Annotated in this window: 57 protein-coding genes and 1 tRNA gene (1 of these 58 only partly in view); 29 read left to right on the top strand and 29 right to left on the bottom strand. The window is 62.8% G+C overall.

Going from position 1 to position 56,906, the window contains the following annotated elements:
• The 4 genes in view from STHERM_RS03550 to STHERM_RS03535 are tightly spaced (each overlapping or abutting the next) and all read left to right on the top strand, a layout consistent with a single transcriptional unit that may run on beyond the window.
• Positions 1–148: the 3' end of a tetratricopeptide repeat protein gene (locus STHERM_RS03550; RefSeq protein ID WP_013313519.1), read on the top strand. The gene continues 815 nt to the left of window position 1, outside the view; the window shows 148 of its 963 coding nt (coding positions 816–963); the start codon falls outside the window, past its left edge; its stop codon occupies positions 146–148.
• Positions 145–543: a hypothetical protein gene (locus STHERM_RS03545; RefSeq protein ID WP_013313518.1), complete on the top strand. Its 399-nt coding sequence runs from the start codon at positions 145–147 to the stop codon at positions 541–543. Before STHERM_RS03550 ends, STHERM_RS03545 begins: the two co-directional genes overlap by 4 nt.
• Complete coding sequence (locus STHERM_RS03540; RefSeq protein WP_237223346.1) at positions 543–1,430, top strand: LysM peptidoglycan-binding domain-containing M23 family metallopeptidase; 888 nt, start codon at positions 543–545, stop codon at positions 1,428–1,430. Before STHERM_RS03545 ends, STHERM_RS03540 begins: the two co-directional genes overlap by 1 nt.
• Complete coding sequence (locus STHERM_RS03535) at positions 1,427–2,383, top strand: PEGA domain-containing protein (RefSeq protein WP_041623217.1); 957 nt, start codon at positions 1,427–1,429, stop codon at positions 2,381–2,383. The genes STHERM_RS03540 and STHERM_RS03535 overlap by 4 nt, the downstream gene beginning before the upstream one ends.
• A gap of 155 nt (positions 2,384–2,538) precedes the next feature.
• Here the strand turns inward: STHERM_RS03535 and STHERM_RS03530 are convergent, their stop codons facing one another.
• Positions 2,539–3,339, bottom strand: coding sequence for a class I SAM-dependent methyltransferase (locus STHERM_RS03530; protein ID WP_013313515.1), 801 nt, complete (start codon positions 3,337–3,339; stop codon positions 2,539–2,541).
• A gap of 128 nt (positions 3,340–3,467) precedes the next feature.
• Here STHERM_RS03530 and STHERM_RS03525 point away from each other — a divergent pair, with 128 nt between their 5' ends.
• Positions 3,468–6,002, top strand: coding sequence for a penicillin-binding protein 1A (locus STHERM_RS03525; RefSeq protein WP_013313514.1), 2,535 nt, complete (start codon positions 3,468–3,470; stop codon positions 6,000–6,002).
• A 46-nt stretch (positions 6,003–6,048) separates the two neighbouring features.
• Positions 6,049–6,453 carry a ParB N-terminal domain-containing protein gene (locus STHERM_RS03520; protein ID WP_013313513.1) on the top strand — a complete coding sequence of 135 codons (405 nt, stop codon included), beginning with the start codon at positions 6,049–6,051 and terminating at the stop codon, positions 6,451–6,453.
• A gap of 1 nt (position 6,454) precedes the next feature.
• Here the strand turns inward: STHERM_RS03520 and pyrB are convergent, their stop codons facing one another.
• The 3 genes from pyrB to STHERM_RS03505 all read right to left on the bottom strand — a co-directional run bounded on the left by pyrB (position 6,455) and on the right by STHERM_RS03505 (position 10,905).
• Positions 6,455–8,029, bottom strand: coding sequence for an aspartate carbamoyltransferase (gene pyrB / locus STHERM_RS03515; RefSeq protein ID WP_013313512.1), 1,575 nt, complete (start codon positions 8,027–8,029; stop codon positions 6,455–6,457).
• A gap of 75 nt (positions 8,030–8,104) precedes the next feature.
• Positions 8,105–9,670, bottom strand: coding sequence for a P83/100 family protein (locus STHERM_RS03510; RefSeq protein ID WP_013313511.1), 1,566 nt, complete (start codon positions 9,668–9,670; stop codon positions 8,105–8,107).
• Entirely contained in the window at positions 9,667–10,905 is a 1,239-nt protein-coding gene (locus STHERM_RS03505) for a PQQ-binding-like beta-propeller repeat protein (protein WP_158304543.1), read from the bottom strand. Before STHERM_RS03505 ends, STHERM_RS03510 begins: the two co-directional genes overlap by 4 nt.
• Before the next feature lie 228 nt (positions 10,906–11,133).
• Here STHERM_RS03505 and STHERM_RS03500 point away from each other — a divergent pair, with 228 nt between their 5' ends.
• The 11 genes from STHERM_RS03500 to STHERM_RS03450 all read left to right on the top strand — a co-directional run bounded on the left by STHERM_RS03500 (position 11,134) and on the right by STHERM_RS03450 (position 23,763).
• A complete protein-coding gene (locus tag STHERM_RS03500) occupies positions 11,134–12,456 on the top strand; it encodes a glycoside hydrolase family 5 protein (RefSeq protein ID WP_257719905.1) in 1,323 nt (440 codons plus the stop codon).
• Positions 12,457–12,507: 51 nt separating this feature from the next.
• Complete coding sequence (locus STHERM_RS12635; protein ID WP_013313508.1) at positions 12,508–14,544, top strand: sensor histidine kinase; 2,037 nt, start codon at positions 12,508–12,510, stop codon at positions 14,542–14,544.
• Positions 14,519–15,871, top strand: a complete 1,353-nt coding sequence (locus STHERM_RS03490) for a sigma-54-dependent transcriptional regulator (protein WP_013313507.1) — start codon at positions 14,519–14,521, stop codon at positions 15,869–15,871. The genes STHERM_RS12635 and STHERM_RS03490 overlap by 26 nt, the downstream gene beginning before the upstream one ends.
• A gap of 201 nt (positions 15,872–16,072) precedes the next feature.
• Complete coding sequence (locus STHERM_RS03485; protein ID WP_041623212.1) at positions 16,073–17,329, top strand: ABC transporter substrate-binding protein; 1,257 nt, start codon at positions 16,073–16,075, stop codon at positions 17,327–17,329.
• A 69-nt stretch (positions 17,330–17,398) separates the two neighbouring features.
• Positions 17,399–18,295 carry a carbohydrate ABC transporter permease gene (locus STHERM_RS03480; protein WP_013313505.1) on the top strand — a complete coding sequence of 299 codons (897 nt, stop codon included), beginning with the start codon at positions 17,399–17,401 and terminating at the stop codon, positions 18,293–18,295.
• Positions 18,292–19,134 (top strand): carbohydrate ABC transporter permease, encoded by an 843-nt coding sequence (locus tag STHERM_RS03475; RefSeq protein WP_013313504.1) that lies wholly within the window; start codon positions 18,292–18,294, stop codon positions 19,132–19,134. Before STHERM_RS03480 ends, STHERM_RS03475 begins: the two co-directional genes overlap by 4 nt.
• Before the next feature lie 87 nt (positions 19,135–19,221).
• Positions 19,222–20,640: a nicotinate phosphoribosyltransferase gene (locus STHERM_RS03470; protein WP_013313503.1), complete on the top strand. Its 1,419-nt coding sequence runs from the start codon at positions 19,222–19,224 to the stop codon at positions 20,638–20,640.
• Complete coding sequence (pncA, locus tag STHERM_RS03465) at positions 20,637–21,245, top strand: bifunctional nicotinamidase/pyrazinamidase (protein ID WP_013313502.1); 609 nt, start codon at positions 20,637–20,639, stop codon at positions 21,243–21,245. The genes STHERM_RS03470 and pncA overlap by 4 nt, the downstream gene beginning before the upstream one ends.
• A 28-nt stretch (positions 21,246–21,273) precedes the next feature.
• Positions 21,274–21,792 carry a bifunctional adenosylcobinamide kinase/adenosylcobinamide-phosphate guanylyltransferase gene (gene cobU / locus STHERM_RS03460; RefSeq protein WP_013313501.1) on the top strand — a complete coding sequence of 173 codons (519 nt, stop codon included), beginning with the start codon at positions 21,274–21,276 and terminating at the stop codon, positions 21,790–21,792.
• Between the two features lie 76 nt (positions 21,793–21,868).
• Complete coding sequence (cobT, locus tag STHERM_RS03455; protein ID WP_013313500.1) at positions 21,869–22,975, top strand: nicotinate-nucleotide--dimethylbenzimidazole phosphoribosyltransferase; 1,107 nt, start codon at positions 21,869–21,871, stop codon at positions 22,973–22,975.
• The gene (locus STHERM_RS03450; RefSeq protein ID WP_013313499.1) at positions 22,972–23,763 is read left to right on the top strand and encodes an adenosylcobinamide-GDP ribazoletransferase; all 792 of its coding nucleotides are present in this window, start codon (positions 22,972–22,974) and stop codon (positions 23,761–23,763) included. The genes cobT and STHERM_RS03450 overlap by 4 nt, the downstream gene beginning before the upstream one ends.
• An 11-nt stretch (positions 23,764–23,774) precedes the next feature.
• On the opposite strand, the gene STHERM_RS03445 is transcribed toward STHERM_RS03450, so the two are convergent.
• From STHERM_RS03445 to STHERM_RS03425, 5 genes are read right to left on the bottom strand one after another with little or no spacing between them, the layout of a single operon-like run.
• Positions 23,775–25,151: a VWA domain-containing protein gene (locus STHERM_RS03445; protein WP_013313498.1), complete on the bottom strand. Its 1,377-nt coding sequence runs from the start codon at positions 25,149–25,151 to the stop codon at positions 23,775–23,777.
• Positions 25,152–25,160: 9 nt separating this feature from the next.
• The gene (locus STHERM_RS03440) at positions 25,161–26,051 is read right to left on the bottom strand and encodes an FHA domain-containing protein (protein WP_013313497.1); all 891 of its coding nucleotides are present in this window, start codon (positions 26,049–26,051) and stop codon (positions 25,161–25,163) included.
• A gap of 1 nt (position 26,052) precedes the next feature.
• On the bottom strand, positions 26,053–27,909 hold the full coding sequence (locus STHERM_RS03435; RefSeq protein ID WP_013313496.1) for a serine/threonine-protein kinase: 1,857 nt from the start codon (positions 27,907–27,909) through the stop codon (positions 26,053–26,055).
• Positions 27,910–27,920: 11 nt separating this feature from the next.
• Complete coding sequence (locus tag STHERM_RS03430; protein WP_013313495.1) at positions 27,921–28,907, bottom strand: metallophosphoesterase; 987 nt, start codon at positions 28,905–28,907, stop codon at positions 27,921–27,923.
• Entirely contained in the window at positions 28,907–29,431 is a 525-nt protein-coding gene (locus tag STHERM_RS03425) for a hypothetical protein (protein WP_013313494.1), read from the bottom strand. Before STHERM_RS03425 ends, STHERM_RS03430 begins: the two co-directional genes overlap by 1 nt.
• Before the next feature lie 64 nt (positions 29,432–29,495).
• On the opposite strand from STHERM_RS03425, the gene STHERM_RS03420 reads away from it, so the two are divergent.
• Positions 29,496–30,371, top strand: a complete 876-nt coding sequence (locus STHERM_RS03420; protein ID WP_013313493.1) for an HU family DNA-binding protein — start codon at positions 29,496–29,498, stop codon at positions 30,369–30,371.
• A gap of 23 nt (positions 30,372–30,394) precedes the next feature.
• On the opposite strand, the gene STHERM_RS03415 is transcribed toward STHERM_RS03420, so the two are convergent.
• The 13 genes from STHERM_RS03415 to STHERM_RS03385 all read right to left on the bottom strand — a co-directional run bounded on the left by STHERM_RS03415 (position 30,395) and on the right by STHERM_RS03385 (position 36,614).
• Positions 30,395–30,739 (bottom strand): FHA domain-containing protein, encoded by a 345-nt coding sequence (locus tag STHERM_RS03415; protein WP_041623209.1) that lies wholly within the window; start codon positions 30,737–30,739, stop codon positions 30,395–30,397.
• A 72-nt stretch (positions 30,740–30,811) separates the two neighbouring features.
• Positions 30,812–31,039: a hypothetical protein gene (locus STHERM_RS03410; RefSeq protein ID WP_013313491.1), complete on the bottom strand. Its 228-nt coding sequence runs from the start codon at positions 31,037–31,039 to the stop codon at positions 30,812–30,814.
• A 146-nt stretch (positions 31,040–31,185) separates the two neighbouring features.
• A complete protein-coding gene (locus tag STHERM_RS03405; protein WP_013313490.1) occupies positions 31,186–31,662 on the bottom strand; it encodes a hypothetical protein in 477 nt (158 codons plus the stop codon).
• On the bottom strand, positions 31,646–32,215 hold the full coding sequence (locus tag STHERM_RS11705) for a DUF6973 domain-containing protein (RefSeq protein ID WP_148223860.1): 570 nt from the start codon (positions 32,213–32,215) through the stop codon (positions 31,646–31,648). The genes STHERM_RS03405 and STHERM_RS11705 overlap by 17 nt, the downstream gene beginning before the upstream one ends.
• Before the next feature lie 261 nt (positions 32,216–32,476).
• Positions 32,477–32,695 carry a hypothetical protein gene (locus STHERM_RS03400; RefSeq protein WP_013313488.1) on the bottom strand — a complete coding sequence of 73 codons (219 nt, stop codon included), beginning with the start codon at positions 32,693–32,695 and terminating at the stop codon, positions 32,477–32,479.
• An 8-nt stretch (positions 32,696–32,703) separates the two neighbouring features.
• Positions 32,704–33,285 carry a hypothetical protein gene (locus STHERM_RS11700; protein ID WP_148223859.1) on the bottom strand — a complete coding sequence of 194 codons (582 nt, stop codon included), beginning with the start codon at positions 33,283–33,285 and terminating at the stop codon, positions 32,704–32,706.
• On the bottom strand, positions 33,249–33,548 hold the full coding sequence (locus tag STHERM_RS11435) for an RHS repeat-associated core domain-containing protein (protein ID WP_013313487.1): 300 nt from the start codon (positions 33,546–33,548) through the stop codon (positions 33,249–33,251). The genes STHERM_RS11700 and STHERM_RS11435 overlap by 37 nt, the downstream gene beginning before the upstream one ends.
• Before the next feature lie 20 nt (positions 33,549–33,568).
• Positions 33,569–34,075 carry a hypothetical protein gene (locus tag STHERM_RS03395; protein WP_041623205.1) on the bottom strand — a complete coding sequence of 169 codons (507 nt, stop codon included), beginning with the start codon at positions 34,073–34,075 and terminating at the stop codon, positions 33,569–33,571.
• Positions 34,072–34,239 carry a hypothetical protein gene (locus STHERM_RS11840; RefSeq protein ID WP_158304539.1) on the bottom strand — a complete coding sequence of 56 codons (168 nt, stop codon included), beginning with the start codon at positions 34,237–34,239 and terminating at the stop codon, positions 34,072–34,074. The genes STHERM_RS03395 and STHERM_RS11840 overlap by 4 nt, the downstream gene beginning before the upstream one ends.
• Positions 34,229–34,762 carry a hypothetical protein gene (locus tag STHERM_RS11695; RefSeq protein WP_148223837.1) on the bottom strand — a complete coding sequence of 178 codons (534 nt, stop codon included), beginning with the start codon at positions 34,760–34,762 and terminating at the stop codon, positions 34,229–34,231. Before STHERM_RS11695 ends, STHERM_RS11840 begins: the two co-directional genes overlap by 11 nt.
• 115 nt (positions 34,763–34,877) lie before the next feature.
• Positions 34,878–34,982 carry an RHS repeat-associated core domain-containing protein gene (locus STHERM_RS11430; RefSeq protein ID WP_013313485.1) on the bottom strand — a complete coding sequence of 35 codons (105 nt, stop codon included), beginning with the start codon at positions 34,980–34,982 and terminating at the stop codon, positions 34,878–34,880.
• Between the two features lie 188 nt (positions 34,983–35,170).
• Positions 35,171–36,232, bottom strand: a complete 1,062-nt coding sequence (locus STHERM_RS03390; RefSeq protein WP_013313484.1) for a 3-deoxy-7-phosphoheptulonate synthase — start codon at positions 36,230–36,232, stop codon at positions 35,171–35,173.
• 52 nt (positions 36,233–36,284) lie between these two features.
• Positions 36,285–36,614, bottom strand: a complete 330-nt coding sequence (locus STHERM_RS03385; RefSeq protein WP_041623202.1) for an arsenate reductase family protein — start codon at positions 36,612–36,614, stop codon at positions 36,285–36,287.
• Between the two features lie 180 nt (positions 36,615–36,794).
• Here STHERM_RS03385 and nrdR point away from each other — a divergent pair, with 180 nt between their 5' ends.
• From nrdR to STHERM_RS03365, 4 genes are read left to right on the top strand one after another with little or no spacing between them, the layout of a single operon-like run.
• Entirely contained in the window at positions 36,795–37,268 is a 474-nt protein-coding gene (nrdR, locus tag STHERM_RS03380; RefSeq protein WP_013313482.1) for a transcriptional regulator NrdR, read from the top strand.
• 13 nt (positions 37,269–37,281) lie between these two features.
• The gene (locus STHERM_RS03375) at positions 37,282–39,351 is read left to right on the top strand and encodes a ribonucleoside triphosphate reductase (protein ID WP_013313481.1); all 2,070 of its coding nucleotides are present in this window, start codon (positions 37,282–37,284) and stop codon (positions 39,349–39,351) included.
• 21 nt (positions 39,352–39,372) lie between these two features.
• On the top strand, positions 39,373–39,852 hold the full coding sequence (nrdD, locus tag STHERM_RS03370; RefSeq protein ID WP_013313480.1) for a thioredoxin family protein: 480 nt from the start codon (positions 39,373–39,375) through the stop codon (positions 39,850–39,852).
• A complete protein-coding gene (locus tag STHERM_RS03365; protein ID WP_013313479.1) occupies positions 39,849–40,571 on the top strand; it encodes an anaerobic ribonucleoside-triphosphate reductase activating protein in 723 nt (240 codons plus the stop codon). The genes nrdD and STHERM_RS03365 overlap by 4 nt, the downstream gene beginning before the upstream one ends.
• 35 nt (positions 40,572–40,606) lie before the next feature.
• Here the strand turns inward: STHERM_RS03365 and STHERM_RS03360 are convergent.
• Together STHERM_RS03360 and STHERM_RS03355 are read right to left on the bottom strand one after the other, a co-directional pair.
• Positions 40,607–40,679: transfer RNA gene (locus tag STHERM_RS03360), tRNA-Met, on the bottom strand.
• 37 nt (positions 40,680–40,716) lie between these two features.
• Positions 40,717–43,497, bottom strand: a complete 2,781-nt coding sequence (locus tag STHERM_RS03355) for a tetratricopeptide repeat protein (protein WP_013313478.1) — start codon at positions 43,495–43,497, stop codon at positions 40,717–40,719.
• A 47-nt stretch (positions 43,498–43,544) separates the two neighbouring features.
• On the opposite strand from STHERM_RS03355, the gene STHERM_RS03350 reads away from it, so the two are divergent.
• Genes STHERM_RS03350 through STHERM_RS03340 form a run of 3 tightly spaced genes read left to right on the top strand, consistent with a single transcriptional unit; the run spans position 43,545 to position 44,879 of the window.
• A complete protein-coding gene (locus STHERM_RS03350) occupies positions 43,545–44,117 on the top strand; it encodes an ATP-binding protein (RefSeq protein WP_013313477.1) in 573 nt (190 codons plus the stop codon).
• Positions 44,077–44,427 (top strand): PilZ domain-containing protein, encoded by a 351-nt coding sequence (locus STHERM_RS03345; RefSeq protein WP_013313476.1) that lies wholly within the window; start codon positions 44,077–44,079, stop codon positions 44,425–44,427. The genes STHERM_RS03350 and STHERM_RS03345 overlap by 41 nt, the downstream gene beginning before the upstream one ends.
• A 59-nt stretch (positions 44,428–44,486) precedes the next feature.
• Entirely contained in the window at positions 44,487–44,879 is a 393-nt protein-coding gene (locus STHERM_RS03340; protein WP_013313475.1) for an STAS domain-containing protein, read from the top strand.
• Here the strand turns inward: STHERM_RS03340 and STHERM_RS03335 are convergent.
• Both STHERM_RS03335 and STHERM_RS03330 read right to left on the bottom strand, forming a co-directional pair.
• Positions 44,807–46,072, bottom strand: coding sequence for a PilZ domain-containing protein (locus tag STHERM_RS03335; protein ID WP_013313474.1), 1,266 nt, complete (start codon positions 46,070–46,072; stop codon positions 44,807–44,809). The two genes, STHERM_RS03340 and STHERM_RS03335, sit on opposite strands and share 73 nt — an antisense overlap.
• A 16-nt stretch (positions 46,073–46,088) precedes the next feature.
• Entirely contained in the window at positions 46,089–46,799 is a 711-nt protein-coding gene (locus STHERM_RS03330; protein ID WP_041623201.1) for a hypothetical protein, read from the bottom strand.
• A 104-nt stretch (positions 46,800–46,903) separates the two neighbouring features.
• Between STHERM_RS03330 and STHERM_RS03325 the strand changes: the two genes are divergently transcribed.
• Genes STHERM_RS03325 through STHERM_RS03315 form a run of 3 tightly spaced genes read left to right on the top strand, consistent with a single transcriptional unit; the run spans position 46,904 to position 49,702 of the window.
• Entirely contained in the window at positions 46,904–48,178 is a 1,275-nt protein-coding gene (locus tag STHERM_RS03325; RefSeq protein ID WP_041623199.1) for an HD domain-containing protein, read from the top strand.
• Positions 48,175–49,005, top strand: coding sequence for a tRNA lysidine(34) synthetase (locus STHERM_RS03320; protein WP_013313471.1), 831 nt, complete (start codon positions 48,175–48,177; stop codon positions 49,003–49,005). Before STHERM_RS03325 ends, STHERM_RS03320 begins: the two co-directional genes overlap by 4 nt.
• Positions 48,992–49,702: a late competence development ComFB family protein gene (locus tag STHERM_RS03315; protein WP_013313470.1), complete on the top strand. Its 711-nt coding sequence runs from the start codon at positions 48,992–48,994 to the stop codon at positions 49,700–49,702. The genes STHERM_RS03320 and STHERM_RS03315 overlap by 14 nt, the downstream gene beginning before the upstream one ends.
• Here STHERM_RS03315 and STHERM_RS03310 read toward each other — a convergent pair.
• The 3 genes from STHERM_RS03310 to STHERM_RS03300 are packed head-to-tail and all read right to left on the bottom strand — an operon-like array spanning position 49,699 to position 52,033.
• On the bottom strand, positions 49,699–49,986 hold the full coding sequence (locus STHERM_RS03310) for a DUF503 domain-containing protein (RefSeq protein ID WP_013313469.1): 288 nt from the start codon (positions 49,984–49,986) through the stop codon (positions 49,699–49,701). The genes STHERM_RS03315 and STHERM_RS03310 overlap by 4 nt on opposite strands.
• 4 nt (positions 49,987–49,990) lie before the next feature.
• On the bottom strand, positions 49,991–51,097 hold the full coding sequence (locus STHERM_RS03305; protein WP_013313468.1) for an ion transporter: 1,107 nt from the start codon (positions 51,095–51,097) through the stop codon (positions 49,991–49,993).
• Between the two features lie 3 nt (positions 51,098–51,100).
• Complete coding sequence (locus STHERM_RS03300) at positions 51,101–52,033, bottom strand: hypothetical protein (protein WP_148223858.1); 933 nt, start codon at positions 52,031–52,033, stop codon at positions 51,101–51,103.
• A 58-nt stretch (positions 52,034–52,091) separates the two neighbouring features.
• On the opposite strand from STHERM_RS03300, the gene STHERM_RS12520 reads away from it, so the two are divergent.
• Positions 52,092–56,792 carry a hypothetical protein gene (locus STHERM_RS12520; protein WP_041623198.1) on the top strand — a complete coding sequence of 1,567 codons (4,701 nt, stop codon included), beginning with the start codon at positions 52,092–52,094 and terminating at the stop codon, positions 56,790–56,792.
• Positions 56,793–56,906: the final 114 nt, after the last annotated feature.

Below are 56,906 nucleotides of genomic sequence, written 5' to 3'. Positions count from 1 at the left end.
CCGTCGCGGGAATGCGATCCTCGAAAAGCTCCTCCCCCTCGCAGAGAAACTCGGGAAGGAGGAGGAACTCTCGTGGTTTGTGGGAATACTGAGGGGACGACCCGACCTCCCCGACCAGGAGGAAGGATCCAAAGGAGTGACGCCGTGAACAAACAGTCGCTCAAGCGTGAGATGGAGACGATCCTGGACGTCCTCCTGGTCTGCGCACTCATCGCCCTGGTGGGAGCCCTCGCGGCCTACGGCCTGTGGGGCGTCGCCGTGCTCTCGCCCCCCCTCCTCGCCTGGCTCACCGTGGGACTGACCGCATTCCTCGCCGGCTTCCATCTCTTCAGGGGTCTCGTCGTACGCATACGCTCGAAGGGGCTGCGGGCCTATGCGAAGGAGGTGCTCGTCCCCTTCCTCAAAGGCCTGGTCCGATGGGTTCTCGGAGGTACAGGGATCATCGGCGGGCTCCTCCTCATGAGCGCCGGGTCCCCCCTCGCCGGGGCGGCAGTGGCAGGAGCAGCTCTTCTCCTCGTCCTCTTCCTCCGATACCTATTATGATGGGACGCGTCTTCCTCCTTTCGTGCATCCTCACCCTCCCCTCGCTCGCCCAGCCATGGTATCCCCTCATCCGGGACCTCTCCTCCTCCGATCCCCTCTTCAAGCAACTCCTCGCCGACGTTGCATCCTCCCACCTCGCCGCATCCCGCACCGACGCCGATCCTCCCCCTCTCCTCCTCTACCTCTACGTGCCCTCCCCCTCCGACACCCTCATGACCATCGCCGCCGCCGCCAACATACCCTACGATGCGATCGCAACCCTCAACAGGCTCCAACACCCCGACGATCTCATCCCGGGGACGCCCCTCCTCCTCCCCAATCAGCCCGGGCTCTTCGTCCCCACCGAGCCGCGCACCGACTTCGAGCAGTATCTGGCCGTCTCACCCAGGAGCAGCCAAGGTCGGGAGGTGGTGGTCCACACGGGAGAAGCCTCCACGCGCTTCCTCTTCCACCCGGGTGAGGGGTTCACCCCTCTGGAACGCCTCCTCTTCCTCAACGTCTTCTTCCAGATGCCCGTGAAGGGAGCGAGGATCACCAGCACCTTCGGGCACAGGATCAGCCCCATCACGGGAAAGACCTCGTTCCACTACGGCATCGACCTCGCCGTATCCGAAGGCACGCCCGTGTATCCCGCCCGCGAAGGAAAGGTGGTGGCAACTGGAAAAGATCCGGTCCTTGGGCTATATATTATCATAGCACACGCGGGGGGCTATAAGACCCTCTACGGCCACCTCGAGGAGATCACGGTGGCCGAGGGAGAGGAGGTCGTGCTCTCTTCCGTGATCGGACGCGTGGGAACCACGGGCTTGACCACCGGACCCCACCTCCACTTCGGCACCCAATTGGGGGAGAGATGGAAAGATCCTCTACAGTTCCTGCGAAGATGATGCTCGTGCTCGCCATCCTCCTCTCTGTGCCCCTTGGGGGGGAGGAGATCCGAGGCCTCAGGACGAAGGTGTGGGACGGCAGGGACGGAGGCCCCATTCCTCTCTTCCTGGAGGAGGTCCTCGTGATCACCATACCTCCTGAGGAGAGGGATCTGTACGCAGGGCTCGAGCTGCGGATCACCGTCCCCCGGAAGCTCCAGGGTGTGCAGGGGATCGCGGGGATTCTGTACCGTGGGATCCTTCCCGCGCCCTCCCCGGAGCGGAGGGTCTACCAGGGGACGCGCACGTTCTTCCAGATCCTCCCGACCTCCACCGAGGTGGTCATACAGGTCCCCTTCCCCTCCTCGGATTTCGTTCCCGGAGGTCCGGGGGTCTTCCCCACCCCGGCCGTCGCACCCGACGACTTCCCCCTCGCCTTCGTCCTCACCCCTGTGATGAAGGGTCTCCCCTCCTCGGCCTCCTCACAGGCCTTCGAGTGCACCGTGCTCCCTCTCTACGCCCGGAAAGGGTATCTCCGCCTCAGGATAGAGGGCCTCGACGACGAGGAAATCCCGGCATGCACCTTCTTCATAGACGGGAAGGAAATCTCCTACACGGGCGATCCGATCCTGCTCTCGAGCGGCCTCCACTCCCTCACCATAAAGGGGCCCGCGTTCTCCCCCCTGGAGAAGACGTTCGCGGTGGAGAAGGGCAAGACCACGGAACTGGTCGTGGAGGTCGAGAGGGCGCATCCCTCGCTCCTCTTCCACGTGCCCGAGATCGCCGAGATCTTCCTCGACGGAGAGAAGATAGACGCGGCGCCCCGGGAACTGCTCCCCATCACCACGGGCACCCACAGCGTGGTGATCAAGGTGGGGGACTACTCCATCACCAGGGAGTTCGAGGTCACCGAGAACGTCACCTATACCATCACCCTGCTCCTCGACCTGCACATAGAGGAGCCGGCACACTAGGTGGTCGTGGCGGAGATTTTTTGGTAAATTTTCCGACGGCATACGTCGATAATCAGGGTGTCGGTAATCGCTATAGTTCCCCTCCCAGACGCTATACATTACCGACCCGCGGCCGGCCCTTCGGGGGTCGGCCCTTTTTCTTCATCTCTACGATTCTACGATCGTGAGGCCGTCCCCTCCGCAACCCCATACCAGACCTTCCGCGAGCGGTGGACCACATCCACCCCGAGACGACGGATGAGAGCGCCCGGCGGCCGATCCTTCACCACCACACACCGCCGAGCCACACGCCGCGCCCTCTCGATGTCCTCCCTGTCGGGCAGCCCCTCCCTCGCGAGGATCCTCACGAGGTCGATCCCGCGTGAGGCGTCGTAGGTGGACTCGAACATGGGGTCGAAGAGAACCACGTCCCACGAGCCCGAATCCTCCTGAGCGAGGTAGTCCCTGTAGTCGGCGGTGAGCACCTCCACCCGCCGCATGGCCTCGCAGAGCCTCGCATCGGGGTGGACGTACGAAGCGAGACCGCCCCGCACCAGGGAGGCGAGGACGGGCGAGGCCTCGAGGGCGCGCACCTCGCCCCCCTCCCCCACCACGAAGGATGCCACCACGGCATCGGCTGCCATCCCGCACGTGCAGTCGAGCACCCGGTCTCCGGCCCCGAGCCCCGCCACCGCCACGAGCCTGTCCTCCACCCCCTTCCGGAGGCGATCGACCCTCAGGACGGCCATGTTGGGGTGGAAGACGTACCGTCTCCCTGCGTGGAACAGGGAGAGGCCATCCTTGCCCACCACCAGCACCGCGGAGGCTCCGGATGCGGCCGCCAGATCCTCCAGGCTGCGATCTCCGCGAGGCACGAGGACGAGGTCCAGTTCTCTCGCGAGCGAGCACGCCCACTCGATCTCCCGCTCCGAGGCTCCGAGAGAGACAGTCACCACCGGGGGATCCGCGAACCGCATCCCTCACATGGATACCAGAGAGGGGCCTTCTCGGCAAGGCCGGTGCCCCCTCGGGCAGAGGGGACCGCACGCATCGCCTACCCGGTCCTCCTTGACAAACCCCCCTCCTCCTCCTACTGTCTCTACGTATGGGTGTGCAGCGCTCCACTCTGTTCCTCAACGTACTCATAGGCGTGCTCCTCCTCTGGTCGATCGGCACGGGCATAGGGGTGGGTCTCGCCCTCGCCGGAACCCTCAACATCGAGCACTTCTACGACGTGGGAAGGAGCAAGGTGGCGCTGCCGAGCAAGGTCCTCGACGTGAAGGACCGGCTCATCACCGAGTTCTTTTCACACGAGAAGCGGGAGATCGTCTCCATAGAGGAACTCCCTCCCCACCTCATCTACGCCCTCATCACCCGTGAAGACCAGGAGTTCTTTCGGCACAACGGGTTCAGCGTGAGGAACTTCTTCCGTGCCCTCTGGAACATCGTCACGGGTCAGTACTTCTCCGGCGGGAGCACCATCACCCAGCAGGTGGCGGGCTACCTCTACACCGATCGACGGGAGATCACCATCACCAGGAAGCTCAAGGAGTTGTGGTGGGCCTTCCAACTCGAACGGAACCTTACAAAGAAGGAAATCCTGGAACTCTACCTGAACACCATGTACTTCGGCGCCGGGACCTACGGCGTGGAGGCTGCATCCCAGTTCTACTTCGGTCACTCGGCACGGGAACTCTCACTCGCCGAATCGGTGATGCTGGTGATCCAGCTCGCGAGCCCCGCCAGATACTCCCCCATCAACCATCCCGAGCGGGCAAAGAAGATGCAGTGGACCGTACTCCAGGAGATGGTACGGCTGGGGTATGCCACCGAGGAGGAAGCCAAGGCATCGTTCGACGAGTTCTGGCGCAACTTCGACTACACCCGGCCCCAGAACACCTCGGCCTTCTTCGAACGCGAGGACAGGGCCCCGTACTTCTCGGAGTACGTGCGACAGCAGCTCGAGGAGCGGCTCCTTGGGACCTTCAACATCTACACCGATGGTTTCGTGATCCACACCACCCTCAACCTCGACTTCCAGGAAAAGGCCGACAGGTACATGCAGGAAGGATTCGCCCGGGTGAACGCGGTCTACCGGTCGAACAGGTCCCGGGCCAGGTCCAAGGCCGAGCAGGAGTTCATCCCGGTGCTCGACATGCTCTCCCTGGCCTTCGACCTCCCTGAGATCGCCGCGGGCGAGAGGCGGCGCATGCAGGACGCGAAGCAGTACGCCATGGACAACCTCTTCCCCGTGCTGGAGATGAGCACCAATCTCTTCGACATACAGGAACTCGCCACCCCCATCGAGCGTGAAAACCGGAAGCGCCAGCAGGAGCGGGGTCGCACGAGGGTCGAAGGGGCTCTCATCACCCTCGAGAACGATACGGGTTACATCCTCGCCATGGTCGGAGGAAGCTCGTTCGAACAGATCAACCAGTTCAACCGCGCGGTCCAGGCCAAGGTGCAGCCCGGTTCCTCGTTCAAGCCACTCTACTACTCGGCGGCGATCGACTCCAGGAAGTTCACGCCCGCCACCCTCATCTACGACGCACCCGTGGTCTTCTGGAACGACGACGGCACACCGTACACCCCCCTCAACTACCGGGGCGAGTGGAAGGGCTACGTGACCGTGAGGGAGGCACTCTCCCACTCGATGAACGTCCCCTCCCTCAAGGTGCTCGACGCCATCGGGTTCGACGCGGCGATCGAACGAGCGGCCCTCCTTCTGGGGATCTCCGACCCGACCGAGATCGCCCGGACCTTCCCCCGGAAGTATCCCCTGGGCCTGGGCGTGATCACCGTCTCCCCCATACAGATGGCACGGGCCTACGCGGTGTTCGCAAGCGGCGGCAAGGAGGTGACCCCCCTCGCCATCCGCTACGTGGAGGACCGCAACGGGAGGATCGTGCTCGAACCGGAAAAGGAGCTCCGCGAGGAGCAGAAGCGCAAGGGGGACGCCATCTATCTCATCAGCCCCCAGACCGCCTACATCATGACGAGCCTGCTCCAGAGCACGGTGGAGGAGGGAACCCTCCGCTACGCCCGTCAGCTCGTGGGAGGGTTTCCCATGCCCATGGCCGGCAAGACGGGTACCACCCAGAACTGGTCCGACGTATGGACCGTGGGCTTCTCCCCCTACTTCACCACGGCCGTCTGGTTCGGCTTCGACCAGCCCGGCAACTCCCTCGGCGTCAACCAGACGGGCGCGGTCACCGCAGGTCCGGTGTGGGCCCGCTACATGAAGGCCATCCACGAGGATCTCCCGCCTAAAGACTTCCCCAAACCCTCACGGGGGATCGTGGAAGTGGAGGTGACCGAGCACGGGCTGCTGCCCCCACCCGGCTACACCGGCGAAGTCCGCACGGAGGTCTTCCTCACTGGCACGGAACCCAAGGAATTCGACAGCATCGTGGAGTTCGAGCAGGAGCGGGATCAGATCTTGGAATCGAAACTCTTCGACTCCCTCCTGGTGCAGGACACACCGGACGAGCTGCCCCTCTCCATCGGGATAGAACTCGATCCGGAGATCAGGAACCTCATGGAGAGTCTGGATGCCGAACCGTCCGCCACCCCCGGCGGAGGGATCGCGCCGACGCCGCAGGAGGAGCTGGACCTCTCCTCCAATCCCTTGCTCGACTAAGCCTTTCCACAATGGAGATTTTTTGATAGTTTGTACCTAGAAGCGTATGCAAGTGGATATCGGACGGATAAGGATCCCCAAGCGGATACGAAAGGATGTGGGTGACCTCTCTCCGCTCAAAGAGAGCATGAAGAAGCACGGTCTCCTCCACCCCATCATCATCTCCCGGGACTTCGATCTCATCGCAGGCTATCGGAGGCTGAGGGCCGCACAGGAACTCGGGTGGAAGACCATCGAGGTACGGATCGTGCCGATCGACGACGAGATGGGGATGCGGGAGCTGGAAATGGAGGAGAACACCACCCGGAAACAGCTCTCCCTCCAGGAGGAGACCGACGGCTATCTCCTCCTCAACGCACTCGAGCACCCCTCCCTCTGGATGCGGATCCGACTCTGGTTCAGGAGACTCTGGCGGACCGTCCGCAGGTGGTGGGAGAAGAGGAGGGGATGACTCAGCTCCTCCATATGGTCTCGTAGGTGTGCGGTCGTTCACAGTACTTACACACGAAGAGCCCCTCGTCGGAACGGTGGAACTCCGGGATGACGTGTTCGTGCTGATCGGGGTGTGAGATGCAGTCCTCGTTGGTGCAGGAGATCTCCTCGAAGTTGTAGATACGTGGAGGCATCCCTATACGGAACTTCCGTTCCACCCGTCCCTCCTTGATGATGTTGAGGGTGCATCCGGGGGCAATGGCGCCGAGCATCTTGATGTGAGGTCTGTCGAAGGAGAGGACGTCGGGGAGGGAGATGATGCCCTTGTACTCTCCCGTGCGATGGGACGTGTAGACGCCATGCGAGCTGATGCAATCGAGCCTGAGGATCCGACGGATCTTATCGATCTGGTTCCAGATGGACGCAGGATCCTTGCCCATCCCGATGTGGTCGATGACGATCCCGTTCTCCACTGGTTTTATCCCCACCTTGTAGTCCGGTTTCCGTCGGGGTCGGACCTCGACTTCCTGCACGAAGTCTTCGTTGAAGGTGGGGAGGAGGCGAGGTGCACCCTCGAAGTCGTCTCCTATCTTCCCGGCGACCATGGAGAGGAGTACGGCCCGGGTGAAGTAGCCGTTGATCGACTGTCTGTCCCAGCCGTTGAGGGGGGTTGCATCGAGGAAGTGGGGGATGGTGGGGGTCTCCCTGTGCCGCGGAAGGGGATGGTAGAATCGCGTCCCCTCCGGCAAGAGGTCCATGAACTCCTTCCTGAAGGTGACGGCCTTCCTCAGCATGGGGGCCTTTTCGAGGATGTGCTCGCCCATCCGCTCGAGCTGGAGCCTAGTGAAGTACCAGATGGGGGCGATGTTCCGCTGGGAGAGGTAGGCCTCGATCGAAGGGAAGCTCCGTACGGTGAAGCCAGCGAGCTCCATCTTGCGCACGTAGTGTTCGGGCATGGCGAGGTCATCGGGAGCGATGAGATCGACCTCCACCTGCCGGAAGACCTTGAGGCCGTCTACCTTGGAGTGGACGGTACGACCGTGGAAGAGGTCTCCCACCAGGGCGATGTGGATCCCGCTCCTGTCCCACCCCAGGTGTTCGAGGAAGGAGAACTCGTCGAGGAATTCCTGGGTGGGGTGCTCGTGTTTGCCGTCGCCTCCGTTGATAAAGGCCACGAGGTCCCTGCCGACGTCGCGGGCGTAGGCGCCCACGGCTTGCTCGAGCCACCTGCAGAGGCCCTCCTGACGGGAACGCGTGACCACGATGGTGCGTTTACTGTAGCCCACGAGCATCTTCACGGTGTCGGTGATGCTCTCCTTCTTGTTGAAGGAGGAACTCAGGACGTTGAAGTCGTTGACCTTCACCCCATGGAAGAGGGCGGCGTTCCGGAACGATTCCTTGGTCCTCGTGCTGTCCTCCAGAAAGAAGAGGTACACCGCCATGGAAGGGTCTTCGATACGGAACTTGGAGATGTCCCCGCCTTTTTCGAAGCCTTCTTTGAACTCCCGGGCCTTGGTGTAGAGGTAGTACTGCTCGTCCACCGAGAGATCCCGCACCGTGGCGATGGTCCTTCCCCTGAAGGGATGCTCGCTCATAGGTCCTCCTCATGAGTGGGTGTGGTCCGGCACCGAGTATGCAGCATCTGCAGGGTGAGGGTCAACGTCGATCCCTCACTCCGCGCTCAGGCTCGAGAGTGAGACCTCTATGATCCTCCCGTCGGGTCGCTGGAGAAAGAGACTTGTGGGTGTGAAGGTGAAGCTCGTGTAGGGTGCCACTTCCTCCCTGGTGTAGGCAAGCCGGACGAGGTTCTGGTCGAACCGGCCTACGTGCCACCTCCCGTCTTTCTGGAACACGGCATAGACGTTGCCCTCGTGTACTTCGATGAGGCTCTGGATGCTCACCGGGTCGGCGCATTCCCTCAGAATGTCGAGGGTGCGGGCGTCGACGAGGGTGAGGGTGCCGGTGGTTCCGTCCCGGGGCACGATCACGAGGTAGCCTCCGGAGAAGGGGACGGGGGTCCTCCCCACGATGGTGAGGCCCGCCCCTGCGACCGGCTCGTAGGTGGTGGTGTCAAGGAGGAGGAACCTGCTCTTCATGAGGCCCTCGGGATCGGTCACCTCCACCACGGGGACGCGCTCGGGTGCGGCTCCGGCCTGCTGGGCCATGACCTTCTCCTGGTCGCGGGCGATGTCCTCGCGCTCACGTTTCACGGCCTCTTCCTTCTTCTCGATTTCGGCCTCTTTCCGGGCGATCTCGGTCTTCTCCTCCTCTATCCGGGCCTCTTTCTCGGCGGTCTCCTCCTCCATCCGGGCGATCTCGGCTTCCTTCTCCTCCACGGCCCGTTTCTCCTCGAGGGCCTGGCGTTCCTCTTCGCTCCCGGGGGGCGCCTGGGCCAGGGTCTCCTCCACCCGTGCCTTCTCCTGCTCGAGGGTCTGTTTCTGGGCTTCGAGGGCGGCCTTCTCCTCCGCGAGGCGTGTCTCCTCTTCGGTCACCTCCTGCTTCCGGGCTTCGAGGGCGGCCTTCTCTTCCTCTATCTGTTTCTCCTTGATCTCGACCATCTCCTTGCGTTCCGGGATGGCCTTGTCCTCCCTGATCTTGAGTTCCTGGATCACCTCGGGGCCGGTGAGGGTCCCGGTCTCTATGGCGGTGATGTCCGCACGGGCCGCCCCTTCGGTGAGGGGGATGATGATCTGGCTTCCCCCGGGCCAGTCGCGGTAGTGTCGCGAGAGGCCGACGGTGTCGGCCCTGAGGTGCCGGACCACCACGGGTTTGTACATCTCCTGGAAGTAGGTGACGTTGCCCCTGAGCACGGCGTTGTAGATGGTGATGAAGAAGGCGAGGGTGGCGGCGTCCTCCGGGCTATAGCCGTAGGCTTCCTGGAGGTATCCCGAGATGATGCGCCTGAGGTTGAGGATGTGGTCCACCCGGGCCGAGGGGAGGATCTCCATGATGTCGGCGTCGAGTCCTACCGCGGTGGCCGGATCGACGGCGTGGATGATGCGGTACTTGCCCGCGTAATCGGCGGTGAAGGGCGTGGTGTAGTCCCTCCCAGAGGCGAGGGCGATGCCGATCCCTCTGATCTGTTCGATGGTCTCGATCTTCTCGTGCGGGCCTTCGTAGTTGACGAAGGTGATCTCCGCATCCCGGTAGGCTTCGAGTTCGTCGCGGGCGACTTCGAGGGGTGCGAGGGGCATGGCGAGAAGGAGCCCTAGGAAGAGGGCGGTGATGCGTCTCATGGGGCCTCCTTTTCCTGGTGGGTGAGTATGTCAAGCGCGGCCCTGCGGACGGCCGCGGGATACGGTCCTGTGGCGAGCTGGTGCGCGAGTCTCATGGCCTTCTCCACACCTTCCCTCCCCCTATTATACTCCACAATGCGTGAGAGTGCACCTACAAATTCGTCGAGTACGGCGGTGAGGGTGGTGCGGGGGAGTCTGTGGAGCAGGGTCTCGAGCCGGTCGGTGAGGGTGCCGTCCGGATCGAGGGGGAAGGCGGCCACCGCGGCGAGCAGGGCTTCGACGGGTTCGGGGAGGGTCTCGTACGCGAGTCCCGAGAGGATCCGGGGGAGGGCGGCGGGGTCTCCGGTGCGGGCCAGGAGGAGGTAGGCGCGGGCGCGTACCGGGCTGTGGGTGCGGGTGGTGCGGGGGTCTCCCATGCCCCTCAGGGCGAGCTCCTGGAGGAGGGGGATGAGATAGTCGAGGGTCTCGAGGGCCTGGTCTCCTTCGAGGAGACGTTCGATGAGGGAGAGGGCCCTGAGGTTGTCCTCGACGTCCGAGGAGGTGGCGAGTCTGCGGAGGGTCCGGTAGCGGGGATCGTCCTCCCACCAGGGGGGGATGGCGGGGCCTCGGGTGAGGGAGGCGGTGCCGGCGGCGGGGCCGCGTTCATGGGCCCAGAGGGGCGAGGGGCGAAGGGGTGTCGGGAGGGCGTAGAGGAGCCAGTCGCTGGTGGTGAGGAGGATGCGTCCCTGTTCGGTGAGGAGGAGATGGAGGGGGGTGCCTCGATAGGGGATGGGGGGGGCGGGTGTGAGGTCGGTGAGGGTGTGGTCGGGCGCGAGGGCGAGGATGCGACCGTCACGCGTGGCGAGGAGGAGGGTGCCGTCGGCGGCGAGGGCGGTGAGAGAGGGCGCGAGGGGGGTGCGGAGGGTACGGCGGTCGAGGGGGGTGCCGTCTGCATCGAATCGATGGATGGTGCCATCCTGGGTGATCACGGCGATGTGGCCGGGTGCGGTCCGAAGGGCGGGGGCGGCGCCGGAGGTGAGGGGGCGGGTCCAAAGCAGGGTCCCGGTGGGGTCGAACTGGGTGAGGGACCGCGCGGTGAGGAGGAGAGGGCCCGTCCGGGGGGTGGGGACGAGGGCGAGGGGGGAGGCCTCGAGGGGGATGCGGAAGAGGGTGCGGCCGCCGGGGGTGAGGGCGAGGAGGGTGTCGGGGAGGGCGAGGTAGAGGGGGCCGCCCGCGGTGGCAACGGGGGGAAGCACGGGGTCGGCCGGGAGGGTGAGGCGCCAGAGGGTGCGGCCGGTGGGGGTGATGCGGGCAAGGGTGCGGGGCGTGGTGAGGGCGTAGAGGGTGCCGGAGGGGAGGATGGCGGGGGGGTGCGGGGGGTGGAGGGCGAGGGTCCAGAGGGGGTGCCCGCAGGGGTGAGGGCGAGGAGGGTGTGGGGGCGGAGGAGGAGGTAGAGGGGGCCGTGGGGGGGTGAGGCGAGGAGGGTGCGGGGGCGGTCGGGAAGGGTGGTGGTGCGGAGGGGGGTGCCGGAGAGGGAGAGGAGGGTGAGGGTGCGGTCGTCGGTGGCGAGGAGGACGGCGGAGGGGGAGAGGGGCACGGGGGGGGCGGCCGCGTTCCCGGTGGCGATGTACCACCAGGGAGCGGGTTCCTCGGCGGCGAGGCCGAGGAGGATGAGGAAGAGGGGGATCCTGCGCAGGACCGACATGTGTTTCATGGTACCTTTCCGGGTGGCCCGGGGCAAGGGGTATTGCCTTTTTCATGGAAACCGGTATCATAGTGGCACAAAACCACGAGGAGGACGCATGCCCTACTACGGCTTCAACCTGCAGTGGATCTTCACGCGCGATCCCGAACATCCTTCCCCAGAGCCTGCGGATGAACGAGCCCTCGACCTCATCGGGGACTGGGGATTCAACTTCATCCGGATCCCCATGGACTACAGGTTCTGGACGGAGGGATTCGACTACTTCCATCCGGACGAGCGGGTCCTCGAGCGGATCGACGCCTATATCGAGGCATGCAGGAACCGTGGGTTGCATGTCTCCCTCAACCTTCACCGGGCACCGGGATACTGCATCAACCGTAACGACCTCGAACGCCACAATCTCTGGACAGACCGCGAGGCACAGGATGCATTCGTCTTCCTCTGGGAGGGCTTCGCCCGGAGGTACCGGGACATCCCGGGAGAGGAGCTGAGCTTCGACCTCCTCAACGAGCCGCCGGAGGAGGGACAGTACGGGTTCACCAGGGAGGTGCACGAGGCCCTCATGAGGCGGACCGTGGAGGCCGTACGGGCCATCGATCCGGATCGGACCATCGTGATCGACGGGGTGGGCGGCGGCCACCAGGCCATGCCCGAACTCGCCGATCTCGGGGTGATCCACAGCGGGCGGGGGTACCAACCCATGGCCCTGACCCACTACCGTGCCCGGTGGTGGCCCGATCACGAGAAGGTGAAGGAGCGCCCGAACTACCCCGGACTCGTCTGGGAAGGAGCGGCCTGGGACAGGGAGACGCTCCGCGTCTTCTACCGCCCCTGGCTCGAGGTGGCCGCCCGAGGGGTGACCGTCCACATCGGGGAGTTCGGATGCTACAACCAGGTGGAGAACCCTACGGCCCTCCGGTGGTTCGAGGACGTGATCTCCCTCTACCGCGAGTGGGGATGGGGTTACGCCCTCTGGAACTTCAAGGGGCCCTTCGGCGTGGTGGAGCACGGGAGACCCGGTACGCGGTACGTGGAGATGGGGGGGTACATGGTGGACGTCGACCTCCTTTCGATCCTCAGGGAGGGTATGCTGAGGTCGTAGTGCACGTCTTCGTTGACCGCGGAGAGGAGAGGGGGTATAGTAAGCCGGTAGGTGAAACTCCGGACAAAGCTCATACTCGTCTTCTCGAGTCTCCTCGTCCTGCACACGGCGCTCAATACCGCGTTTGTGCTCCTCTTCTACAGTGAGCGGCTGAGGCGCACCGAGGAGGAGATCCTCACCGGCACGTGGGAGACGGTGAAGGGCTCGCTCGAGGCGCTCAAGAGGGACATGCTCAACGCCCTCGCCCTCCTCAACTCCCACCTGGAAACTCCCTCCCCCACCCTTCCCCGTCTCGGCTCGCTCATCTGCGCCACCACGCCCGCCGACCGGGTGGTACTTCTCGACCAGGGCGGCCGCATCCTCGTGGACCACTACAGCTACCGTATCCGGGAACCCTTCGCCCTCCCCTCCCTCTCCCTCTCCTCCTTCCGGTTCCCCCGCGCCCTCTACCTCCTCGCCCCCGTGTACGGCCGCCCCTCCCTCCTCCTCGTCGCCGGCTCGCCCTACCACACCCCCGCAGGATCGGGCCACGTCCTCCTCTTCACCCTGGTCGACGAGGACCGCCTCCTCGCGTGGAACCCCTCGCGGGATACCCGCGTGGCCCTCTCCACCCCTGAACACATCCTCGCCTCCCAGACTCCCCGCTTCACCCCTCCCCTCGACGCCGCCTTCCGTGAGATTCGCATAGGCAACCATCCCTTCCTCGCCTACACCCGTCTCCTCTCCGGCGAAGTCCCCGAAGGACTCTACCTCATCACCCTCCGCTCCGCCCTTCCCGGCAAGATCGACCTGCGCACCATCGGCCTGACCATCCTCGCCCTCTTCCTCCTCACCCTCCTCATCTCCGCCGCCCTCGCCGCCGGGAGCACCACCCACTTCCTCTCCCCCCTCCAGCGCCTCCTCGCCTGGCTCCCCCACGCCCAGGAGCACCCCCTCCCCCCTCTCTCCTCCCGCGACGAGATCGGTCTCATCGCCCATCAGGCCTCACACATCGTGAAGACCCTCCTCGAGGAAGAGCGGATCATCCGCGAACAGTACCGTGAGATCGCCCGTCTCACCTCGTACAACCGCCAGATCGTCTCATCGCTCCGCGCCGGTATCGTGGTGGTCCGCCCCGACGGCACGATCGAGTTCTGCAACACTTACTTCGCCGAGATGCTGGGCACCTCCCCTCCCCACATCCTCGGCCGTCTCGCCACCTCCCTCATCTCCGCCTCCTTCCACCTCCCCACCCCGGTCGAGGACCTCGACCTCTCCCGGCCCACCACCCTCGAACGCGTACGCCTCGCCTCCTCGGAACGCGTCTTCACCCTCAAGATACAACCCTTCGAATCCGCCGACAGGAAAAAAGGAGAACCCAAGGCCCTCCTCGTCTTCGAAGAAGTCACCGAACTGGAGGCCCTCTGGAGGACCCTCCTCATAAGCGAGCGCATCTCCGCCCTCGGCGCCCTCTCGGCAGGCCTCGCCCACGAGATCAACAACCCCCTTGGCGCCATAAGCTCCCATCTCGCCTACCTCCTCTCGGTGGAAGAGAATCCGGAGCGCCGCGAATCCCTCCTCTGGATCGAAAAAGAGATCACCAGGATAGGAAACCTCGTGAAGACCATCCTCTCCCACGCACGGGGACGCACCGAGGGCCCCTGCGACGTCGACCAGACCCTCAGGGACACCATCGGCCTCCTCACCCCCCAGGCGAGACAGAAGAGGATAGCGCTCTCCTACACCAGCACAGGCCCGCTTCCCTCCGCCCTCATCTCGGAGGCGGAGCTCAAGCAGGTGGCCCTCAACATCCTCAAGAACGCCATGGAATCCATAGGAGAAGGCGGCTCCATCCAGGTGGAGGCACGTGCCGTGGACGATGCCCTGGTCATCGCCTTCCACGACACGGGACCCGGGTTTCCCGAACCCTCGGAGTCCCACCTCTTCGCCCCCCTCTTCACCACCAAGGCGGAAGGGACCGGATTGGGCATGACCATCACCCATCACATCATACAACGAGCCGGCGGGAGGATCGCGGTACGGAACCGGACCCCCTCCGGCGCCACCGTGGAGGTACGACTACGTGCAGCCGGTAGTACTCATCGTTGACGACGAAGAAGGCCTTCTTCTCGGTCTCAAGAAGTTCCTGGAAGTGCAGGGCTACCGCGTCCTTCTCGCCCGCACCGCCAGCGAGGCCCGCGAGATCCTCATGCGCCACGAGGTGGACATCGCCCTCCTCGACCTCAGGCTGGGGAAGGACGACGGGATGAGCCTCCTCGCGGAGATGGTGGCACACCACCCGCACGTGGCGGTCCTGGTGATCACCGGGTACGGCGACATCCCTACCGCCGTGGAGTGCATGCGGATGGGCGCCCGCAACTTCCTCACCAAGCCGGTGGACCACACCCTCCTCCTCTCCCTCCTGGAACGGGAGTGGGAGGACATGCGGCGCCGCGCAGAACAGCAGGCCATCCTCGAGGCCCGGTGGTCGAAGGAGGAACGCGAGCCCTTCAGGAGCCGGCACCCCCTCATGCACCAGGTGGAAGTCACCATCCAGAAGGTGAAAGACCTCGACGTCCCCGTGCTCATCACAGGAGAAACCGGCACCGGCAAGGAGGTCACGGCCAGGAGGATCCACTACGAGAGCGTGCGGAAGGACAGGCCTTTCATAGAGATCAACTGCGCCGCCATCCCCGAGACCCTCCTCGAGAGTGAACTCTTCGGACACGAACGGGGGGCCTTCACCGGGGCGGTGGAACGCACCCGCGGCAAGTTCGAGCAGGCGGGCCGAGGCACCCTCTTCCTGGACGAGATCGGGGAGATGAGCCTCGCGATGCAGGCCAAACTCCTCCACGTCCTGGAAGAGCGGACCTTCCACCGGATCGGGGGGAGCAGACCCCTCACCGCCGAGTGCCGGATCATCGCAGCCACCAATGCCCCCATAGAGAGACGGGTCGAGGAAGGGCTCTTCAGGAGCGATCTCTTCTACCGGCTCAAGGTCATCCACATACACCTTCCCCCGCTCAGGGAACGCAAGGAGGACATCCTCCCCCTCGCCTACCTCTTCCTCAAGGAGGCGAGGCTCCGGTACCACCGCAAGGTGGAAGGCTTCACCCCGGAGGTGGAGCGGGCCCTCGTCTCCTACACCTGGCCCGGCAACATCCGGCAGCTCAAGAATGTCATCACCAACGCCGTGCTCCTCGCAGAGGGACCCCTCATCGACCGCATCGATCTCCCCAGGGCTCCCGGTTCCCGCCCCTCGTTGAAGGAGGGCGAGACCCTTCCCGAGGCAGTACGCCGCCACACCCGTGAGCTCGAGCGCGCCCTCATCGAGGATGCCCTGAGGCGGACCGGTTACCACATAAGCGAGACGGCCCGTCTCCTGGGCATTTCCCGCAAGACCCTCTACCACAGGATACGGGAATACGGCCTGTGAATGTATCCCTGAGGAAACACTCCTGTTTCCATGAGGGAACAATCGGCCCCATGAAGATAAAGGAACGGAATCGAACGGAGTCATCCCAATACAACACATTACATCGAAACGAGTTGTATGGACCGTCTTCTTCATGTGATGAACACGTTTGGCATCCTTATTGCTATATCGTACATATACACCCTTTACGAGGAGGTGCACATGAGACGCATACTCACAGGACTTCTCCTCTGCGTCGTGCTCGCAGCAACGGTGTGGGCGGGTGCGCAGAAGGAGGAAGAGAACAAGGTGGAGATCTTCAGCTGGTGGACCGCAGGGGGTGAGGCCGAAGGTCTCGAAGCCCTCATCGAGGTCTTCAATCAGAAGTATCCCGAGATCGAGGTGATCAACGCCACGGTGGCAGGGGGCGCGGGATCCAATGCCAAGGCCGTCCTCGCCACCCGGATGCAGGGAGGCAACCCGCCCGACAGCTTCCAGGTGCACGCGGGTCACGAGCTCATCGACACCTGGGTGGTGGCCGGTGCCATGGAGCCCATCACCTTCATCTTCGAGGAGAACGGGTTCCTCGACAAGTACCCCAAAGGGGTGATCGACATCATCTCCTATCAGGGAGAGATCTACAGCGTGCCCGTGAACATCCACCGCTCGAACGTGCTGTGGTACAACAAGAAGGTCTTCGATCAGAACGGACTCACCCCGCCCAGGACCTTCGACGAGTTCTTCTCCGTGGCGGAGACCCTCGCCGACAAGGGCATCACCCCCCTCGCACTCGGCGACAACGGGATCTGGGCCTCCACCCATCTGCTCGAGTCCGTGCTCGCGGGGAGCCTGGGTCCTGAACGGTACCGCGGCCTCTGGAACGGCACGACGCGATGGGACGGCGCCGAGACCAAGAGGGCCCTCACCACCTTCGTTCGCATGCTCGAGTACGTGAACAGCGATCACGCAGCCCTGAGCTGGGACGCCGCAGCCCAGTACGTGGCCGACGGCAAGGCGGCCATGACCATCATGGGCGACTGGGCGCACGGCTACTTCAAGTCCAAGGGGCTCAAGGTGGGGGTCGACTACGGCTGGTCGCCCTCTCCCAGCACGAGCGGTATGTTCATCATGCTCTCCGACTCCTTCGGACTGCCCAAGGGAGCCCCGCACCGGGATGCGGCCATAAAGTGGCTCACCGTGTGCGCCTCCAGAGAGGGACAGGATGCCTTCAATCCGAAGAAAGGCTCCATACCCAGCCGGATCGATGGAGACCGTTCGCTCTATGACGAGTATCTCCAGGCTGCCATGGACGACTTCGCCTCGAACGAGATCATCCCGTCCGTGGCCCACGGCGCCGCCGCCTCCGAGGCCTGGGTGACCGAACTCAACGACGTGGTCTCGGTGCTGGTGGCCGACAGGGACGTGGACAAGGCCGCGGCCCAGCTCCAGAAGATCGCCGACAAGTACGCGAAGAAGTAAGCCGGTCGAAGGGTCCGTTCCCATCCGGGGACGGACCCTCTTTCTCTACATACCAGGAAGGAGCGCGATATGCTGTATCAGCGAAGGGAACTGCTGAAGGCCGCTGCGGTCGTGCTTCCCTCGATCATCGCCGTGGGCATCTTCGTCTACGGATTCATCATCTGGTCGTTCAGGGTCTCGGTCTCCGCATGGGATGGGATCCTCCCCAACTTCACCTACGTGGGGTTCAAGAACTACATTGAAACCTTCCAGACCCAGCGGTTCCAGACCGATCTCTGGAACACCCTCTTCTTCACCATCTTCTTTCTCGGCCTCACCGTCACCACTGGACTCGCCCTCGCCCTGCTTTTGGAGCGGTCGGTGAAGGGGGAGGATGTCTTCAGGACGATCTACCTCTTCCCCATGGCGATAAGCTTCGTGGTCACGGGTGTCGCGTGGAGGTGGATCTTCAACCCCACGGTGGGCCTCAACGCCCTGTTGCAGAAGCTGGGTATCCCCGTGACCTGGGGGTGGTACACCGATCCGTCGACCGTGGGGCCTTTCCACGTGGCGCTCATCCCCCTCATCATCGCCGCCTCGTGGCAGTTCTCCGGCTACACCATGGCCATGTACCTCGCCGCCCTCAGGGGGATCCCCGAGGATGTCATCGAGGCGAGCATGATCGACGGGGCCACCTACTTCCAGAGGCTCACGCTCGTGATCCTTCCCCTCCTCAAGCCCATCACCCTCTCCGCACTCATCGTGCTGGGGCACATCTCTCTCAAGATCTTCGACCTGGTCTACGTGATGACCGGCAAGGGGCCGGCATTCGCCACGGATTTCCCGGGCATCTTCATGTTCGAGACCACCTTCAGGGGCAACCACTACGCCCAGGGTGCGGTCATCTCCATGGTGATGCTCTTTCTCGTGGCGGTGGTGATCGTCCCCTACCTGGTGTCGGTCTTCAGGGAAGGGAGGCGCGCATGAGGGCGGAGTACGCGCTCCGGCAGAAGGCGGCGGCGAGGATCGCCCTCTACCTGGTGCTCGTGGTGGGAGCCGTCTTCTTCCTCGTACCGGTGTACGTCCTCCTCGCCACGAGCCTCAAGTCCTTCACGGAGGTGAACATCCAGAACATGTGGTCGCTCCCCCGTACCGTGTCGCTCGAGGGGTTCGCCAAGGCCCTCGAGAAACTGGGGCCGAATTTCGTGAACAGCGTGCTCCTCACGGTGCCGGCGACCATCCTGAGCGCCTTCCTGGGGTCGATCAACGGGTACATCTTCGCCAAGTGGCGGTTCCCGGGGGCGAACCTGCTCTTCGCCTTCGTGCTCTTCGGGATGTTCATCCCCTATCAGAGCATCCTTATCCCCCTGGTGCAGTTCCTCAGCAGGATACGGCTCTACGGCACCCTGCCGGGACTCATCCTCACCCATGTGGTCTATGGGATCCCCATCACCACCCTCATCTTCCGCAACTACTACACCGAGATACCGGGGTCGCTCATAGAGGCGGCTCAGATCGACGGCCTGGGGCTCTTCAGGATCTACCGGCACATCCTCCTCCCGCTCTCGGCCCCGGCCTTCGTCGTGGTGGTGATCTGGCAGATGACGAGTATCTGGAACGAGTTCCTCTTCGCGGTGACCATCACCCAGAACCCTCGGGTGCAGCCCATCACCGTGGCCCTCCAGAACCTGGCGGGCAGCCAGATCGTCGAGTGGAATGTCCAGATGGCGGGCGCGCTCCTCGCCGCCCTCCCGCCGCTCCTCGTGTACCTGCTCCTGGGAAAGTACTTCATAAGGGGCCTCCTCGCAGGATCGGTGAAGCAGTGAGACGAGACGCAGCCCCGGAAGGGGCTGCGTTGTCTTTTTCCCTTTTTCACGATACCTTATAACGAGACGCCCGAAAGGAGGACGCGCGTGGAGCTGCATCCCGCCCTCTTCGTGGACAAGTACGAGCTCACCATGGCCCAGACCTACTTCTTCTCCGGCAGGGCCGAGCTTCCCGCCTGCTTCGACTACTTCTTCCGTACCCTCCCCTACGAAGGGGGGTTCCTGGTCTTCGCCGGGCTCGGAGACCTCCTCGAGCTCATCGAGGAGTTCCGCTTCTCACAGGAGGATCTCGCCTTCCTGGAACGCGACGGGTTCAGGAGCGAGTTCCTCTCGTTCCTCGAGGGGTTCTCGTTCAGGGGGAGTATCTACTCTTTCAGAGAGGGAGAGATCGCCTTTCCCCACGAGCCGATCCTCCGTGTGGAGGGGAGCCTCCTCGAGACCCAGCTCATAGAGACCCTCCTTCTCGCGGTGCTCAACTTCCAGTCCCTCATCGCCACCAAGGCGGCGAGGGTGCGTCTCGCAGCAGGCGAGCGCGTGGTGAGCGACTTCGGACTGCGGCGGGCCCACGGCTGGGGCGGTATCATGGCGAGCAGGGCGGCGGTGATAGGAGGGTGCGACAGCACCTCCAACATGGAGGCGGCCCGGCGCTACGGGATCCCGGCGGTGGGGACCATGGCCCACTCGTTCGTGCAGAGCTACGACAACGAGCTCGAGGCGTTCAGGGAGTACGCGCGGCACAATCCCGACTCGTGCATCCTCCTGGTGGATACCTACGATACCCTGGGAAGCGGGATCCCCCACGCCATCACGGTGGCGAAGGAGCTCGAGGCAGCCGGTCACAGGTTGCGCGGGATCCGGATCGACAGCGGCGACCTCGCCTACCTCTCACGAAAGGCGAGGAGGATGCTCGACGAGGCGGGCCTCACCCACGTGAAGATCGCGGTCTCCAACCAGCTGGACGAGCGGGTGGTGAAGAGCCTCCTCGAGCAGGGCGCTCCCATCGACATCTTCGGCGTGGGCACCAGGATGGTGACCGGTCAGCCGGATGCGGCCCTGGACGGGGTGTACAAACTCTCGATGTGCGCAGGAAGGCCGCGGATGAAGATTTCCAACACCATCGTGAAGACCACGCTCCCGGGCCGCAAGCGCGCGGTGCGCTACGCCAACGGGGACGGGGGGTGGGTGGCCGACGGGATACTGCTCGCGGACGAGGAGGGGACGCACACCATCCACCACCCGTACGAACCGGGCAAGAAGCTGTGCGTGAGGGACTTCGAGACCGAGGAGCTCCACCACCTGGTGATGGAGGAGGGCCGCCGTGTGGGGCCCGCACCCACGGTGCAGGAGATCGCCCGGTACGCGAGGGAGCGGCTCGCCGCGCTCCCCCCCGAGTACAAGCGTTTCGAGTACCCCCACATCTACAAGGTGGGGGTGAGCAGGGCCTTGCGACACCTGCGGGATGAGATCATGGCGCCCTACATCTCGCGTGAGGAGGAGGATGTATGAGAGCGCTCATCGTCGTGGACGTCCAGAACGATTTCGTCCCGGGAGGGGCCCTTCCGGTGCCGGAAGGCGATGCCGTCATCCCGGTGATCAACCGCCTCATGGGCCGGTTCGACGTGGTGGTGGCCACCCAGGACTGGCACCCTGCCACACACAAGAGCTTCGCATCGAATCATCCGGGGAGGAGGCCCTACGAGGTGATCACCCTCGAGGGACTCGAGCAGGTGCTCTGGCCCGATCACTGCGTGCAGGGATCCCCGGGCGCGGAGTTCGCACCCGGGCTCGACCTCCGTCCCGTGGAGGCGATCGTCCGCAAGGGGACGGATCCCGGGATCGACAGCTATAGCGGGTTCTACGACAACGGCCGGAAGCGGACCACGGGGCTCGCCGGGTACCTGCGGGAGCGGGGGGTGAGGGAGGTGTACGTGACGGGGCTCGCCGGCGAGTACTGCGTCTTCTACACGGCCATGGATGCGGCCGCCGAGGGATTCGCCACCTTCGTGGTGGAGGACGCTACGAGGCCCCTCGATCAGGAGGACTTCGAAAAGGCGGTGGTCCGCATGAGGGAACAGGGGATCACCATCCTACGGTCGGGGAACGTACGCTGAGGGGGGTCCACGGAGGGAGGGGGGCAGGATGGGAAGGGTGATCCTCATCACTGGAGGGGCGCGAAGCGGAAAGAGTGCCTACGCCCTCGAGCTGGCCCCCCCTTCGGGAAGGCGGGTCTTCATCGCAACGGCGGAGCCCGTGGACGAGGAGATGCGTGCACGCATCGCGCGGCATCGAAAGGACCGTGGTTCCGGGTGGGAGACGGTGGAGGAGGCGCTGGACCCCGCCGGGGTCCTGGGCCGCCAGCGAGACGGGGTGGTGGTGATGGATTGCATCGCGGTGTGGGTCTCCAATCTCCTGGTGAAGGGGGTCGAGCCGGAAGGTCGTATCGAGGCCTTCCACAGGGAGGTGGAATCCTGGAGGGGGCGTACGGATGAGGGGTCTCGCCTCGTCCTCGTGACGAACGAGGTGGGTATGGGGCTGGTCCCCCCTACCCCTCTCGGAAGGCGGTTTCGTGATCTGCTCGGTTCAGTGAATCGGGAACTCGCCGCTCGAGCGGACGAGGTGGTGCTCATGGTGACGGGCATCCCTGTCCGGATAAAGTGAGGAGATGGGTGCCCGGCCCCGAGGGTTCGGGAGGGCTTTTACAGATCGTGAGTTCCGACGAGGAGGAGGTGCGGTGATGTACGGGCCACGGGAGCGTGAAGCGGGGCTGCGGGGGAAGGGATCTCCGGGGATCCTCGAGGAGGTGATCGCCCGGATCAGGAGTCCGGAGGGGCACTGGTTCCGCACGGCCCGAGCGCGACTCGACAACCTCACCAAACCGCCCGGGAGCCTGGGGCGGCTCGAGGAGTGTGCGGCAAGGGTGGTGGCCATCAGGGGTGAGGAGATGCCCGATATAGGACGGAAAGCGGTCTTCGTGTTCGCGGGGGATCACGGTGTGGCGGAGGAAGGGGTGTCGGGCTACCCGAGGGAGGTGACGGTCCAGATGGTCTCCACCTTTCTTTCGGGGAGGGCTGCGGTGAATGTGCTGGCGAAGCAGGTTGGGGCGGATGTGGTGGTGGTGGACGTGGGGGTGGCGGAGGATCTGCCTCCGACGGAGGGGTTGGTCCGGGAGAAGGTGGTCTACGGGACGCGCAACTTCCTGCAGGAACCGGCGATGACCGAGGAGGAGGCGAGACGATCCATGGAGGTGGGGGTGCGGTGCACGGAGGAGTATGTGGCCAGGGGGTACAGGCTCTTGGCGGTGGGGGAGATGGGGATAGGGAACAGCACGGCGGCAAGCGCGGTGGCGGCGGCCTTGCTGGGGAGGAGGGCGGAGGAGGTGGTAGGGCCGGGCACAGGGGTGAGGGGCGATCGGCTCGCGAAGAAGGTGCGGGTGGTGGAGGAGGGGGTGAGGCGGCACGGGCTCGAGGGGCGGGGGGCGATGGAGGTGTTGGCAGCGGTGGGCGGGGCCGAGATAGGGGCGATCGCCGGGGCGGTGCTGGGAGCGGCGGCACACAGGGTGCCGGTGGTGCTGGACGGGCTCATCAGCACGGCCGGCGCGTTGGTGGCGTGGCGGCTGTGCCCCACGGTGAGGGACTACCTGTTCGCCGGCCACGTCTCGCCCGAGCCGGGGCACCGCGTGATGCTCGAGGCGATGGGGCTCAGCCCGCTCCTGGACCTGGGGATGCGGTTGGGGGAGGGGACGGGTGCGGTGCTGGGGATGGGGGTGGTGGAGGCGGGGGTGCGCGTCTACCAGCAGATGCGCACCTTCGAGGAGGCAGGGGTGGCGAGGGGGAAGGGATGAGGGGACTGCTGGTGGCGATGGGGCTGGTGTGGAGGGTGGGGGTGGGGGTGGGGGTGAAGGCCGAGGAGGAACTGAGGGGGGCGGTGGGATGGATGGGGGTGGTGGGGCTCATGGAGGGAGCGATGCTCCTCGCCCTCGCCCGGCTCTGTACGCTCTTCTTTCCTCCCTTCCTCTCCTCCGCCCTCATCCTCACCTTCATCACCGCCCTCGGCGGAGGCTTCCACCAGGATGGCCTTTCCGATACCTTCGATGGCCTTGCAGTGAGACCTCATCCCGATCCCGAGGAAGACCGACACCTCCGGCTCGCCGCCATGAAAGACCCTCACCCCGGGACCGCGGGCAACCTCTCCCTCATCCTCACCACCGTACTCGCCCTCGCAGCCCTCACCTCCCTCCTCCCCTCCCCCCTCTCCGCTCCAGCACTCCTCGGCGCCCCGATCGCAGCCCGCTGGGCCACGGTGCTCGCCATGTGGCGGACCACCCCGGCCCGGCCCTCTGGCCTTGGTTCGATCTTCGTGGGACGAATCCCTCTCTCCGACCTCTTCCTCTCCGGCCTTCCCCTCTCCGTTCCGGGACTCCTCCTCGTTCTCGAACGAGGCTGGCCTTCCCTCCTCGCCCTCGGTGCCGGCCTCTTCGGCCTGGGACTCGTCGTCCGTCTCCTCTGCTCGCTCTTCACCCGCCGAATCGGAGGCCTCACTGGTGACACCCTGGGCGCGGTACATCAGATTTCGTTCGTCATCACCCTCCTCGCATGTGCGGCGGCGACAGGCCCAACCCCCCTCCCGTGAGGTGATCGCCGCTAGCCCCTCTTGCCCTTCTCCTCGTCGGGTGCATCGAAGACCACGACCGTGCCCGAGATATTGATCACATCCCCCGGTTCGAGCTTCTTGCTCGTCACCGGCTGATTGTTCACCGTGAGCTCTGCGTCGCCCTGGATGGTGTACTGGCCCCGATCCGGATCGTAGTAGATGGTGGCCGCCTGCGGCCTGAGCGAGGGGTTCCCTGTGATGGTGATGTCGGCCGTGGCATCGCCACCTATCACGGTCTTGGTCCCTGCGAGGGCGAACATGCGTGTGCCCATGCCGGGGGCACCGAAGAGGAGCTGGAGTCCCGCCTGAGTCGTCTCCTTCTCCAGCTTGAAGAGGAGGAAGAAGGCCCACACACCGATCGCGAGGAGCATGAGGACCAGGGCGTACCACGGCACACCGGTGGATGCGCTGCCCAGGACCGTGCCGGCGTAGTAGTACTGTTCGTCGGAGGTGCCGGAACCCTTCAGGGCTATGCGCACGTACCTCCGTTCACCCGGGAACATCGCCGCATAGTAGGCGACCGCATATTCCTGGAGCACCTGCTCCTGGATCGCGGTGTACACCGAGGCCAGCTCGAGGGCATTGCGCGCATCGAAGACCCTTCCCCCGGTCTCGGAGGCGAGATCCCCTATGAGCCTGTCCTTCTCGGTACCGAAGTGGATCACGTAGCAGGTGATGCCGTAGCGGTGGGCGAGATCGATCGCGGTCCCGGGAGTGGAGGGACTCTCTGAAGGATCCACCGGAAAGTTCTCACCATCCGAAAGCACCACGAGCACCCGCCGTCTCCCCTCCTCCCCGAAGTCGGTGAGGGCCTCTTCCATCGAGCGGTAGAGCTCGGTGTAGGCCTGCTCGCGGGAGGGACGCTCGATCGCATCGAGCTTCTCGAGCACCAGGGAGGGATCGCCGACGATCGGTTGGATCACCCGATAGGTGCGGTTGAACACCGCGAGTCCCACCCTGTCCCGCCCGGAGAGGAGCGGAAGGAACTCACGGATCGCCCGCTTTGCATGAGTGATCCGCATCCGGTCCGGATCTTCCGTGGGCGTGCCGTCGAGAGCGTCCCACATGCTCCCCGAGGCGTCGAGCACGAGGAGGAACGAGATCCCTTCCTCGCGGTTCACGCCCCGCCGCACCGAGCGCACGGGCAGGAGGCGCCACGAGGCGCCGTCGGGAGATTCCCGTGCTTCGATGTCGGCGGCGGTGAGCACCTTCCCCCCTGGGAGATTGTCCACATAGAAGTAGGCCCTCACCGTCTGGGTGAACAGGAGCGACGAGGTGTCCACCTGGGTGATGGTGAGCGTCTGAGAGGAGAGCGCCCCTCCCAGCCACATGACGGCCACCAACATGAACGCATAGCGTACCTTCATACCCCCCTCCTACACGAATATGCCGTAGATGAGCTTGGCCTTGCCAAAGGCGATGACATCCTCCCTCCGGAGCTGGGCCTCCTCCACCGTCCGGTCGTTCACCCTGAGGGATGCATCCCCCTCCCTTCGGACCACCACCTTTCCCTTACGCATCATGATCCAGGCGTGCACCGGTCGCACTTCTCCATACCCCTTGAGCACGATGTCACACTTCGGATCGGCCCCGATGCTCATCTTCGTCTTGACGAGGTGGTATTCCTTGTTCTTGAGCGGCCCTGTGAGGACCTTGAGCGCCCCCCACGAGAACCGGTTCTCGAAGAAGGCATAGAAGAAACTCAAGAGAAGTCCGAAGAGCACGAGCCCTCCGAGAAGCGCCCAGGGACTTCCGGGAAAGGAGAGCTTGAAGGCCTGGAGGGCACTTCCCCCCACGAGGCCTCCGACAAGCCCGCCTGCGATCCCCACCCCGAGCTTGCGCAGGGATCGGGACCTGAACCCCTCGGTGAGGGCCACCAGAAGGCCTATGAACCCCCAGCCGAGCCCGCTCGCGAACATGAGTCCCGCCTCCCGGCCCCGTTCCCACCCCGAGAGCACACCTTCGGCCACCACGAAGAGCACCTGCTGGCCGACGAGGATCCCCAGCGCGCCGCTCGCAAGGCCGAAGATCGCACCCCAAAGCAGCCCAAGGAGCCCCTTTCGGCGCGAGGAGACCACGATCCCCTCGAAGGAACCGAAGACCGCACCGAAGACGAGGCCGAAGAGCATCCCTTCGAGCAGTGAGAACACGAGATAGCTCGAAAAGACCGTCTGCAGGCTCTCCACGAGGAGCAGGAGGGGCCACACCACGATCCCCCCCACCACCCCCAGAAGCATCATCACGAGACGTTTCATCATGAGCGACATACTACTCCTCCTTCATGAGCATGAGTCCACCCTCCCCTTCACGCACCGAGAGCCGCACCTCTCCCTCGGGGGGAAGGAGGAAGACCAAACGGGCCTCCTCCCCCCCCTTGCGCACCGTGGCCTCATATCGACCGGAGGGGAGATCCCAGACACCTTCCCCTCCGCGGTAGACAGAGAGATCCACCCACCCGAGATCCTGTCCCCCTGCACGTACCCGCTCCTTCCCGTCGAGAAGGAACGTGACGCCCTCGGGCGCCGAGAGCACGAGCCTCCCCGGTTTCGGCACCAAGGCGGCGGAGAGGATAAGCTCGTCCTGCCCCGGGCGTATGAGGAGGGAGAAGACCTCGGGGTAGTACCCCTCTGCCTCTGCCCGGAAGCGCCACACGCGTCCGGTCACCAGTCTCCCTGCCTCCACCTCATCGATCGACACCCAGCGACCGTCGAGGAGCACGAGGAACCGCACCCCTTCCAGGATCCTCGTGCCGCTGAGGGCGTCACGGGCTACGCCCTCCACCCTGAGCGGACGGACGGCCACCTCGCCCACATCCACGAGAAGAGGCGGAAGCCCACCCTCGGAGAGAGGAAGGATCTCCCAGGAATACCAGTACACCCTGTTTTCCACCATGAGTTTGAGACGATAGGCACCGGGCGCCACGTACAGGGGGCGGGACGAGAAGACCAGGGTTTCCCCCTCCTCCCCTACGAACTCGAAGCGCAACGGTGGATACGGCGCAGGTGGGATCTCGTTCCGGTCGTTGATGAAGAGCACCCCCTTGACGAAAAGCTCCTCCGGCTCCTTCACCCCGGCCGGCACCCGCACCTCCACGTCAAGGCGCCCGTACCGTGAGGCGAGTACCGTCTCCTGGATGAAACCGGTCCGCCATCCCGCGTACCCCGCACCACCCAAGAGGAGCACACCGAATGCGAGAAGCGCCGCCACGAGCCCTCCCCGCCTCCGTTGCCTGAACTCGGGCTCGGGGATCGCAGGCTGGAGCACCATGGCCGAGAGCGTATGCCTGAGCTCGGCCTCATCGAAGCGCGAGAGGTAGCGCTCCACCATCCGGATGATCTGGGCCACATCCTGGAACCGCCTCCGGGGATTGGGATTGATGGTCCTGCGGATGATCCTGCTCACCGTGCGGGGCACATCGGGATTGAGCTTCTTCACCGGGAGGTAGCGCCCCTTCTGGATCATCATGATGGTCTCGGGAGCGAAATTGCCGGGAAACGGACGCTTACCCGTCACCATCTCATAGAGCATCACGCCGAGGGCGTAGATGTCGGCCCGTTTGTCCACGTGTTTCGCATCCTTGAACTGCTCGGGTGGCATGTAGGAAGGCGTGCCGAGGGTCATTCCCTCTCGGGTGAGATCCTCCTCCTCGTCGCTCTCCACGGCGGCGATGCCGAAGTCGGTGAGTTTGACCTCACCTTCCTTGGATATGAGGATGTTGGCCGGTTTGATGTCCCTGTGCACGATACCTCGGTCGTGCGCATACTTGAGGGCATAGCACACCTCGCGGAGGACATAGAGGGCGAGGGGCGCAGGGAGGTAGCGCCGCTGCTTGACGAGCACATCCACGGCCATCCCGTCCACGAACTCCATCACGATGTAGTGGGAACGTCCCTCCGTGAAATAGTCGTACATGTGGACGATCCTGGGGTCCTTGCAGTCGAGGAGGATCTTCGCCTCACGTTTGAAGCGTTCGATGACCTCCTTCCGCCCCTTGAGGGCAAGCTTCTTTATCACCACGTGGCGCTTGAGCACGGGGTGGAGGGCCTTGTACACCGCACCCATGCCGCCCCGTGCGAGGAGCGAGATCACCTTGTAGTTGCCTATCTCCTTGGGCTGTTCCGCCACCACACCCTCCTTCAGTGGATGTCGATGAGATCAGTTCCTGGATCAAAGGGCCTCTGGGGCATCACCACCGCCACCCCCCAGCGCGAAGGATTGTGTACCTGGATGTACCGCCCTCCCGCCCGCTCCATGTAAGCACCGGAGACCGGGCGGTGCCCTCCGAAATACACAGCATCGGGCACGTCCGGAAGGTAGTGCGCGAGCATCCCCTCCACGCTCCCCTCGTCCGCGGCCTCGTTGTCCGTCCAGGTGAGGCCGTAGATCACCTCGGGATAGAGCCGCATGTTGATCACCACCTCCTCGTCGTACACCTCGGCAGGCTCGGCGTGGGAGGCGAGGAAACGCCCTCCTACCGCGAGGAGAGGCAACGCCTTCTCGAACCTCGCATACGTGTGGAGGAAGTCCTCGCCGTAAAACCGGAGCACGTACTCCCTCACCATCTCGCCCTCGAAGGCGTACTTCCTGAAAGGATGGTTCCCTTCCCCTTCCTCGTTGAGGATGTTCTCATGGTTTCCCTTCAGAAAGTGGAAGCAACGGGGAGCGGCGAGCTTACAACGCATCACCATCTCCATGAGCGCGAAACTCTCCTTCATCTCCTCGTCCATGGCCCTCCGCACCCTGAAGGCGGTGGCGTACTCGTCGAAGGCCTGCTTCCACCGCTCCCTCCCCCTCCGCTCCGAGTGGAACCCATCGCCCAGGCAGAGCACCTGTATGCGCCCCTCCTCGAGCATCTCCCCCACCCGTCCGGCCCCCAACAGCCGGGCGTGCATGAGGGCGTGGAAGAAGTCGTACCTCGCGTGCAGGTCGGGCACGATCACGGTGGGGAGCTCGGGATCGAGGTACACGAGCCCCCCACTCCGGCCCTGTACGTCCCGCGGTCGGTACACAGGGGGCTCACCCTCCAACAGAGAGAGGCTCTCCTCCACCAGCGCGAGGTAGGCATCCCGTTCGGGAAGGCCGTCCCTGGCCCGTATCTGGTCCAGCACGTCAAGGAGCGGCATCAGTCGATCACGGTCTTATTGATCTCTGCAAAATCCTCGCTGAGCTCCTGGATCACCTGGGTGAGCAGTTCGTCCTCCTCCTCGGCCGGTTTCTCCTCGGAGAACACCGCGATCTTGTAGACCGGAGAACTCTGCTGGATAGGCCCCCGGGAGAACTTCACCACTGCATCGGTCTCCACATCCTCGGCGAGATCGGAGTCCTCCTTCACGGCGCTGTCGGGCACATCGGTGCGCAGGCCGATGGATGTGTACTCCACCCTCCGCTTACCATCCTTGAGCGGCCCTATGGAAAGGAGCGACCCCGAGTAGGTGAGCACGAGCAGCCCGCGAGGATCGTCCTTCCCGAAGAACGAGACCTCTTCGAACCGATGTTCCTGGAGCGCCTCCTGAAAGGCCTTCTCCTTCTCGACCCAGGCCTTCGCGAGCTTCTCGTAGGTCTCATCCTCTAGAGGAAGACCCGTGGTCTTGGCCATCTGTTTGATGTGTTCCTGAATCACCGGCGCAAGTGAATTAAAGACTTCCATACGAACCTCCTTCCATTGTATACTATAGCGTATTCTATCACACTTTTCTTGAAAAGGGGGTACCATGAATGCATTCGACCGTCTCCCTTATGAAATACAGCGTCAGATAGAGATGCTGCTTCAAGAGGGAAATCCCGAGGAACGGGACGAACTGAAAGAGCGGTACGCGCTCGCGTGGGAAAAGAAGTTCCAGCTCTTCACGAGCCAGACACAGAGCCTCGGCATGCAGATGCTCGGCCGCGTGGAGGCGGACGATCCGAGAGGCCTCATCATCCTCACCTATTCAGGCTCGCTCATCAGCCTGGGGCCGGTCCGCGAAGATCGGAGGTGGCTCGAGTACGCCTCCATCAAGTTCCGTTCCGACGTGCCGGAGAGCATCCGCGCCGAAGACGTACGCCTCGCAGCCCCTGTGGAAGAGGGGAAGACCGCCTCTTTCGAGGGATCGGCCCTCAAGCAGAGCTCAGCGGTCTACAAGATAGCGGTCTGTGATCCCTCGCTCGCCCCTGCAGAGCAGGAGCGAAGGGTGAGGGAAGCGACCATCTACCTCACCAACGGGTTCGTGAAGATCAACAGGTCCACCATGCCCGCAACGCCCACTGAGATCGACCACTTCACCCTCCGCACCATCACCTCGTACCTCTCCCGCCGGCACGACCTTCCCCGGAAGGTGGTGAAGGAACTCCTCGCCGACTACCTCACCCTCGTGGAGGCCGGTGTGCTCATGGGCGAGCGGGTACGCCTCGGCACCCTCGGCTCCTTCAGCCTCACCGTACGCCCCCCACGCAAGGCACGGGTCATGCGGCATCCTGCCACGGGTGGAGAGATCCTCGTGCCCGCACGGCCTGCACTCGCGGTTCCCCGCTTCAAGCCCTCACGCTCCTTCAAGGAAAAGGCCGCCTCGGTGGACATCTCCCCTCTCAACCCCGAGGAAGAATCCTAGAGGAAGGTGCCCGAAGGTACGTGTCACATCACGATGAGATTCGTCTTGCCGATGGTCACCACGTCCCCCGGTGCGAGCTTCAAGTACTTGTCAGGGGGAATGCGGACCCCATTGAGATAGGTGCCGTTCGTACTGTTGAGATCCTTGAGGAAGTACTCGTTCTTGACTTTCTGTATGAAGGCGTGATACCTGCTCGCGAGCTTGTTGTCGATCACCACATCGTTGTCCGAGGCGCGGCCTATCGTGATCTTGGTCACGATCGGGAGCCGTTTGTTGCCGAAGATGAGGCAGTAGTTCTTCTCGCGCTTCTGGATGGACCCCAGCCGCTTGCCCACCGGGCTGGAACCGATGATGGTATCATCCCCCATACTGAGTACCAGTATACTGCAGTTTAGAGCATCGCACAAGGAGCATCCTTGCCCGCATACCGGTACCGCACCTTAAGGACGTCCCGCCCACTCGTCGTGCGCCCACCGCCACTCCACCCACAGCTCCCCGTACGCCAGGTACACCCACTTCCCCACCACGTTCCCTCCCCCGTCCGTCAGCACGCTCACGCTCCCCACCAGGTCGCTGTGCACCCACCGCGCACTCTCCGCCTCCGTATCTCCATCACCCCCTTCCACGCTCCCAAGCTTCTCTTCAGTCGTCCATGTCCGCTTCTTCATGTGCCTCCTCCTCTCCTTATTCCAGTCTTACCTCTACCATCTCTCCGTGTCCACTCTTACGGGACGCAGTATACTTGACTAAACACTATGGCCTGGTCCTGTGTATCTCGCCGTGTTCTCCTAATCTTTAGGTTCCCAATGCACCTCTATATTGAACAAGGGGTGATGATAATCTTAAGTGTTCCTTCTATAGCTTCTCTAAATTCAAGTAAAACTGTCAGCTCATTAGAATAGAAATCTATCTGGGAGCTCTTTATATTTACTCGTCCTGGGACAATCTCCTTTTGCCATACCACTTTTCCACTCCCACTATAAGAAAGTATCACTTCAACTTTTCCGCCTTTTAGTCTTCCTTCACATAGTACATCAACAGCATAAATTCCCGCATCTCCAAAAACAATATCGTATGTAAATGGGATCTCTTTCCTTTTGAAATTGATATTCACAGAAATTCCATTCTTGTCTTCTTCTGCTAGTTCAATAACCACATCCTCATCCTTCAAACCATTTACCTGTTTGAAGCTATATTCTATCCTTTTTACATTATTATTCGAGCACCCAATTATCATAATGCTGACCGTGACAACTACTAATCGAAAAAACAACTTACTCACATGATTCATCTCCTCCTCCTCCTGATTGCTCTAGGTGTTTTTCTACCGCTCTCTTTTGCTCCTCTGTCATGCTGACTTCTCCCTGCCACTCAGAAGAGGAACTCCACTCATCCAAACGCGGATCGTCAGGGGTAAGGACCACCACTCCCGCGTTCACCGCCGCTTCCCATAAAGATTCCTCACTCACTCCAGGGAAGAGCGCGGCAAGTTGTCTCCCTACGCTGTTATTCCATAAATCCATGAGAGACCTACGAGAACCTCCAAAACCTTCAGCTGAATACTTCTCATGATTATCCGCTATAGTTTTTGCCTTTTCCACACCAAACACTTCAACATTTTTCACATTCCATGTAAAATGTCTATAAGCATCTGCTTCATTGTCTACAGGAGGTCCTAGACGCCTTTCATGGGCATATTTTTGAGCTGCTTCTAGCCGTTCATCAACAATGGCTCGTGCCCGCAAAATCCCTATAGGACCTAACAATTTCAGTGCTTCTCGCTGCTCTTCGTTAATTCCTAAAATATCATATAGATATGATTGCTCCCTCCCATCCGGATCCACGTACCGTAATGGGTTGTAGCTGCAGTACCCGTACCATATGGCCGCCTCGGCAAGGCTGTACCCACTCCGGGGAGCCCCGTCCTCCATGGGGGAGACGAGCCGCGTCCCCTCAGGATCAGGACTTAAGGTGCAGGCCCACCTCGGCCCGGTAGTACCGCGCGCCAAAGTAGTACAGCCCGCTCTCCTTGCCCCACTCATCCCTCAGCCTTTATTCTATTCTTTCCCCATATCCACTCTTATGAAGCGCAGCATAGACATACGCTACTCCTTTTCTCCTGGCTTCTTGAAATCAGTCCAAGGAAATCCTCCAATGTTGTTATCAAAATACAGATATGTATCTTCCACAATCTTTTTAATTACATATTTTCTACCTGGAATTAACCCCATCAACTCAAATATCTGCTGATACCACCCTTTCGTTCTCTCTGAAGGAACAAAAATCACTTCATCTCCTACACTAAATGGACACTTGCTTCCCATATTTTCTCCTATTCCAGAGGAATTGGGAATGGCCCTCTAATGCATCCGGCTGGAGCTCCCTCTGGTAATATATATTCTACCCCTCCTCCCGTCCGAGGAGGAACTTCTGTGGGCTCCACAGGATGAGGTCCTATAACAGGATATCCTTCTGGTAATACTACTTCATAATAACAATTAGGAGGTTCTTCATGGGGCAACGCTAATAATTGTTGAGCTTGCTTTCCTGTCATGGGCGGCCCTTCTGCCGTAGTCACATATGTTCCAGGCCACAACCCTGATAAAATACTTTCTGCATATTCTATTCTACTATAATGTCTAAAAATTATCAAACGCCCTTGGGAAGAAAGAGATATGCTTTCTACTAGTGTGTTCTTTATTTCAGCCTCCTCCCTTATCCCTTCTGCCATGAGTGCGGCGCCACCAAGCACTAATGTTCCTGCAGCTCCAAACGATGCAGGATCGTTCCATGTTCCCCATCCTCCCGTAACCGCATCCTCTACCACCGTTCCCACAGCAACAACAGCCCCACCTACCATCATCCCAAAACCAGTTGCTATCTTCGCCCAATCCGCCCTCCCATCCGGATCCACGTACCGTAAGGGGTTGTAGCTGCAGTACCCGTACCATATGGTCGCCTCGGCAAGGCTGTACCCACTCCGGGGAGCGCCGTCCTCCATGGGGAGACGAGCCGCACTCCCTCCGGATCAGGGCTCAGCCACAGGCCCACCTCGGCCCGGTAGTACCGCGCGCCAAAGTAGTACAGCCCGCTCTCTTCGTCCCACTCCTTGCCCGCATACCGGTACCGCACCTCGGGCCGTCCCGCCCACTCGTCGTGCGCCCACCGCCACTCCACCCACAGACCATCCTCTCCTCTTATCTCCCGCTCTCATCCTCCTCTGCCTCCCCTCCTTCATACTCACGTAGTATTTCTTCCACCAGCTCTCTCAGCTCATCATCACTCAAGGGTCGATATTCCAACTGCTTTATTTTTTTTCTTTCCTTGAATACACAGATTCTTTCAAACTTCTCCTTCCCTTTCACCCCACACTGGGGACACAGTTTTTTATACCGGTGGGCATACTCACATCCTAATGAGAGGGCAGTTAACTTCCTATATATCTTATCAATAATATCATCAAATCTATCGCTCCTCGTTTGCTCATCCAAGGATTTAGTGTCTAAAAACCTTTTAACGAGGTCGGCTATTTTGTTATAGATTTTATCTTCATAAGCATTATAGTAACGTAACTCTCCCGTCTTTATACACTTTACTACTCGGTCAAAGGTCATATCCACATCATCCCACTCTTCTTTGAACACATGTCCACAGTTGGTGCACTTTAATACATACGTCTCAAAAGGCATTTCCTTTTCACTCATTCAAGTCCTCCTATGTAGTAGACTCCTTCAAACCGTAGAATACTGGGATCCTTTACTGCGTAGCACACCCCTCCAGGATTCTTCTCACTCCAGTATTTTATCGCCGCCGCACCTCCAGGTAAACTCTTTTCCTTAAGCAGTGCAGGAACATGCTTATGCTTCATTCCGTCTACATACCCATATTGTGCGGCTACTGCTGGATCTGTCAGATCCCAGTATCCTTCTCTTATCCATACTAAACTTTACCACAAACTCTGCTGAGAATTTTGTCTCAGCCAGAGCAGTACCTGGATCTTCGGCTACATAGAACGCCAGTCCAAATCTTGCTTCCGGGTCACCATGGTTTTCATAGTCTATAGCTGCTGCTCCTCTTCTGGTGAGTTCTTCTACAAAGGCCCTTGCACTCGTTGCGTGATACACATAGTCACGCCCTGATGATTCCGCCAATGCATCCGGTATCGCTATCGAGGAAGCTCTTGAGTCCTCCCTTATCCCTTCTGCCATGAGTGCGGCGCCACCAAGCACTAATGTTCCTGCAGCTCCAAACGATGCAGGATCGTTCCATGTTCCCCATCCTCCCGTAACCGCATCCTCTACCACCGTTCCCACAGCAACAACAGCCCCACCTACCATCATCCCAAAACCAGTTGCTATCTTCGCCCAATCCGCCCTCCCATCCGGATCCACGTACCGTAAGGGGTTGTAGCTGCAGTACCCGTACCATATGGTCGCCTCGGCAAGGCTGTACCCACTCCGGGGAGCGCCGTCCTCCATGGGGGAGACGAGCCGCGTCCCCTCAGGATCAGGACTTAAGGTGCAGGCCCACCTCGGCCCGGTAGTACCGCGCGCCAAAGTAGTACAGCCCGCTCTCTTCGTCCCACTCCTTGCCCGCATACCGGTACCGCACCTCGGGCCGTCCCGCCCACTCGTCGTGCGCCCACCACTCCTTTCCTTACAATGGTCCACTCAGTACCACTCCCTCTCTTCCTTACACAGGGGCACCTCCCTCACCTTCCTTTCCCTCATGAGCTCCATCTTAGACCTACCACGCCTTCACTCCCCCCCTCCGCCCCTCCCTCCATCACCTCCACATGCTCACCCTCCCAGGCGGTGGTAGGCCTCCAGGATGAGCTCCTCGGTCTTCTCCCACCCTATGCACTCGTCGGTAATCGAGACACCGTACTTAAGCTGCGAGAGGTCTTCGGGGATCTTCTGGCACCCCTCGTGGATATTGCTCTCCAGCATAAACCCGATGAGCGAGGTGCGTCCGGAGAGGCGCTGGTCGAGAAAGGCCCTGAAGACCCGCTCCTGCCGCACGAACCGCTTGCCCGAATTGGCGTGACTGCAATCTATCATGATGGCCGGGCCGAAGCCTTCCTCCCGCATGCGGGCCTCGGCCTCTTCCACGAACTCCTCGTAGTAGTTGGGACCCTGTCTTCCTCCTCGAAGGATGATGTGCCCGTGTGGATTGCCCGTGGTGCGGACGATGCAGGTGCGCCCCTCCTGGTCGATGCCCAGGAAGCTGTGGGGGTGCCTGCTCGCCTTGAGGGCATTGATGGCGTTGTCGATGCTGCCGTCCGTACTGTTCTTGAACCCCACCGGCATGGAGAGCCCGCTCGCCATGTCGCGGTGGGTCTGCGACTCGGTGGTGCGCGCCCCGATGGAGGCCCAGGAGATGAGGTCGGCGATGTACTGGGGCACGATGGAATCGAGGAGCTCGGAGCCCGCAGGGAGCCCCATTTCGTTGATCTCGAGAAGGAGCCTCCTCGCCTCCCTGAGGCCGTAGGCGATGTCGCCCGAGCCATCGAGGTGGGGATCGAAGATGAACCCACGCCACCCTACCGAGGTACGCGGTTTCTCGAAGTAGACCCGCATCACGAGGAAGAGCCTGTCCTTGACCTTCTCGCGGAGCGCAGCGAGCCGCCGTGCGTAGTCCAGGGCCGCCACGGGGTCGTGGATGGAACAGGGTCCAACCAGGCCTATGGGACGGGGATCCTGCGTGGTGAGGATGTTCACAATGGTCTTCCTCGCCTCCACCACCGTGGTGAGGGCCTTCTCTGTGAGGGGAAGGGCCTCCTTGAGCTCCCTGGGCGAGATGAGGGGCTCAAAGGCATGGATGTGAAGGTTTTCAGCCTGCTGTGAGATGCGGGTCACCATGTCGTTCCTCCTCCCCTGATTCTACCGGAAGAAACCCACTCGCACAACCCCTCTAGGCGAGCCAGGACGACCACACCTCGGGTACATAGCCCGCGGTGATGCGCGCACCTTCCCGCACGACGGGGGTCCGAACGGCACCGGGGTACTCGAGGAGGAGCTCCTCGGGGGAGACCTCCATGAAGGCGAGGCGCTCACGGTAGAGCCGTGACTCGGTGTCGATCACGTCATCCCCCAGGGCCTGGGCGATCTTCCTCGCCTCGCCCGGGCTGAAGGGCCGTTCGGTGAGATCGAAGAACTGCACCGGGATGCGGCGCTCCTTGAAGAAGCGGAGGGCCTTCTGCGTGTTCCTGCACTTTCTGGTACCGTAGATAATGATGTTCACCTCGCACCTCCATGGGTACACCATACCCCAGGTTCGTCCTGAAAGTGAAGGTGAGAGATCCGGCAAGTCCCTCTTCGAAAAGGAGATGCACCTCTCGCACCCATGGCATTGACACACTATATATACTGTGTTATCATGCAATCATCATGTAAAGACCCTATATGTGGGAGGGGGCGGACCATGAAATGTCCTCACTGCGGGAGCACCGACGACAAGGTGATCGAGACGCGCACCCTCGCAGGCGGGGAGAGCATCCGGAGGAGACGGCAGTGCCTCGCGTGCGGATATCGCTTCACCTCGTACGAACGGATCGAGGAGAAACCCCTCATGGTCATCAAGAAGTCGGGGAGGAGGGAGCCCTTCGAGCGTACCAAGATCGAGAAGGGCATCCTGAGGGCGGTGGAGAAGCTCCCCGTCTCGGGCAAGACGATCGAGGAGATGGTGAACCGCATCGAGGAGCGCGCCGCGCTCTACGATCCTGTGGCGCGGGAGATCCCCACCTCGGTCCTGGGGGACATGGTGCTCGAGGAGCTGAGGGGACTCGATTTCGTTGCCTACATCAGGTTCGCCTCCGTGTACAAGAACTTCAGGGACCTCAAGGCGTTCCTGGAGGAGATAGGACACATCCAGAAAACCAACAACGTGACACGCTAAGGAGGAGAACGACATGGAACATGAGGTGTCGTCCCGGCGGGAAGCGCCGGCAAAGTATGTGGTGAAACGGGACGGACAGATCGAATTCTACGATAGGTCGCGTATCACGCGTGCCGTGCTCAAGGCCATTGAGAGCGTGAGGGGGGAGAAGGACAAACCCCTCGCCGAGCACCTCACCGATCTGGTAGAGGAGAAGCTTCGCGCGCTCATGAGGGATCGGCACCCCAACTCGGCCCCGGCCATCGAGGAGATACAGGACCTGGTCGAGACCGTGCTCATCGAGGAGCGCCAGGTGGACCTCGCTAAGGCCTACATCCTCTACCGGGCCCAGCACAGTATCATGCGGGATACCCGCAAGCTCATGCTCGACATCTCCGCCATCATGGACGGCTACCTCTCCCAGAGCGACTGGCGGGTCAACGAGAATGCGAACGTGAACTACTCCCTCGGTGGGCTCATCCTTCACAACTCGGGGAGTATCACGGCCAATTACTGGCTCAAGAAGGTCTATCCTCCCGAGATCGCAGAGGCGCACATCAACGGAGACTTCCACATCCACGACCTCTCCATGTTCTCCGGCTACTGTGCGGGGTGGTCGCTCAGGCAGCTCATCGAGGAGGGGCTCGGTGGTGTCGAGGGAAAGGTCTCCTCCAAGCCGGCGAAGCACCTCTTCACCCTGGTACAGCAGATCGTCAACTTCCTCGGGATCATGCAGAACGAGTGGGCCGGGGCGCAGGCCTTCTCGAGCTTCGACACCTATCTGGCCCCCTTCGTGAAGGTGGACAGGCTCGGCTACGAGGAGGTGAAACAGGCGGTCCAGAGCTTCGTCTTCGGCGTGAACACGCCCTCTCGGTGGGGCAGCCAGGCGCCGTTCACCAACATCACCCTGGACTGGGTGGTACCGGAGGACCTCAAGGACATGCCCGCGATCGTGGGGGGGAAGCCCCAGGATTTCACCTACGGCGAGTGCCAGGAGGAGATGGACATGATCAACCGGGCCTTCCTCGAGGTGATGCTCGAGGGAGACGCCAACGGCAGGGGGTTCGCCTATCCCATTCCCACCTACAACATCACGCGGGACTTCGACTGGGACAGCGAGAACGCCGCCCTGCTCTTCGATATGACGGGCAAGTACGGGACGCCCTATTTCCAGAACTTCATCAACTCCGACCTCAAGCCAGGAGACGTGCGGTCCATGTGCTGCAGGCTCCAGCTCGACAAGCGGGAGCTGAGGAAGCGGGGCGGCGGGCTCTTCGGCTCCGACGAGTTCACCGGGTCCATCGGGGTGGTGACCATCAACCTCCCCCGCATCGGGTATCTCTCGGACTCGCGGACCGAGTTCTTCAGACGGCTCAACCACCTCATGGACCTCGCCGCCGAATCGCTCACCATCAAGCGCAAGGTCATCACCCGGCTCCTGGAGGCGGGACTCTTCCCCTACACCAAACGCTACCTCAAGCACTTCAACAACCACTTCTCCACCATAGGGCTCGTGGGCATGAACGAGTGCCTGCTCAACTTCATGGGCAAGGACATCACCACGCCCGAGGGGAGGGCCTTCGCCCTCGAGGTGCTCCAGCACATGCGCCGCAGGCTCCAGGACTACCAGGAGGACACCGGCGACCTGTTCAACCTGGAGGCCACCCCGGCCGAGAGCACGAGCTACCGCCTCGCCCGGCACGATAAGGAGCACTACCCCGACATCATCACCGCAGGGGAGGAGGAACCGTACTACACCAACTCCACCCAGCTCCCGGTGGACTACACGGCAGACATCTTCGACGCCCTCGACCTCCAGGAGGAGCTCCAGATCCAGTACACCGGGGGTACGGTGTTCCACGCCTTCGTGGGCGAGGCCATCGACGACTGGCGGGTGGTGCGCGACCTGGTGAAGGCCATCGCAGGAACCTACCGCATCCCCTACTTCACCATCACCCCCACCTTCTCGGTGTGTCCGGTGCACGGGTACCTGAAGGGGGAGGTCCGCTACTGCCCGCACTGCGAACGCGAGGAGCGGGAGCGCATCCTCGCCAGGATCCAGGAACTGGAACAGGAAAAGGGACGGCTCCAGGCCGCACTGTAAATGCACCCATAGGAGGAACGTATGGACGTGAGCGCACGACTTGCAGAGATCGATCGGGAGATCGAATCCCTCAAGGCCAGGCTGGCCGAGGTGAAAGGAAGGGAGACCGAGATCTACACCCGGATCGTCGGCTACTACCGCTCGCTCAAGAACTGGAACAAAGGCAAGAAGGAAGAGTACCGTCACAGGAAGACCTTCGAAGTGGGGCTGTCCTTCGACACCTTCAGGACGCGGGAGCGGAGGGAAGCCGACGAGATCCTCTACTTCTACCGGAAGGCGTGCCCCTACTGTCCTGCCATGAGGCAGGCCCTCGAGGAGGCGGGGATCTCCTACCGGGCCGTAGACGTGGACACGGCCGAGGGACAAAGCCTCGCGGAGCGATACGGCGTGCTCGGCACTCCCACGGTGCTCCTCCTCGACGGCAAGGGGAAGGAGGTGGGCCGTACCACCTCGCCTGAGGAGCTCAAGGATCTCCTCAAGGGCGCGGCTGCCGTGGCATGAGCAAGGCGATCAGACTGGGGCTCGTGAAGACGAGCCTCATCGACTTTCCTGGCATGCTCAGCGCGGTCCTCTTCACGGGGGGGTGTAACCTCAGGTGCCCCTACTGCCACAATCCCGAATTGGTAGAGGGAGACCCCGAGGACTTCCTCCCGTGGGAGGAGATCCGCGCATTCCTCACACGGAGACGCGGGATACTCAAGGGCGTGGTCTTCACCGGGGGGGAGCCGCTGCTCAAGGGGTTCCTCCCCTCCCTCATCGAGGAGGTGCGGGGGATGGGGTACGCCTGCAAGCTCGACACGAACGGGACCCTTCCTCAACGGCTCGAGGAGGTGCTTCCCCTTCTCGACTACGTTGCGGTGGACTTCAAGACCGCGCCCGATCTCTACCACAGGGTGGGAGGCGACACGACCGGTGGAGAGAAGGTGAAGGAGTCGCTCGGGCTCGTGGCGCAGCAGGGGATTCCCCATGAGGTACGGGTGACCGCCTGCCCCCCCATCGTGGACAGGGAGGTCTTTTCCCGGATGCTGGAGGACCTGCCGGAGGGGATCGACCACGTGGTGGTGGCAGGTTTCAGGCCCTCGGTGACCCTCGATCCCGCCTATAGGGGGGTTGCGCCGTACCCGCCGAAGGAACTTGAGGAGTGGAAGCATCTCTGCGAAGAGAGGGGCATCCGTTGTTCCCTCCGGTTCCACACCCCTCACGAGGACGATCCCCTGTAAAAGAAAAAAGCGGCCTCTTCTCTGGCCGCCTCGTATAGTGGCGAAGGGACTCGAACCCCTGACCCAGCGGATATGAGCCGCTTGCTCTACCAACTGAGCTACGCCACCATGTGTGGGAAACTATAGCAAAGGCCGGAAGCCCCTGTCAATAGACGAGCTTGTGGCGGCGCGCGAGTTCCATGAGCCTTCCGTTCCAGTAGTTCCTGTAGAGGTAGTGCCGCTTCTGGGTGGCGTTCTCTATCCTGCTCGCCCTCACCTGGAGGAGCTTCACCCCTTTCCCAAGGATGGTGAGGGGATGATCCTGTTGATAGGAGAGTCCCCTCCTCTCGAGGTCGAGGAGGATCTCGCCGTACCAGAGGTGGTAGAGATGGGTATAGGGATCGCCCTTGCGAAGATGGGCGTGGCGGATGATCTCCGAGAAGGCTTCCACCGCGGACATGTCCCCCTCCATGCCCCGGGCGTAGAGCTCCAGGACCCGGGTGAGCATCCTGGGGACTCGTTCCCTCGGCTGCTGATAGAAGACCCGCTCTTCTATGAGCCCGAAGCCCGTGTACCACCACGGAAGCAGGTCCTCCTTTACCTCCGGATACTTCCTCACATCCTCGGGCGGAAGGGAGAGGAGTTCCATGATCCTTCCCGTGTCCCCTGCGCGGGCCGCGGCCTCTATACGGAACAACCTCGCCTCCTCGTCTTCAGGGAGTTCCCGAAGGATGCGGTCCGCCTCTTCCGACCGGTCGAGGAAGAAGAGACAACGGGCCTTCCACTTCTTGAATACCCGCAGGGCCCTTGAAGAGAGCACGGACTGGAAATATCCGTGCGTAGCGTCGAAGACCTCGAGGGCCTTCTCGTACTCACCGAACTCCACGTGGGTCCGGCCGAGCACGAATCCGAGGGCGGCCCTCACCTCGGGCAGGTCGATCCCCACCGCACCGTCCAGGGCCGTGGTGAGGGAGAGGAGCGTCCTGGTATAGCTCCCCTCGAGCCACCACAGGGTGGATTCCACGAGCGACGCCAGGAGCCCGGTGGCCTGATCCTTCTCTCCGAGGTGCACCGCGAGGTGGAGATACTCCTCCGCATCCCTGAGGGTGCCTCTCGCAGCGATGGCGAGGGTGAGCTCGAGATAGGCGACGATCCTGAGGAACGAGGAAGGACGACCGTTCTGGAGCCGGAAGATGAGGTCCTTCACAAGGGAGAGGGCTCGGGGAGGATCGGTTCCCCGGAGATACCGCACCACGTGGAGATCGAGGAACTCTCTGAAAGGCGAGGAGAACGGTGTCTCCTTTTCGTACAACGTCACCACCCTGTCCCCTTCCCCCCTCTCCTCTTCCTCGAGCGCATACATCATCCTCGAAAGGAGGAGGAGCCCACGTCGTTCCTCCTCTCGGAGCCGTGTGGAGAGGGGCCCTCCCTCTCTCGCATCCCTCACCATGCTATCGCCCCGGAGCCACCCCCGATACAGGTTCCAGACGAAGGAATCCCGCTCCTCCCCCTGGAGATGGGGAAACCAGAACCAGGGGACGGAATGCCCCAGCCTTCTGAGTTCCATCGAGAGGTGCGCGACCATCTCCCGCACCTCGTCGCCGGAGGAGGAAACTCCTGCATACCGAGGGGAGGAAGGAGATCCCGGATAGAGCACCCCATACTCCTGCAGCCAGCTCCTCATCTCTTCCACCTCGAGCGGCGTGATATCCCATCTCGAGGCCCAGTCCTTGATGCGTTCCTCTCCCAGCACGGGGAAACACAGCTCATGGAGCAACAGGAGTCTCCTCTCCTTCGGAGAGAGTCCCATGAGGAAGCTTTCCAGGGGACCAGTGCCCTCGTCCTCCCGCACGAGGTTCCGGGCGTAGAGTTCGAATCGGTGCCACCTTCCTGCTCCTCGGAGGGGATCGACTCCTCTCTCCCGGAAGAACCTCTCTCTGTCCCGGGGGGTGAGGCCAGGCGCCACCACGGAAACCGTTCTGTCCTTCAGCCACGCGGGAGGGGAGGTGGATGAGACCCACACCCAGCCGATCCCCCTCTCCCTGCTCCACTCGAGGAGGCGCACGAGGATGGGCTCCTCCTCTTCTCCCCCTTCCGAGGCGACCAGCACGACCACCTTCCGTCCTCTGCGCCGGAGGAGATCCATGAGATGCGTGCATGCATGGTAGAGTGCACGGAGCGGGATGTCGACGAGGATGTCTTCATAGCGGACCCTTCGAAGCATCTCCCCTACATACCCTTTCGGGAGGTCACCCTCCTCCACGCGGGAGATGAGGAGACGGAGGAGACCCGAGAGAAGGGATTCCGCGGTGAGCATGCGTCCTGAGTGGAAGGACTGCGGCAGGACGGTCCACCCTCTCCGCTCGAGACGCCAGACAAGGGTCCAGTCGAGGAGATCCGCCGGATGCGCCCTAAGGTGGCAGACGCCCCCCCGGCGTAGTATGTGCAGGCAGCGGCCGAGGGCCCTGCACTGTCCCCGGGAAAGAGGCATCCGGGAGAACGGGAACTCGACCGAGGAAGGGGTATAGCCCCTCAGTTCCGTGAGGAGCCACAGGTCCTCCTCCCGTTTCGCCCGTACATGTCGGACGAGGAGACGGTAGACCCCCTCCGTGCTCCAGAGGCAGCCGCCTCCGAGGGGGATCTCCTCGTGCGTCCGGCCGCTTCCGGATCCGCCATCCTCGAGGAGAAAGGCGACTCCGTGATGGAGGTGTGAACGGTCCTCCACGAACTCCTTGAGAGCGAAAAGCGAGGAGAGAAGCGCGAGCACGTCCTCCCTCGAGTGCTGGGGGGGGAGGGAGAGGCGCCACAGGTCACCGTGCTCCACGAACTCGCAACCCGGCCATACCTCCACAAGCCGCCTGCGAAGCTCGTCATAGAACTCCAACACCGGCCTCCGCCCGATCCGTCGGGCCATCTTCCCATGGTAGAGATAGATGTTGAGAAACACATCCTCCCCCTATTTGCATTTCTCGGCAGAATCGGTTATCCTTATAGATGATTATGCCACACTATCTGCGGATTGGCGAGAAAAAACTCTCCCGGATCCGACTCACGATTCATCCGGGGGCCACGGTCACGGAAGTCTTCTCCCTCCTCAGGAAAGTGGAGATAGTCGGACTCCCGCACGCCTCTCAGACCATCATCTACGCCGTACTCGAGCTTGTGAGCAACTCCCTCAGGGCGCTCTCGAAGAAGGTCGACCCTGCACCTGTGTACGTGACCCTCGCCTTCAAGGACGGCTCCTTCACCGCAGAGGTACGGGACGAGGCAGGAGGCTTCGATCCCTCCACCCTTCCCTACGACATCGATCTACCGGTGGACAGGATCGACATCGAGAGCAAGGCCTTCCAGGCCTACCGGGAGGCGAACGGCAACCGACATTTCGGCCTGGGCCTCTATATCGCAAAGAAGGTCTTCGACAGACTGGAAATCCACTTCTTCGACGGCAGCGGGAACGAAGTGCCCTGGGATGCTCAGGAGAAACACGGGACCCTCATCCGGGGAAGCATCGCTATAGGAGCCCCTCATGGAGCAGAGAGAAGAGAAGCGGAAAGTACCTCGCGATAATCTCTACGCCAAGGCCCTCATCGAGGACGAGGAGACCCCCGCCTATGTGAGGGACATCTCTGTCCTCGGCTGTAAACTCGAGTTCCTGAAGCCGCTTCCCCTGGAGGAGGGGGCGCATCACGTCCTCCAGGTGATACCCCTCGAAGAGACGGGCATCCCTCCTTTTGAAGTGACTGCCGAGGTCCGGTGGACCGCCCACGAGGATTTCTTCTACACGGCGGGATTCCGCTTCGTAGAGGTACCCATAGAATCATCGCTCAAATTGAAAAAACTGGTGGAGTTCATACGGGATCACGTCCGTACCATATGACCCCCTGGCAGCTTCGCTCGGGAGGCAGTATAATGCAGCGTAGCAAAGGGGGTATCTGAATGGATATCGATGTAACCAGGGAGAAGCATTCATTCATCCTCTCCCTGAGCGGGGAGTTAGATCTCTACCAGGCTCCTCGGATAAAGGATATGCTGCAGAAGGTGTTTCCCGAACACCCGGCGAGGATCGTATTCGACCTCGACGGTCTCACCTACATCGATTCGAGCGGCATAGGGGCCCTCCTCTACGCCTACTCCGAGGCCAAACGCCGGGACATCGCTTTCTACCTGGTGAATCTCCACGGCTCGGTGAAACGGGTCATCGAGCTTACGAAACTTCTCCACTACTTCCCCATCGCTCCCTCTCTCGAGGAGGCGCTTCACGAGGAAGAATCCTCCGCCGATCCCTCCGAAGAGATGACCTTCACCTCTCCGGAGAAATCCTCACCGTAGAGCGACCGTGCGAGGAAGAACCTGTCGTCGTCTCTCAGATCGAGAAAGGCGAGCGCGACGTAGAGCTTGTCGGCATCCTGAAAACGCCGCACCACACGGGCCTTGACGGGGACCTTCCTGCCTTCTACTTCGAGCACCACCTCGATCTCCGAGAAGAGGAGGAAGGGATCGTCCTCCACCTGTCGAGGGAACGTGAACAGGACCCCGGAGAGGCTTATGTCGATGATCTCCGCCCGATCGTAGGTGATCTCGGCCTTCTGGGGCTTGAAGTACCCATGGATCTTGAGGGAATAGGCCAGACTCGCACAGAACTCGTGTACGTATTCGAGGACCCGCTTGTCGTAACGCACCCTCTTCTCCACCGTGCTCACCAGGTACACATACCCTATCACGTATTCATAGAAGAGGATGGGGGCAAAGAGTTCCTGACCTATCTTCTGTTCCCTCTTCCGCGCCACCAGTTCCCTGATGCGGCGCACGGCATCAGACCTGGAGACGCCTTGGTCGCGGAAGTAGAGGAGAATGGCGTCTATGGAGAGGAGGTTGAGCTGGGGGTAGAGCCTGTCGATGTTGGCCGACGTGTAGATATAGCTCTGAGGATAGAGAAGTACCTTGCCGGTGTCGGTGATGATACGCTCTTCCTCGGATTCGGGAGTGCGCTCCTTGAACATGACGATCTTGCTCTCGGTGGAGAATTCGGCCGCCTTCTTCCTGAAATCGTTGAGGAGCGTGGAGATGGTGGCCGCATCGAAGGAGGAAGACACCACCGGTGGGGTCCCCGCCCCCCCCCTCTTCACGGAAGGAAAGTTGAGGACATAACGCTCGCCCCTCACGGTGAACAGGAGCCTCACGTTTTCCGGATGTCTCACCCGCTCGAACTCCCGCTGGAGATCCCGATAGACCCCTTCGGGGATGCTCGTCACCACGAGGTCGTCTTCCCGCCCCAGGTAGACCATATCGAAGGTCATGAGCGTGCCGTGAATGCGGAAATAGGCGCTCACCTCGTCGCCCACGGGAATGTCGAGCACCGGGTTCCCCTCCACGAAGAGATACATCTTGCCCGTCTTGAAGTCCACCTTGTGGATCTCCGCGCGGTATCGCCGCCTCTGTAGCAGGAGCTCCACGGGGATCTTCTCATCCTCGAGCGACTTGATGATGAATTCCTTCTCGATCCGCCTGAGCGGAGTACCCATGGCCTGCTCCTTTCCCCTAGTAGAGGGGCAACATGGCGTAGCCTCCCGGTGCGAAGGGGCGTTCCTCGGTCTCGGGAGAGAGGAACGATGCCGTATCGAGGAGGAGGTCAGAGACCACCCATCCGGCATCTTGCTTCTTCAAGACGACGCTCCCCCCCACGTATCCCTCTTGGAGATACAACTTGATGTTCACGTGGAAGAGCCCCGAGGCGTCGGGGAAGGCCAGTCCGATACGTACACCTGTGACGGAGACTCCCAGCCGATCCATATAGGCCAGGGTCCTGAGAACGTGCTGGCGCACCCCCTCATCCTGGATCTCGGGCGGCAGCCGTCTGGTCGAAAAGGCCTGTGCCGTCCAGCGGGCCGCCTCTTCGGGCGATGAAGGCGCGAGACGACCCGGAAGGGGGCCGATGTAGGTGTCGGTCGCGAGTACGGACTCCCTCAGGTGCTGGAGAAAGGGCGCCTCGCCCTCCACCCGGGAGGAGGGAGAAGAAGTCAGGGAGGGACGGGGTGAGGAGGAGCGAGAGTCCCCTCCCGTAGGGACATCCGGCACGCTCTCGGGCGATCCACGGGACTCCCGCTCCGATGAGGAGAGCTCCACCCGCAGGGGAGATGCGACAGGCGAAGGGGAGGGCGTGGCCTGGGTGGAGGCCGGTTTTCCCCCTCCACAGGAGAAGATCACCGCCACGAGCACACTCGAGAGAACGGGGAAACGTCCCTTCCGCACGCCTCCTCCCACACGCAGCGTTGTTTCATTATACGGAGCATTCCCACCCCGCGCAAGCCCACACGTCCTGGACACACCCGGACCCTCCCGCTACCATACACCCCATGAGCACCCATCCCCTCTCCTGGCTCCTCTCCCTCCCCTCCCGCCCCCTCCGCGACCCCATCTGGCGCCACATCCACCTCCCCCACCCCCTCCTTCCCCTCCTCCGCACCCCCCCCTTCCAGCGCCTCACCCGCATCCGCCAGCTCGGCCCCACCTACCTTCTCTACCCCGGCGCCACCCACACCCGCGCCTCCCACAGCCTGGGCGTCTTCTCCCTCGCCTGGCGCATGCTCCTCTCGCTCGCAGAGCACCCCACCTTCCCGCACCTCACCGGGGAAGAAGTCCTCGGCTTTCTCATCGCATCCCTGCTTCACGACCTCGGCCACTATCCCTACACCCACTCCCTCAAGGACCTCCTCCTTCCCGACGGCACCACCCTCACGCCCCACGAACACCTGAGCGCCACCCTCATCCAGGAGGAACCCCTCGCATCACTCATACGCGACGCAGGATGCGACCCTCTCATCCCCGCCGCCATCATCGACCACACCCTCCCCGCCCCCACCCCTCACACCCCCTTCCTCCGTGCCCTCCTCTCCGGCGTCCTCGACCCGGACAAACTCGACTACCTCACCCGCGATGCCTTTTTCTGCGGCGTCCCCTACGGCGTGCAGGACATCGACCACATCCTCACCACCATCCGCCCCACCGCCTCCGGCCTCGCCATCACCCCCTCGGGCATCCCCTCCATCGAACACATCCTCTTCAGCAAGTACCTCATGTACCGCACCGTGTACTGGCACCGCACCGTACGCGCCGCCACCGCCATGATGAAAAAAGCGATCCATCACGCCCTCACCGAACGGATCATCGACCCCCACCAGCTCTACCTCCTCGACGACGCCGGCCTCCTCGGACTCCTCCCCCCAACCGCACCCGCCCACACCCTCGTGGAAGACGTGCACAAGGGCACCCTCCACACCTGCATCTGGGAAGTCCCCTATGACCCCGCCTCCCCCCTCCACCGCGCCATCGAACACCCCCCCACCCGCAGCCGGCTCGAAGCCGCACTCGCCACCCTCTTCCCCTCCGCCTCACCCCTCCACCTCATCCTCGACATCCCCGAACCCCTCGTCTTCGAGACCGACATCCACATCATCACCGAGGACGAACGCACGATACCCTACACCGAAGCCCGCACCGTCTTCACCCCCGGAACCGTCCACGCCTTCACCACCACCATCCGCACCATCAGACTCTTCGTACCCCCTCCCCTCGCTGACACTCCCCCCTCACCCCGCACCATAGAGGACACACTCATGGAGGCACTATGAACACCACCGGATTCGACCACATCCGTCGGCTCTTCGAAGGCCCCCTCCCCCCCTGGCTCACCCGCCTCGCCCGCAAGGCAGGGAGGGGCATCAACCGGTACGGGATGCTGCGCGAAGGCGATCGCGTGCTCCTCGGGATCTCGGGAGGCAAGGACTCCCTCGTCATGGCCCTCGTCCTCTCGCTCAGGCGCAGGTGGCTCCCCATCCACTACCACCTCGAGGCCGTGCACCTCAACTGGGAGGAGTACCCCATCTCCGACGAGGAGAGCGCCCGTCTCGCCGCCTACTTCGAGGCCATCGACGTACCCTTCACCCAGATCACCACCACCATGTTCCCCGGGCACTACGACGGCCAGTTCAACTGCTACCTCTGCGCACGGAACCGCAAACGCCATCTCTTCACCTACATGAAGGAATACGACATCCCCATCCTCGCCCTCGGACACCACCTCGACGACATCGTGGAGACCACCCTCATCAACATGGCCATGCGGGGACGCCTCTTCACCATGATGCCGGTCCAGCCCTTCTTCGGAGGCCTGTTCACCCTCATCCGTCCCCTCTGCGAAGTCCCCGAATCGCAGGTACGCACCGCTGTCGAAAAACTCGGCCTTCCGGTGGTGAAACCCGACTGCCCCTACAAGGACACCAACCTCAGACTCAGGGTGAAACCCCTGGTGGAGCAGCTCGCGACCCTCGATCCCCTCGCGCGGGAGAAGATCTACCGTTCCCTCCTCAACATCCAGCCCGACTACCTCCCCATCTCCTTGAAAACTGGGCACGAGTACACTACAGTAGAACGAGAGGGAAAAGATGAAGGTCCATAACCTCATGGAGGACATCGTCACCCGTGTGGTGGACGACCTCTGCAAGGAGAAGGCGCACACCGAACCCGGGAAGTACTGCCTCACCGAAGAGTGCAGACAGGACATCGTCTGTTACGTGCTCAACAGGGTGCCGCCACGTTACGTGAGCTCGGCCCGCGGTGTGGCCTACACGAGCGTCCACTACGAGGAAGACCCCCAACTCCTCATCGACATCCTCACCCTCGCCACCGAGGGCCTCAAACGCATCACGAGCATCAGGCGCCCCTACTACCAGGCATCCTCACCCTCGCCACCGAAGGCCGACTACCTCTTCCACTTCCCGGTCATCAGGGGCAGGCTCCTCCTCGCCCCCACCTTCGAGCCCGCAGCCGACATCACCGTGCTCCTCGTCCACGAGGGGAAGGCCGTGCCCATGATCGACGCGCGCTGGCAGAACCCCTACTACATCACCAAGGCCCTTCCCGGCACCTTCGTCTTCCTCCCCGCCCCCCTCCCCGCCCCGCGGAAGGACGAGAAGGCCTCCTTCGAGCTGTGCATCCATGTCGACAAGGAGGGATACCTCCCGCTCCGGCACTACTTCACCATCGAGCTCTCCTCCCGCCCCGCCGAGGCCGAAGGCCCCCCCGAAGAGACCCTCGTACTCCCCGACCTCTACCTCGCCCCCCCCGACGAGGAGTCCGAAGAGGCCCTCTCCTAGTACTGCTCGGAGTGGATCCACACGTCGTAGACCCGGCCCGGCACCTCGGCCTCCACGAAGGCGAGGACCTTCTGGAGCACGCCCTCCCCGAAGGCCGAAGAATTGGAGACCACCGCACCCCCCATCTCGGCGAACCCCAGACTGTCGTGCAGGTCCACTTCGGCGAACGAGATCTTGAACCGCCGGATGAGTTTCTCCTTGAGCGAAGAGACGATGCTCCGTTTCTCCTTGAGAGAGTGCACCCCAGGGAGCTCTATGAGGATACGCAGCACCGAGACCACCATAGCTTTACTCCTCCCCCAACAGATCCTCTATCCTCTCCATGGAGGTCCACCCGCCTTCCGAGAGCTTGCGGGGCAGGAGCTCCTCGTTGTAGAGGCGGGCCACCCGGAAGACCTCATGGTCTCCGTACTCGGGGTATACCCGTGCGGCGAGCTCGTAGTCCGGCTCGGAGAGCCCCCGCTCCACCACCCGCAGGGGATCGGTCACCGTGAGGGCGAAGTGCGGGGCATAGACGAAGAGGAGGAGGAAGAGACACACCAGCACCGTGGAGAGCGCAAGGAGCGAGAGCCGTGCCGACTCGATATGTACGGGCCGCATGTCGAAGAAGATCTCCAGCGCCCCTTCCCTGTAGTAGGCGTAGTCGTGCGGGCCGAACATCCGATCGTAGAACGAGTCGTCGTAGCGGGAATAGAGCGACTGTCCCCCAGCGCGCACCACGAGCACTTCCCCGTGCGCGGCCGCGAGGGTGAGGACCTGGTCAGGGGTGAGGGTCTCCCCCATCTCGGTGAAGACCTGGCCGGTGCGCACCACCCCGGTCGTGTACCGCTCCTCCACGCCCTTGAGGGGGAGGAATACCGGGAGAAGGCTGTAGAGGAAGAGGACCACCAGCTCGGCGGTCACCACCAGGGCGGCGATGCGGGAGATGTGGTGCTGGGTCATGGGAGAGTCGATGTAGGCGATCTGCTTCACCAGCTTGAGCCCCCTCAGGAGCCTGAGGATACGGGCCATGCGGATGATCTTCACCACCTTGAGGAGCTTGAGCTTGCCCGCCATCCCTACGAACGCGGCCCCGCCGTAGAGGAGGGAAAGCACCTCGGGCCCCGAGTTGAAGACGAGAAGAGGCACCGAGGCCAGGAAATCGATCCAGCCCCGTTCCTTCGAGAGGTAACGGGCGAACCGTCCCTCCGATGCCGCCGTGATGCTCCTCACCAGGAATTCGAGGGTGAAGAACACGTCGAACCCGAAACCCGCGAGGAGGAGGGCCCTCCTCCACCTCCACTCCCACGTGAGGAACACGGCCAGGTCCTCAAGCACGGTCTGCACGAGGACGAGGAGTATGGCCACCGTCACGAGACCTTCCAGGAATCCTCTTCGCGTCGTCTTGCTGTCCATAGGTCACCACCCGTATTCCGCAGAGATTCGGTAGAGCTCGTCGAGCATCTTCAGATCGAACCCGTAAAGCCGCCACGTCCTCCTCGCCGCGGCGAACCAGCTCCTGTCGGGCGACTCGGCCCCCCGGTCCACCGTGATGTCGGGACGGTAGGACCTGCACCGATGGGAGAAGACGGCCACGAGACGGGAGGAGGCGGGAAGGCCGGGGTTCTCCTCGAAGGAGACGTGCGAGAGGACCGCCGCCTCCACCACCTTCGCCGGGAGGAGGGGGATCTCCCGGGCGAGGGCACGGGAGAGCCGCTCGGCAAAGGAGGCACGCACCACGCCCGAGACGCGCTCACGGAAGTCGGTACCCGAGTCGGGAGTGAGCAGGTAGAGGGCGGGCCGCAGGAGGAGGAGGGTCGACAGGAACCCGCCCAGCTCTTCCTTGCCCATGGAGAGACGTTCCACCTTGGAGAGCTCGAAGTACACGTATCCCCGCTCCGCGCAGATGGCCTCGAGGTAGCGGTCTAAGACCCGGTGGAACAGGGCCGTGGAGGGACCGGTGAAGGCGAGCCTCGCGTCCTGCCGGGCGAGCACCTTCCGGAGGAACGCGAGCACCTGGTCGGCCACCTGGGCGTGGGGGATGGGCTTTTCATCGAGGAGGGCGAGGAACTTCCAGGAGAGACCACGAACGATCTCCTCGAGCCGGGGGAAGAGGGCCTCATTGGTCACATTCCTCAGGGCGGGCACCAGGAGGGCGAGCACCTGGTTCCATGTGGAGCCGGGGAAGTAGTCACGGATGAGCCGGGGAGCGAGGACGTCGCCCTGCTGACCGAGGAGCTGGATGATGCGCTCCTCCCGCTGGAGGGGGGTGAAGGAGGAGAGCATGGGGTTCTCGAAGAAACGTCGCATGAGATCCAGGGCCGCATCCGGGATCGTTGCGGAGCGCTCCATGGGAATTCCTCTCCTTTTTCGTTTACATATTGAGGTGTTTGGACGAATAATACAAGAGGTGAGACCTCGCACGATCATCCCCATCGTCCTCGGCCTCCTCTGGGGCGTGGGGGCCCAGGAGGCCCCTCCCCCCCTTCCGGAGGAGGCGCCTCAGGAACTCTTCGCCACCACAGTGGACGACAAGCACCTCGTGCTCTACGCGGCCGGCACATGGGAGAGCAGCGCCACCTTTGCTGCGGGCTGGGCCCGCATGCCCGACGGGACGTGGATATCCGGCTACGTGCCTGAGGATCTCACCCCGGGATTCGCCTACACCCAGCAGGCGGAGTTCCTCCTCTCGCTCTGGTACATGGAGCGATACTTCGTGGAGATCACGGTGCAGGACGACCTGGACGACAGCACGTATCTCTTCGGTTACCAGGGAAAGGAAGGAGAGGTGGTGCAGTCGGTGAGGGCGGGGAACACCGGGGTGGGTATCGGGAACTACCGGTACCTCGACCTTCCAGGTCCTTCGAGGGGATCGCTCGGGGTGTCCGCCTCCTTCGCGGGACCATGGAGCTTCCACGAGTTCATGGTGCGGCTCGACCCCTCCACCACGGGACACATCCGCTACCGCGGTCTCTCCACGGTGGACGAGATCCGGAAGGGCCTCGGCTCGTACACGAGAGGACGGTTCTTCGTGCTCCCCGACACCGACCTCGACAGTCTCACCGTGTACCTGGAAGACGGGGAGGGTACCCTCACCGCAGACGACGGCACGAGGTGGAGGCGGGCGCGGGAGGACGAACTGAGCTACTCCCTGAAGGAGGGTACCCTCGCCCTGAACGAGCCGCCACCCGGCCGGGTGGCCGTCTACTACACGGTGGGGGGTGTTCCGGTGGGGGACGCCTCGCTGGGCCGCGGGGCCTTGTGCGGCACCACAGGCGGACTCCTCGATCCGGAGGCCCCGGCCGAGGACTTCGACTGGGGCACGAACTACCTGGGGATGGACATGAGCCGACTCAGGATCGACCTGGAGTCGAGGACGGCCCTCCTCGTCTACGTCCCCGCCGGTTTCACCCCCTTCGAGGCTCTCTGGGCCTACGAGGTCCCCGAGGACACGGAAGAGATACTCCTGGTCGAACGCGATTCCGAAGAGGAGGCCGTCCTCACCCCTTCGGCCCATCTGGTGAAGGAAGGGAGTCTGGTGACAGTCCGGAGGGAAGGTGAAGATGCGCGCACCCCTGCGGCGCGTTACCCCTTCGCCCGGGAGTATCCCCTCCTCTACGGCCCCCGGCGCACCACGCACCCGGAGTATCCCGGGCACGAGATCCTGCTCCGCACCCTCTCACCGGTGGAGGCCCTCACCATACCCGCGGACGCCCAGCCCGGCACTGTCCGCGTGCTGGTCAACGGGCAGGAGGAAACCGCGGCGCAGGTGGACTACGAGACAGGCGTCATCACCCTTCCGTACCAGGTCTCGACCGCCCACACCATCGACATCTACTACCGTACCCGGGAAGGTGAAGGCGGAACAGACCTGGTCGCAGCCAGCGGCAACACCTTCTCCCTCTCGCCCCATACCACGCTCAACCTCGCAGCCTCGGTCCGGTATCCGCTCACGGAGGAGCGCTTCACGTCCTCCCCCGGGGAGGCTTCGGGCGATATCCGGGGATCGATCGAACTCGCCCACAAGGGGGAGGGCCTCGACCTCCGGGCCGACGTGGGAATCCGACACACCCTCACCGATACCACCGGTTACCTCCGGCTCCTCACCATGGAGGAAGGCTCCCTCACCCTGCGGTACGACGAAGCATCCCTCTTCCCCGCCGCTCCACCGGCCGACACCACCCTCGTGAGGGATCCGGCCTCCCCTCTCTCCGACGTCGGCGACCTCACCGGACTCTCCCCCGCGAACCGGGGGAAACTCATCTACAAGGACTACTACCACTACACCGTCTACGGACGGGGCTCGCTGCAGGACTACACCTGGACCCCGCCTGAGGAGCAGATCCATCCCTACACAACAGGCGAGAAGACCGGTCCCTATCTGGTGGCGGCGGAAGGAGCGGGATTCGACGAGGCGTGCATGGCCCTCGACTTTGAACTCGCAGACGGGGAATCCTGGACAGGAGGGCAGATACCGATCGGTGATCCGCCCGACGAAGTCGCCGGGCTCTCCCTGTCATGGAAAGCCGACCGCCTTTCCGGCAGCACCTTCGATCTCTACATCCAGATCGGTGCCCTCGCCGAGGATATCGACGCCGACGGACTCCTGGAAGAGGAGGGAAGCCCTTACGACCCCGGCTTCCCCTTCCATGACACCGCCCACCAGGCGGTGCTCCGCCTGGGCACCGACCCCTCGAACCTCCCCGACAACCGCATGAGCAGCGAGGATACGAACGGAAACGGCCTCCTCGATCCCGAAGACACCTCCCGCACCCTCACCTTCAGGATCGCCCAGGGGATCTCCTCGACCACCGGGTGGAACACCCTCACCATCCACCTCCCCCCCCAACTCCGAGCCCTCGCCTCCCAGGCCCGCACCCTCCGCCTCCTCGCCGTCCGCACCGCCACCACCGGCGCCGCCTCGGGCCGCATCCTCTTCTCGGCCCCCGGCCTCCTCGGCAGTCCCTTCCACACCTCCTCCACCGACCCCGACGCCACCATCACCGCCTCCACCGGCCCCGACCCCACCCTCCCCGCCTCCAGCACCCTGGTCTCCTCCCGGTTCGAGGAGGAGGCCGACCAGAAGTCACTCACCGTCACCTGGGACAACGCAGCCCCCGACCCCTCCTGGTCGTGGACCGCCCGCACCTCCATCCCCTCCCTTCCCGCGGGTTCCTATCGACGCATCTCGATCTTTCTCAAGAACAGCGCAGGCTCCCCCCTCTCCCTCCTCCTCTCCCTCACCACACCCGACGGCCGCGGCCTCCACGCCTCCGGCATCACCCTCCCCGCCGACGACACCTGGCACCTCCTCACCCTCGACACCACCGGAGGCGGCGTACTCCTGGACGAGACGCCCCTCTCCGGCGCATCCCTCGAGGACGACGCCTCGACGGGCTCCCTCACCCGCCTCGCCCTCACCTGCATCGATCCCCCCGCCACAGGCAGACTCCACGCCGACGAGGTCTTCGCCCACGACCCGGAGAACCCCACCGCCATCCTCTCCTCCCTCACCCTCACCCTCTCCCATCCCTCCCCCCTCCTCTCCCTCGGTTCCACCCCACTCCTCCACGGACTCACCCTCACCCAGCAGGTCGCCGCCATCACCCCCCTCGAAGACCTCACCACCACCGCCTTCTCCACCCACGCCTCCCTCTCCCTCCTCACCGCGACCCTCGGCCTCGGCCTCTCCGGCACCTTCCACGGATCCGAGCCGGAAGCCTTCCACCTGGATCATTCCCTCACCCTCCCCGCAGGTCCCCTCACCCTCACCGACACCTTCGGCCACACCATCCTCCCTACCTCCTCCCTCACCCACTCCTCCTCCCTCGGCCTCTCCCTCGCCCCCGTCAACGCCTCCCTGTCCCACTCCCTCTCGCACACCTCCACCACCCTCAACCGTACCTGGACCCTCACCGCCGATCTCGCTCCCTCTCCCTTCGGCCTCTCCGGCCGCAGCACCCTCTCCCAGACCATCCAGGGCACCCCCGCTCCCCCACACACCTACCCCGACTCCTACCTCGCATCCTGGGAGGAATCCGCCCCCCTCCCCTCGGACGGGACCACCACCCGCACCTCCTCCCTCACCCTCTCCCCCACCTACCAGACACCACACCACTCCACGACCCTCACCCTCACCGCCCAGACCACCACCTCCCCACCACTCGCCACCCGCACCCACACCCACACCCTCTCCCTCACCGGCACCCACACCCTCGGCCCCCGACTCACCCTCAGTCCCTTCTACACCCGCACCCTCACCATCGAAGAAAAACCCACCCCCTCCGACCACTTCCCCGAGGACTGGGCCGCCCACACCCGTACCCTCACCCGGACCCCCCTCCCCTACACATCCATCCCCTTCTACGAACTCTTCCTCACGTCGGACGATCTCCACGTCCCCCCCACCGCCACCCTCACCTACACCCCCCGCACCGGCCTCACACTCACCCTACCCCCCTCCCTCACCCCCCTCGACCTCCTGATCCCTCGGGACATCTCCTCCTCCTTCGGTGTGACCTACAGACTCACCGAAGGCAGACCACTCACCACCCGCACCCTCACATCCTCCCTCACATTCCAGGCCATCAACCTCTTCGGCGCCCAGGCAGCCCACCCCCTCACCACCCTCTACCTCCTCGACGAGTTCACCCAGATCCTCTCACTCTCCCTCTCCCACGTACTCGAGAGCGGCCACACCACCTGGACCCTCACCTGGAGCGAGACCGCAGGGTTCTACATCGAAGCCCCCCAGGGCCTCCTCCTCTCACACACCCTCACCCTCTCCCCAGAGACCTCGCCCCCCTGGAAAGAAGAAGCCACCCTCTCCTACGTATGGGACACCCCAGCCCCCACCTGGGCATACGACCCACCCCTCGAACCATGGAAAGTGACCCCTCCCGTCCTCCGCCACACCGAACAGGCGGGCCTCACCCTCACCGGCGGGGAAGACGGAGGAACGGAGTACGCCGTCTCCCTCACCCACACCTCGACCCTCCTCTACGGCACCTCCGGCAACTTCAGGGCCTTCCTCTCTGCCGCCGTGGAGGAAGAGAACCGGGTCACGGTCCTCGGATGGATGGCAGGCCTGGCTATGACCCTGCAGTTCTAGCCGACCGCAGCTCCACGGCCCCAAACCTGTGAAAAAAACTCGTGTATGAGCTATACTTTAGTACTGGACAGGATCACGGGCCTTCCGTAGAGTGAACGGAGAGACCCATCCTTA

This window comes from Spirochaeta thermophila DSM 6192 (assembly GCF_000147075.1).
Classification (GTDB): domain Bacteria; phylum Spirochaetota; class Spirochaetia; order Winmispirales; family Winmispiraceae; genus Winmispira; species Winmispira thermophila_A.
Note: the sequence above shows the minus strand (reverse complement) of the source record. Positions and strands in the feature narration are given on the sequence as shown.

Coding starts and splice junctions, on each gene's coding strand:
- STHERM_RS03390 (WP_013313484.1), bottom strand. CDS start 36,232: ATGGTGACCCGCATCTCACAGCAGGCTGAAAACCTTCACATCCATGCC.
- STHERM_RS03410 (WP_013313491.1), bottom strand. CDS start 31,039: ATGAAGAAGCGGACATGGACGACTGAAGAGAAGCTTGGGAGCGTGGAA.
- STHERM_RS03415 (WP_041623209.1), bottom strand. CDS start 30,739: ATGGGGGATGATACCATCATCGGTTCCAGCCCGGTGGGCAAGCGGCTG.
- STHERM_RS03315 (WP_013313470.1), top strand. CDS start 48,992: ATGAAGGTCCATAACCTCATGGAGGACATCGTCACCCGTGTGGTGGAC.
- STHERM_RS03525 (WP_013313514.1), top strand. CDS start 3,468: ATGGGTGTGCAGCGCTCCACTCTGTTCCTCAACGTACTCATAGGCGTG.
- STHERM_RS03300 (WP_148223858.1), bottom strand. CDS start 52,033: ATGGAGCGCTCCGCAACGATCCCGGATGCGGCCCTGGATCTCATGCGA.
- STHERM_RS03420 (WP_013313493.1), top strand. CDS start 29,496: ATGAATGCATTCGACCGTCTCCCTTATGAAATACAGCGTCAGATAGAG.
- STHERM_RS03310 (WP_013313469.1), bottom strand. CDS start 49,986: ATGGTGGTCTCGGTGCTGCGTATCCTCATAGAGCTCCCTGGGGTGCAC.
- STHERM_RS03530 (WP_013313515.1), bottom strand. CDS start 3,339: ATGCGGTTCGCGGATCCCCCGGTGGTGACTGTCTCTCTCGGAGCCTCG.
- STHERM_RS03510 (WP_013313511.1), bottom strand. CDS start 9,670: ATGAGACGCATCACCGCCCTCTTCCTAGGGCTCCTTCTCGCCATGCCC.
- STHERM_RS03305 (WP_013313468.1), bottom strand. CDS start 51,097: ATGGACAGCAAGACGACGCGAAGAGGATTCCTGGAAGGTCTCGTGACG.
- STHERM_RS03335 (WP_013313474.1), bottom strand. CDS start 46,072: ATGGGTACTCCGCTCAGGCGGATCGAGAAGGAATTCATCATCAAGTCG.
- STHERM_RS03425 (WP_013313494.1), bottom strand. CDS start 29,431: ATGGAAGTCTTTAATTCACTTGCGCCGGTGATTCAGGAACACATCAAA.
- STHERM_RS03485 (WP_041623212.1), top strand. CDS start 16,073: ATGAGACGCATACTCACAGGACTTCTCCTCTGCGTCGTGCTCGCAGCA.
- pyrB (WP_013313512.1), bottom strand. CDS start 8,029: ATGAGCGAGCATCCCTTCAGGGGAAGGACCATCGCCACGGTGCGGGAT.
- STHERM_RS03430 (WP_013313495.1), bottom strand. CDS start 28,907: ATGCCGCTCCTTGACGTGCTGGACCAGATACGGGCCAGGGACGGCCTT.
- STHERM_RS03450 (WP_013313499.1), top strand. CDS start 22,972: ATGAGGGGACTGCTGGTGGCGATGGGGCTGGTGTGGAGGGTGGGGGTG.
- nrdD (WP_013313480.1), top strand. CDS start 39,373: ATGGACGTGAGCGCACGACTTGCAGAGATCGATCGGGAGATCGAATCC.
- STHERM_RS03350 (WP_013313477.1), top strand. CDS start 43,545: ATGATTATGCCACACTATCTGCGGATTGGCGAGAAAAAACTCTCCCGG.
- STHERM_RS11840 (WP_158304539.1), bottom strand. CDS start 34,239: ATGAAGCATAAGCATGTTCCTGCACTGCTTAAGGAAAAGAGTTTACCT.
- cobU (WP_013313501.1), top strand. CDS start 21,274: ATGGGAAGGGTGATCCTCATCACTGGAGGGGCGCGAAGCGGAAAGAGT.
- STHERM_RS03375 (WP_013313481.1), top strand. CDS start 37,282: ATGGAACATGAGGTGTCGTCCCGGCGGGAAGCGCCGGCAAAGTATGTG.
- STHERM_RS03440 (WP_013313497.1), bottom strand. CDS start 26,051: ATGTCGCTCATGATGAAACGTCTCGTGATGATGCTTCTGGGGGTGGTG.
- STHERM_RS03365 (WP_013313479.1), top strand. CDS start 39,849: ATGAGCAAGGCGATCAGACTGGGGCTCGTGAAGACGAGCCTCATCGAC.
- STHERM_RS03480 (WP_013313505.1), top strand. CDS start 17,399: ATGCTGTATCAGCGAAGGGAACTGCTGAAGGCCGCTGCGGTCGTGCTT.
- STHERM_RS03340 (WP_013313475.1), top strand. CDS start 44,487: ATGGATATCGATGTAACCAGGGAGAAGCATTCATTCATCCTCTCCCTG.
- STHERM_RS03320 (WP_013313471.1), top strand. CDS start 48,175: ATGAACACCACCGGATTCGACCACATCCGTCGGCTCTTCGAAGGCCCC.
- cobT (WP_013313500.1), top strand. CDS start 21,869: ATGTACGGGCCACGGGAGCGTGAAGCGGGGCTGCGGGGGAAGGGATCT.
- STHERM_RS03535 (WP_041623217.1), top strand. CDS start 1,427: ATGATGCTCGTGCTCGCCATCCTCCTCTCTGTGCCCCTTGGGGGGGAG.
- STHERM_RS03325 (WP_041623199.1), top strand. CDS start 46,904: ATGAGCACCCATCCCCTCTCCTGGCTCCTCTCCCTCCCCTCCCGCCCC.
- STHERM_RS03405 (WP_013313490.1), bottom strand. CDS start 31,662: ATGAATCATGTGAGTAAGTTGTTTTTTCGATTAGTAGTTGTCACGGTC.
- STHERM_RS03520 (WP_013313513.1), top strand. CDS start 6,049: ATGCAAGTGGATATCGGACGGATAAGGATCCCCAAGCGGATACGAAAG.
- nrdR (WP_013313482.1), top strand. CDS start 36,795: ATGAAATGTCCTCACTGCGGGAGCACCGACGACAAGGTGATCGAGACG.
- STHERM_RS03475 (WP_013313504.1), top strand. CDS start 18,292: ATGAGGGCGGAGTACGCGCTCCGGCAGAAGGCGGCGGCGAGGATCGCC.
- STHERM_RS03395 (WP_041623205.1), bottom strand. CDS start 34,075: ATGAGTGAAAAGGAAATGCCTTTTGAGACGTATGTATTAAAGTGCACC.
- STHERM_RS03345 (WP_013313476.1), top strand. CDS start 44,077: ATGGAGCAGAGAGAAGAGAAGCGGAAAGTACCTCGCGATAATCTCTAC.
- pncA (WP_013313502.1), top strand. CDS start 20,637: ATGAGAGCGCTCATCGTCGTGGACGTCCAGAACGATTTCGTCCCGGGA.
- STHERM_RS03540 (WP_237223346.1), top strand. CDS start 543: ATGGGACGCGTCTTCCTCCTTTCGTGCATCCTCACCCTCCCCTCGCTC.
- STHERM_RS03445 (WP_013313498.1), bottom strand. CDS start 25,151: ATGAAGGTACGCTATGCGTTCATGTTGGTGGCCGTCATGTGGCTGGGA.
- STHERM_RS03400 (WP_013313488.1), bottom strand. CDS start 32,695: ATGGGAAGCAAGTGTCCATTTAGTGTAGGAGATGAAGTGATTTTTGTT.